This window comes from Sphingomonas sp. 1F27F7B (assembly GCF_005503355.1).
Classification (GTDB): Bacteria; Pseudomonadota; Alphaproteobacteria; order Sphingomonadales; family Sphingomonadaceae; genus Sphingomonas.
Window position 1 is genome coordinate 115343 of the sequence record NZ_SCMK01000003.1, and the last position, 56635, is coordinate 171977.

Annotated in this window: 52 protein-coding genes (1 of these 52 only partly in view); 18 read left to right on the forward strand and 34 right to left on the reverse strand. The window is 67.7% G+C overall.

Going from position 1 to position 56635, the window contains the following annotated elements:
• Nucleotides 1-69: 69 nt before the first annotated feature.
• The gene (locus FFS08_RS03720) at nucleotides 70-666 is read left to right on the forward strand and encodes a CC0125/CC1285 family lipoprotein (RefSeq protein WP_137863262.1); all 597 of its coding nucleotides are present in this window, start codon (nucleotides 70-72) and stop codon (nucleotides 664-666) included.
• A 167-nt stretch (nucleotides 667-833) separates the two neighbouring features.
• On the opposite strand, the gene secA is transcribed toward FFS08_RS03720, so the two are convergent.
• From secA to FFS08_RS03735, 3 genes are all read right to left on the reverse strand, one after another.
• On the reverse strand, nucleotides 834-3575 hold the full coding sequence (gene secA / locus FFS08_RS03725; RefSeq protein WP_137863263.1) for a preprotein translocase subunit SecA: 2742 nt from the start codon (nucleotides 3573-3575) through the stop codon (nucleotides 834-836).
• A 114-nt stretch (nucleotides 3576-3689) separates the two neighbouring features.
• Nucleotides 3690-3950, reverse strand: a complete 261-nt coding sequence (locus FFS08_RS03730; RefSeq protein ID WP_137863264.1) for a hypothetical protein — start codon at nucleotides 3948-3950, stop codon at nucleotides 3690-3692.
• Nucleotides 3951-4311: 361 nt separating this feature from the next.
• Nucleotides 4312-5121, reverse strand: a complete 810-nt coding sequence (locus FFS08_RS03735) for an energy transducer TonB (protein ID WP_137863265.1) — start codon at nucleotides 5119-5121, stop codon at nucleotides 4312-4314.
• A gap of 56 nt (nucleotides 5122-5177) precedes the next feature.
• Between FFS08_RS03735 and argJ the strand changes: the two genes are divergently transcribed.
• Nucleotides 5178-6404 carry a bifunctional glutamate N-acetyltransferase/amino-acid acetyltransferase ArgJ gene (argJ, locus tag FFS08_RS03740; protein ID WP_137863266.1) on the forward strand — a complete coding sequence of 409 codons (1227 nt, stop codon included), beginning with the start codon at nucleotides 5178-5180 and terminating at the stop codon, nucleotides 6402-6404.
• Between the two features lie 66 nt (nucleotides 6405-6470).
• Here the strand turns inward: argJ and trxA are convergent, their stop codons facing one another.
• The 9 genes from trxA to ahcY all read right to left on the reverse strand — a co-directional run bounded on the left by trxA (nucleotide 6471) and on the right by ahcY (nucleotide 22903).
• Nucleotides 6471-6815 (reverse strand): thioredoxin, encoded by a 345-nt coding sequence (gene trxA / locus FFS08_RS03745; RefSeq protein WP_137863267.1) that lies wholly within the window; start codon nucleotides 6813-6815, stop codon nucleotides 6471-6473.
• A 54-nt stretch (nucleotides 6816-6869) separates the two neighbouring features.
• A complete protein-coding gene (gene addA / locus FFS08_RS03750) occupies nucleotides 6870-10292 on the reverse strand; it encodes a double-strand break repair helicase AddA (protein WP_137863268.1) in 3423 nt (1140 codons plus the stop codon).
• 161 nt (nucleotides 10293-10453) lie between these two features.
• Nucleotides 10454-13384 (reverse strand): double-strand break repair protein AddB, encoded by a 2931-nt coding sequence (addB, locus tag FFS08_RS03755; protein WP_137863269.1) that lies wholly within the window; start codon nucleotides 13382-13384, stop codon nucleotides 10454-10456.
• A 143-nt stretch (nucleotides 13385-13527) separates the two neighbouring features.
• The gene (locus FFS08_RS03760; RefSeq protein ID WP_137863270.1) at nucleotides 13528-14289 is read right to left on the reverse strand and encodes a nucleotidyltransferase family protein; all 762 of its coding nucleotides are present in this window, start codon (nucleotides 14287-14289) and stop codon (nucleotides 13528-13530) included.
• A complete protein-coding gene (locus FFS08_RS03765) occupies nucleotides 14286-15302 on the reverse strand; it encodes an aminoglycoside phosphotransferase family protein (protein ID WP_171012469.1) in 1017 nt (338 codons plus the stop codon). The genes FFS08_RS03760 and FFS08_RS03765 overlap by 4 nt, the downstream gene beginning before the upstream one ends.
• Nucleotides 15299-15742, reverse strand: a complete 444-nt coding sequence (gene tsaE / locus FFS08_RS03770; protein WP_137863272.1) for a tRNA (adenosine(37)-N6)-threonylcarbamoyltransferase complex ATPase subunit type 1 TsaE — start codon at nucleotides 15740-15742, stop codon at nucleotides 15299-15301. Before tsaE ends, FFS08_RS03765 begins: the two co-directional genes overlap by 4 nt.
• Entirely contained in the window at nucleotides 15739-18081 is a 2343-nt protein-coding gene (locus tag FFS08_RS03775; RefSeq protein WP_137871813.1) for a PAS domain-containing sensor histidine kinase, read from the reverse strand. The genes tsaE and FFS08_RS03775 overlap by 4 nt, the downstream gene beginning before the upstream one ends.
• A gap of 149 nt (nucleotides 18082-18230) precedes the next feature.
• Entirely contained in the window at nucleotides 18231-21200 is a 2970-nt protein-coding gene (locus FFS08_RS03780; protein ID WP_249341124.1) for a TonB-dependent receptor plug domain-containing protein, read from the reverse strand.
• 302 nt (nucleotides 21201-21502) lie between these two features.
• On the reverse strand, nucleotides 21503-22903 hold the full coding sequence (gene ahcY, locus FFS08_RS03785; RefSeq protein WP_137863275.1) for an adenosylhomocysteinase: 1401 nt from the start codon (nucleotides 22901-22903) through the stop codon (nucleotides 21503-21505).
• 250 nt (nucleotides 22904-23153) lie between these two features.
• Between ahcY and FFS08_RS03790 the strand changes: the two genes are divergently transcribed.
• Nucleotides 23154-23699 carry a hypothetical protein gene (locus FFS08_RS03790; protein ID WP_137863276.1) on the forward strand — a complete coding sequence of 182 codons (546 nt, stop codon included), beginning with the start codon at nucleotides 23154-23156 and terminating at the stop codon, nucleotides 23697-23699.
• Nucleotides 23700-23708: 9 nt separating this feature from the next.
• On the opposite strand, the gene FFS08_RS03795 is transcribed toward FFS08_RS03790, so the two are convergent.
• Complete coding sequence (locus FFS08_RS03795) at nucleotides 23709-24269, reverse strand: YqgE/AlgH family protein (protein ID WP_137863277.1); 561 nt, start codon at nucleotides 24267-24269, stop codon at nucleotides 23709-23711.
• A 102-nt stretch (nucleotides 24270-24371) separates the two neighbouring features.
• Between FFS08_RS03795 and FFS08_RS03800 the strand changes: the two genes are divergently transcribed.
• The 4 genes from FFS08_RS03800 (at nucleotide 24372) to FFS08_RS24185 (ending at nucleotide 27035) form a co-directional block, all read left to right on the forward strand.
• A complete protein-coding gene (locus tag FFS08_RS03800; protein WP_137863278.1) occupies nucleotides 24372-24854 on the forward strand; it encodes a peroxiredoxin in 483 nt (160 codons plus the stop codon).
• Nucleotides 24855-24924: 70 nt separating this feature from the next.
• Nucleotides 24925-25179 carry a hypothetical protein gene (locus tag FFS08_RS03805; RefSeq protein WP_137863279.1) on the forward strand — a complete coding sequence of 85 codons (255 nt, stop codon included), beginning with the start codon at nucleotides 24925-24927 and terminating at the stop codon, nucleotides 25177-25179.
• Nucleotides 25180-25358: 179 nt separating this feature from the next.
• Nucleotides 25359-26807 (forward strand): AMP nucleosidase, encoded by a 1449-nt coding sequence (locus FFS08_RS03810; protein ID WP_137863280.1) that lies wholly within the window; start codon nucleotides 25359-25361, stop codon nucleotides 26805-26807.
• Between the two features lie 96 nt (nucleotides 26808-26903).
• A complete protein-coding gene (locus FFS08_RS24185; protein ID WP_283214629.1) occupies nucleotides 26904-27035 on the forward strand; it encodes a hypothetical protein in 132 nt (43 codons plus the stop codon).
• 35 nt (nucleotides 27036-27070) lie between these two features.
• Here FFS08_RS24185 and FFS08_RS03815 read toward each other — a convergent pair whose 3' ends face one another.
• The 5 genes from FFS08_RS03815 to FFS08_RS03835 form a co-directional block, all read right to left on the reverse strand.
• Nucleotides 27071-27811, reverse strand: coding sequence for an SIMPL domain-containing protein (locus tag FFS08_RS03815; protein ID WP_137863281.1), 741 nt, complete (start codon nucleotides 27809-27811; stop codon nucleotides 27071-27073).
• A 19-nt stretch (nucleotides 27812-27830) separates the two neighbouring features.
• Nucleotides 27831-28397, reverse strand: a complete 567-nt coding sequence (locus FFS08_RS03820) for a hypothetical protein (RefSeq protein ID WP_137863282.1) — start codon at nucleotides 28395-28397, stop codon at nucleotides 27831-27833.
• Complete coding sequence (locus FFS08_RS03825) at nucleotides 28394-30229, reverse strand: M2 family metallopeptidase (RefSeq protein WP_137863283.1); 1836 nt, start codon at nucleotides 30227-30229, stop codon at nucleotides 28394-28396. Before FFS08_RS03825 ends, FFS08_RS03820 begins: the two co-directional genes overlap by 4 nt.
• Before the next feature lie 61 nt (nucleotides 30230-30290).
• Nucleotides 30291-31055 (reverse strand): alpha/beta fold hydrolase, encoded by a 765-nt coding sequence (locus tag FFS08_RS03830; protein WP_502702003.1) that lies wholly within the window; start codon nucleotides 31053-31055, stop codon nucleotides 30291-30293.
• A complete protein-coding gene (locus FFS08_RS03835) occupies nucleotides 31036-31479 on the reverse strand; it encodes a GFA family protein (RefSeq protein ID WP_137863284.1) in 444 nt (147 codons plus the stop codon). Before FFS08_RS03835 ends, FFS08_RS03830 begins: the two co-directional genes overlap by 20 nt.
• A gap of 97 nt (nucleotides 31480-31576) precedes the next feature.
• On the opposite strand from FFS08_RS03835, the gene FFS08_RS03840 reads away from it, so the two are divergent.
• The 3 genes from FFS08_RS03840 (at nucleotide 31577) to FFS08_RS03850 (ending at nucleotide 34734) form a co-directional block, all read left to right on the forward strand.
• Entirely contained in the window at nucleotides 31577-32023 is a 447-nt protein-coding gene (locus FFS08_RS03840; protein ID WP_137863285.1) for a MarR family winged helix-turn-helix transcriptional regulator, read from the forward strand.
• Nucleotides 32016-33119 carry an HlyD family secretion protein gene (locus FFS08_RS03845; protein ID WP_137863286.1) on the forward strand — a complete coding sequence of 368 codons (1104 nt, stop codon included), beginning with the start codon at nucleotides 32016-32018 and terminating at the stop codon, nucleotides 33117-33119. Before FFS08_RS03840 ends, FFS08_RS03845 begins: the two co-directional genes overlap by 8 nt.
• Before the next feature lie 139 nt (nucleotides 33120-33258).
• Entirely contained in the window at nucleotides 33259-34734 is a 1476-nt protein-coding gene (locus tag FFS08_RS03850; protein ID WP_502702004.1) for a DHA2 family efflux MFS transporter permease subunit, read from the forward strand.
• On the opposite strand, the gene FFS08_RS03855 is transcribed toward FFS08_RS03850, so the two are convergent.
• Nucleotides 34658-36004 carry a DUF418 domain-containing protein gene (locus FFS08_RS03855; protein ID WP_249341126.1) on the reverse strand — a complete coding sequence of 449 codons (1347 nt, stop codon included), beginning with the start codon at nucleotides 36002-36004 and terminating at the stop codon, nucleotides 34658-34660. The genes FFS08_RS03850 and FFS08_RS03855 overlap by 77 nt on opposite strands.
• A 157-nt stretch (nucleotides 36005-36161) precedes the next feature.
• Between FFS08_RS03855 and FFS08_RS03860 the strand changes: the two genes are divergently transcribed.
• Entirely contained in the window at nucleotides 36162-36812 is a 651-nt protein-coding gene (locus FFS08_RS03860) for a hypothetical protein (RefSeq protein WP_137863288.1), read from the forward strand.
• Nucleotides 36813-37009: 197 nt separating this feature from the next.
• On the opposite strand, the gene FFS08_RS03865 is transcribed toward FFS08_RS03860, so the two are convergent.
• Entirely contained in the window at nucleotides 37010-37447 is a 438-nt protein-coding gene (locus FFS08_RS03865; RefSeq protein WP_249341127.1) for a GFA family protein, read from the reverse strand.
• Between the two features lies 1 nt (nucleotide 37448).
• Complete coding sequence (locus tag FFS08_RS03870) at nucleotides 37449-38477, reverse strand: aspartate-semialdehyde dehydrogenase (protein ID WP_137863289.1); 1029 nt, start codon at nucleotides 38475-38477, stop codon at nucleotides 37449-37451.
• Nucleotides 38478-38638: 161 nt separating this feature from the next.
• Here FFS08_RS03870 and FFS08_RS03875 point away from each other — a divergent pair, with 161 nt between their 5' ends.
• Nucleotides 38639-40081 carry a patatin-like phospholipase family protein gene (locus FFS08_RS03875; RefSeq protein ID WP_171012458.1) on the forward strand — a complete coding sequence of 481 codons (1443 nt, stop codon included), beginning with the start codon at nucleotides 38639-38641 and terminating at the stop codon, nucleotides 40079-40081.
• A gap of 24 nt (nucleotides 40082-40105) precedes the next feature.
• The gene (locus FFS08_RS03880) at nucleotides 40106-40324 is read left to right on the forward strand and encodes a hypothetical protein (protein WP_137863291.1); all 219 of its coding nucleotides are present in this window, start codon (nucleotides 40106-40108) and stop codon (nucleotides 40322-40324) included.
• Between the two features lie 333 nt (nucleotides 40325-40657).
• On the opposite strand, the gene FFS08_RS03885 is transcribed toward FFS08_RS03880, so the two are convergent.
• Both FFS08_RS03885 and soxR read right to left on the reverse strand, forming a co-directional pair.
• A complete protein-coding gene (locus FFS08_RS03885; protein WP_137863292.1) occupies nucleotides 40658-42880 on the reverse strand; it encodes a S9 family peptidase in 2223 nt (740 codons plus the stop codon).
• Nucleotides 42881-42973: 93 nt separating this feature from the next.
• Entirely contained in the window at nucleotides 42974-43441 is a 468-nt protein-coding gene (soxR, locus tag FFS08_RS03890) for a redox-sensitive transcriptional activator SoxR (RefSeq protein WP_137863293.1), read from the reverse strand.
• A gap of 79 nt (nucleotides 43442-43520) precedes the next feature.
• Between soxR and FFS08_RS03895 the strand changes: the two genes are divergently transcribed.
• Nucleotides 43521-43898: a VOC family protein gene (locus FFS08_RS03895; protein ID WP_137863294.1), complete on the forward strand. Its 378-nt coding sequence runs from the start codon at nucleotides 43521-43523 to the stop codon at nucleotides 43896-43898.
• Nucleotides 43899-44292: 394 nt separating this feature from the next.
• Here the strand turns inward: FFS08_RS03895 and rplS are convergent, their stop codons facing one another.
• Together rplS and trmD are read right to left on the reverse strand one after the other, a co-directional pair.
• Nucleotides 44293-44679: a 50S ribosomal protein L19 gene (gene rplS, locus FFS08_RS03900; RefSeq protein ID WP_086129120.1), complete on the reverse strand. Its 387-nt coding sequence runs from the start codon at nucleotides 44677-44679 to the stop codon at nucleotides 44293-44295.
• A complete protein-coding gene (gene trmD, locus FFS08_RS03905; protein WP_137863295.1) occupies nucleotides 44676-45413 on the reverse strand; it encodes a tRNA (guanosine(37)-N1)-methyltransferase TrmD in 738 nt (245 codons plus the stop codon). The genes rplS and trmD overlap by 4 nt, the downstream gene beginning before the upstream one ends.
• A gap of 34 nt (nucleotides 45414-45447) precedes the next feature.
• Between trmD and FFS08_RS03910 the strand changes: the two genes are divergently transcribed.
• Complete coding sequence (locus FFS08_RS03910; RefSeq protein WP_212741953.1) at nucleotides 45448-45750, forward strand: FAD-dependent oxidoreductase; 303 nt, start codon at nucleotides 45448-45450, stop codon at nucleotides 45748-45750.
• Here FFS08_RS03910 and FFS08_RS03915 read toward each other — a convergent pair.
• The 8 genes from FFS08_RS03915 to ffh all read right to left on the reverse strand — a co-directional run bounded on the left by FFS08_RS03915 (nucleotide 45747) and on the right by ffh (nucleotide 52473).
• Complete coding sequence (locus FFS08_RS03915; RefSeq protein WP_137863296.1) at nucleotides 45747-46574, reverse strand: TIGR04222 domain-containing membrane protein; 828 nt, start codon at nucleotides 46572-46574, stop codon at nucleotides 45747-45749. The two genes, FFS08_RS03910 and FFS08_RS03915, sit on opposite strands and share 4 nt — an antisense overlap.
• Before the next feature lie 6 nt (nucleotides 46575-46580).
• Nucleotides 46581-47162 (reverse strand): glycine-rich domain-containing protein, encoded by a 582-nt coding sequence (locus tag FFS08_RS03920; RefSeq protein ID WP_137863297.1) that lies wholly within the window; start codon nucleotides 47160-47162, stop codon nucleotides 46581-46583.
• A 33-nt stretch (nucleotides 47163-47195) separates the two neighbouring features.
• Entirely contained in the window at nucleotides 47196-48713 is a 1518-nt protein-coding gene (locus FFS08_RS03925; protein ID WP_137863298.1) for a serine hydrolase domain-containing protein, read from the reverse strand.
• A gap of 41 nt (nucleotides 48714-48754) precedes the next feature.
• Nucleotides 48755-49051: a hypothetical protein gene (locus FFS08_RS03930; RefSeq protein WP_137863299.1), complete on the reverse strand. Its 297-nt coding sequence runs from the start codon at nucleotides 49049-49051 to the stop codon at nucleotides 48755-48757.
• An 80-nt stretch (nucleotides 49052-49131) separates the two neighbouring features.
• A complete protein-coding gene (locus FFS08_RS03935) occupies nucleotides 49132-49857 on the reverse strand; it encodes a metallophosphoesterase family protein (protein WP_171012459.1) in 726 nt (241 codons plus the stop codon).
• A complete protein-coding gene (gene rimM / locus FFS08_RS03940) occupies nucleotides 49854-50345 on the reverse strand; it encodes a ribosome maturation factor RimM (RefSeq protein ID WP_137863301.1) in 492 nt (163 codons plus the stop codon). Before rimM ends, FFS08_RS03935 begins: the two co-directional genes overlap by 4 nt.
• A 4-nt stretch (nucleotides 50346-50349) precedes the next feature.
• Complete coding sequence (gene rpsP, locus FFS08_RS03945) at nucleotides 50350-50883, reverse strand: 30S ribosomal protein S16 (RefSeq protein WP_137863302.1); 534 nt, start codon at nucleotides 50881-50883, stop codon at nucleotides 50350-50352.
• 87 nt (nucleotides 50884-50970) lie between these two features.
• Nucleotides 50971-52473, reverse strand: coding sequence for a signal recognition particle protein (ffh, locus tag FFS08_RS03950; RefSeq protein ID WP_137863303.1), 1503 nt, complete (start codon nucleotides 52471-52473; stop codon nucleotides 50971-50973).
• A 298-nt stretch (nucleotides 52474-52771) separates the two neighbouring features.
• Here ffh and FFS08_RS03955 point away from each other — a divergent pair, with 298 nt between their 5' ends.
• The gene (locus FFS08_RS03955; protein WP_137863304.1) at nucleotides 52772-54403 is read left to right on the forward strand and encodes a putative bifunctional diguanylate cyclase/phosphodiesterase; all 1632 of its coding nucleotides are present in this window, start codon (nucleotides 52772-52774) and stop codon (nucleotides 54401-54403) included.
• 67 nt (nucleotides 54404-54470) lie between these two features.
• Nucleotides 54471-55214 (forward strand): dioxygenase family protein, encoded by a 744-nt coding sequence (locus FFS08_RS03960; RefSeq protein ID WP_137863305.1) that lies wholly within the window; start codon nucleotides 54471-54473, stop codon nucleotides 55212-55214.
• Here the strand turns inward: FFS08_RS03960 and FFS08_RS03965 are convergent.
• The gene (locus FFS08_RS03965) at nucleotides 55189-55764 is read right to left on the reverse strand and encodes a DUF924 family protein (RefSeq protein WP_137863306.1); all 576 of its coding nucleotides are present in this window, start codon (nucleotides 55762-55764) and stop codon (nucleotides 55189-55191) included. The genes FFS08_RS03960 and FFS08_RS03965 overlap by 26 nt on opposite strands.
• On the opposite strand from FFS08_RS03965, the gene mtaB reads away from it, so the two are divergent.
• Nucleotides 55765-56635, forward strand: partial view of a tRNA (N(6)-L-threonylcarbamoyladenosine(37)-C(2))-methylthiotransferase MtaB gene (gene mtaB, locus FFS08_RS03970; RefSeq protein WP_137863307.1) — the 5' portion only. It continues 347 nt past the right edge of the window; only the first 871 of its 1218 coding nucleotides appear in the window; the start codon lies at nucleotides 55765-55767; the stop codon falls past the right edge of the window.

A 56635-nucleotide genomic window follows, 5' to 3' on the forward strand; every position in this document is an offset into this window, starting at 1 on the left:
GGACACATCCCTGCCGGCGCGCGTTCGTTCCGTCATAGCAGTGCCCAGACTTTAAACTTCGGAGGAACCATGTTGAGAACTCCCAAGCGCCCTCGGTTCGCAGCGCTTGCTCTCATCCTCGCCGGCAGCATCTCGCTGTCCGCCTGTATGACCGCGACCCCCTATCAACCTGCGACCGGCAACGGCACCGCAACCCGCAACGGTTATTCGGACACGCAGATCGAAAGCAATCGCTTCCGCATCAGCTTTTCCGGCAACAGCCTCACCGCGCGCGAGACGGTCGAGCGTTATCTGCTCTATCGCGCGGCGGAGCTGACGCTCCAGCAGGGCTTCGATCACTTCATCCTGGCTGATCGCGATACCGAGAAGAAGACCGACATCGTCCGTGAGCCGGGTGCCTGGGGCCCCGGACCCTGGGGCTATTGGAGCCCATCGTGGCGCTTCTATCGCGGCCCGCGCTGGGGCTGGCGCACCTGGGATCCGTTCTTCGACGATCCCTTCTGGCGCGACCGCGACTGGGACTATCGCACCGTCACCCAATATGAGGCGATGGCGGAAGTGGTGATGGGCAAGGGCCCCAAGCCCGCCGACAATCTGCGCGCGTTCGACGCGCATGAGGTGGTCGCCCGCCTGGGGCCGTCGATCCAGATGCCGAAAGCGAACTGACACCGAGAATGAGCGTCTCTCCCGCAAGCGGGAGAGGCCGGGGGGAGGCTCTACGGATCCTCCCCCTTTTCGTTTCCGGAACGCCGGAAACCGGCATCCCAGGCGGTCGGGGGACCGCGCGGGCGGGGAGAATTGCGAGCCGGCGGCACCGCCGGCTCGCAACCGCCTCAGGCCACCTGGCCGTGGCAGTGCTTGTACTTCAGACCCGAGCCGCACGGGCACGGCGCGTTGCGGCTGACCAGTCCCGCCCATTGCGCCGGATCGGTGCCGAGATCCTCGGCCGAGGGCTGCGGAATGCCCATCTGCGGCAGGTGGGTGGTGACCAGCCCGGCAGCGCCGCCGTCATAATCGTAGGTGTTGTCCTCGCCGGTCAGCGGATCGATGTGCGTGGTCAGGAAATCGGGCAGATCGGGAAGCGCCGGCGCCGGCTCCATGCGGAACTGGGCAAAGGCGAGCGTGCGGGTCACGTCCTCGCGGATCTGGCCCAGCATGCGCTCGAACATCGCGAACGCCTCGTGCTTATACTCGTTGATCGGCGTCTTCTGCGCATAGGCGCGAAGGTGCACGACCTGGCGCAGCGCGTCGAGCATCGCGAGATGCTCCTTCCAGTGATGATCCAGATTCTGCAGCAGGATCGACTTCTCGATCTGGCTCCAGGTCTCGGGCTCGAGATCGACGGCCTTGGCCTCGACGAGCTTGTCCGCGGCCTCGCGGATGCGCTCCTCGACCATCTCCGGCTCGATCTGCGCCTCGTCCCTGATCCACAGCTCGACCGGCGCGTCGACGTTGAGGGTGCCGAGCACCTTCTCCTTGAGATCGTCCACCTTCCACTGCTCGGGATAGGAACCGTGCGGGCAATATTCGCCGACGATCGCGTTCACTGTCTCGGCGCGCATGTCGGTCACGACATCGCCGACCGTCTCGGCGTCCATGATGTCGGCGCGCTGCTCGTAGATCACCTTGCGCTGATCGTTCATCACGTCGTCATATTCGACGACCTGCTTGCGGATGTCATAGTTGCGCGCCTCGACCTTGCGCTGCGCGGTCTCGATCGCCTTGCTCAGCCATTTGGAGCCGATCGCCTCGCCATCGGCGATGTTGTTGCGCATCATCTTGGCGAACAGGGTGTTCGAGCCGAAGATGCGCAGCAGGTCGTCGTCGAGGCTGAGGTAGAAGCGGCTGAGGCCCGGATCGCCCTGGCGGCCCGAGCGGCCGCGCAGCTGGTTGTCGATGCGGCGGCTCTCGTGGCGCTCGGTCCCGAGCACGAACAGGCCGCCGGCCTCCTTCACTTTCTGCTTCTCGGCGGCGATCTCCGCCTTGATCTGCTCGATCGCAGCGTCCTTCGCCGGGCCATCCTCCATCTCGGCGAGCTCGTCATGGACGCGGAACTCGAGATTGCCGCCCAGCTGGATGTCGGTGCCGCGGCCGGCCATGTTGGTGGCGATCGTCACTGCGCCGATGCGGCCCGCCTGCGCCACGATATGCGCTTCATGCTCGTGCTGGCGGGCGTTGAGCACGGCGTGATCGACGCCTTCGCCGGTGAGGAACTCGGAAAGCATTTCCGACTTCTCGATCGAGACGGTGCCGACCAGCACCGGCTGGCCCTTGGCGGCATGCTCCTTGATCTTCTTCGCGATCGCCCGGAACTTTTCGTCGAGCGTCTTGTAGAACTCGTCCTCCTCGTCGACGCGCTGCACCGGCAGGTTGGTCGGGATGGTGACGACGTTCATCTTGTAGATGTCGAAGAATTCCGGCGCTTCGGTTGCCGCGGTGCCGGTCATGCCCGAGAGCTTGGGGTACATGCGGAAATAATTCTGGAAGGTGATCGAAGCGAGCGTCTGGTTCTCCGGCTCGATCTGGACGCCTTCCTTGGCTTCCACTGCCTGATGCAGGCCGTCCGACCAGCGCCGGCCGTCCATCATGCGCCCGGTGAACTCGTCGATGATGACGACCTTGTCGTCCTTTACGATATAGTCGATGTCGCGCTTGAACATCACGTTCGCGCGCAGCGCCTGGTTCAGGTGGTGAACGACCTGGGTATTCTCGAAATCGTAGAGATTGGCGCCCTGGAGCAGCCCGGCGGCCTCGAGCATGCGCTCCACCTTCTCGGTACCGTCCTCGGTCAGCACGATGGTGCGCTGTTTCTCGTCCTTCTCATAGTCCGCGGGCAAGAGTTGCTTCACCACCACGTCGACGCCCATGTAGAGCTCGGACTTGTCGTCGGTGGGACCCGAGATGATCAGCGGCGTGCGCGCCTCGTCGATCAGAATCGAATCGACTTCGTCGACGATCGCGAAGTTGAACGGACGCTGCGTCATCGAGGCGCGTTCATACTTCATGTTATCGCGCAGATAATCGAAGCCGAACTCGTTGTTCGTGCCATAGGTGATGTCCGATCCATAGGCCTCGCGGCGTTCATGATCGGAAAGATTGGGGATGATAACGCCGACGGTGAGGCCGAGGAACTTGTAGACTTGGCCCATCCATTCCGCGTCGCGCTTCGCGAGATAGTCGTTGACGGTGACGACATGGACGCCGTCACCGGGCAGCGCGTTGAGATAGGTCGCCAGCGTCGCGACCAGCGTCTTGCCTTCGCCGGTGCGCATTTCGGCGATCTCGCCGCGGTGGAGCACGATGCCGCCGACCATCTGCACGTCGTAATGGCGCTGGCCCAGCACGCGCTTGGCCGCCTCGCGCACCGTGGCGAAGGCTTCGGGGAGCAGGCTGTCGAGCTTCTCGCCGTTCGCGAGCCGCTCGCGGAACTTCACCGTCTGGCTCGAAAGTTCCTCGTCGCTCATCGCCGAAATCACCGGCTCGAAGCCGTTGATCTTGTTCACGATGCTGCCGAGCGACTTCACATAGCGATCGTTCGAGGAACCGAAGAGGGTCTTGGCAAAACCGCCGAGCATGGATTTTCCAGTCTATGTCTAGGGTGGTCGGACGGGCGCGCCGCTGCGGCCGGCGCCCGTTTGAACGTGAAAACCGAAAAGACGGCCGCCGGGTTCAGCGGACCGCGAGGAAGCTCATTCGAGCCGGCGCTCGAAGGGCAGGTGCAACTGCCCGAGCGCAAGTTGCGCGGAACCCAGCGGAGCCGCCCGTTCCGGCCGGAGGAGCGGCACCGCGACGGCAGGCGCCGCATGGCGGGCGGGAAGAACGGCCGCCTGGGCAGCCTGGGCCGCCTGGATCACCGCCACGCCCTGCACCTGCCGCATCCCGCCGCGATCGGCCTGACCGGCACCGGTCAGGCTCGCGAGGAAAGCAGTCAGGAGAAGCAGCAGTTCCAAACGGCAAGTCTCTAAAACGGCACGGACAGTCATCCATGCTGGTGATCGGGACATAGTGACTCGATTCGGCTTCGCCAATCGTAAATCGTCGCCAGTCTCATACGCTAGGTCCTTCGGCGGATTCGCACCGGCCCGCGGTTCTCGCATCAGATACATGGACACCGTCGTCTCGACGCTCTGCTTGCCACCGGTCTGGGCGGGTTAGCGCGCCCCTGTATGGCAGCGATGGAAAGAGCCCAACCGCGCCTCGCTCCGCGGCGAGATCCAGGTGAAGGGGCCGGATTGAACCGGGCACGCACCCGCATCAAGGCGCCGACCGTCTCGTCCAGCGCACCGAAATCGCCGGCACCGTTCATATGCGTCAGGGCGCGCGGGAAATGGCCATTTCCACCATGCCGGTCGTCGCCTTCGGCTGGCCCGTGGCATCGAGCGGCGGAACAAATGGTCCCAATCCCCCAGTGCAGGGACTAGGCATCGGCGTGAATATTCCCTCCTGCCCGGTCGGCGTATCGCGGCAATTCTCCACCTTGCCACTTTCGGTGATGTCGAACTGCACCAGCCTTCGGCCGAGCAGTGTCTGTTTGGGCTCGGCATAGAATCGGGCGGGCTCCGCATCGTCACCGAAGCGCTGGACATATTCGACGGTAATCGCGCGCGGCACGCCCCCTCCGCCCACCGCTTCGAGCATGCCGGCCGGAAGCTCGGTGCCGAGATCCTCGCAGACCGCATAGACTCCGCTGGCCGCTCGGCCCTCCGACCTTTCCTCGCATCCCAGGACCTTGTCGTCTGCCGACAAGCGGATCACCCCCGCCACGTGCGCGGAGACGATTGGCCGGGGCGGCGTGGGCGGGATCTGCCAGATGACACTGCTGTGATAGGGCATGCCCGGTCGAGGAGCACTGAACCGCGCACGCCGCGCGATCAATGCACAGGTCGCCGCATCGAGATCCGCGAAACCCGAGGAAGCCGTGATCTCGCAACGCTCGACGTTTCCGTCACCAGCGACGGTCAGCTTGAACTTCACCTCCCCCTCTTCATCGTTCCGCAGCGCGCTGGCCGGATAATCGTCTTCGGTGATCCATTCCTGAAGGTTGAGCGGCTTGAGGCCGGGCCCATCCTGCCCAGCCGGTGCCGCCTGCATCGCCAGCACCGCCACAGTCACCAAAAGCATTTGATCTTTCCCCCGCCTTGCCCGAAGCGGGCGCCAGCTTAGCAACAGGTCCGCACATGTCCATCGAACGCTCCCCGCTCGCACTTCCCTTCCCCGCGCTGCCGGCCATTCCCGGCGTCACCACGCGCGTCGCCCGGGCGCGATACAAGAGCTGGGACCGCTGCGACCTGACCTTCATCGAGCTGGCGCCGGGCACCACGGTGGCGGGCGTGCTGACCAGCAGCAAGTGCCCCTCGCCCGAAGTGGAATGGTGCCGCAAGGCGCTGCCGCTGGGCGAGGCGCGCGCGCTGGTGGTGAATGCGGGGAATTCCAACGCCTTCACCGGCAATCGCGGCCGCGCCGCGGTGGAAGCCATCGCCGCCCGCACCGCCGCGCATCTCGGCTGCCGGCCCTCCGACGTGTTCATCGCCTCCACCGGCGTGATCGGCGTGCCGCTGCCGATCGACAAGGCCGAAGCCGGCCTCGACAGCGCTTTCACTGCCCCGCCATGCGGCTGGGAAGACGCCGCCGCGACGATCATGACCACCGACACTTTCGCCAAGGGCGCGGTGGCGCGCGCCGTGGTGGGCGGCAAGACCGTCCAGCTGGCGGGCATCATCAAGGGATCGGGCATGATCGCGCCGGACATGGCGACGATGCTCGGCTTCGTCTTCACCGACGCCGCCGTCGATCCGGCCTTCCTCCAGGCCGCGCTGAGCGACGCCAACCGCAAGAGCTTCTCGTGCATCACAGTGGACGGCGACACCTCGACCAGCGACACCGTGCTCGCCTTCGCCACCGGCAGCGCGGGCAACGCCATGCTGGCAAGCGACGAGGATGCGGGCGCCGACGCCTTCCGCGCCGCGCTTCGCGACTTGTGCCACCAGCTTGCCCAGCTCGTCGTGCGGGACGGCGAAGGCGCGCAGAAGCTGATCGAGATCACCGTCGAGGGGGCGGAGAGCGATGCCAGCGCGCACCGGATCGCCATGTCGATCGCCAATTCGCCGCTGGTGAAGACCGCCGTCGCCGGCGAGGACGCCAATTGGGGCCGGGTGGTGATGGCCGTGGGCAAGGCCGGCGAACCGGCCGAGCGAGACCGGCTCGCCATCCGCTTCGGCGCCACCCAGGTGGCGCGCGACGGACTGGCGGTGGAGGGCTATGACGAAGCGCCCGTCGCCGCGCACCTCAAGGGCCGCGAGATCGAGATCGGCGTCGAGCTGGGGCTGGGCGAGGGCCGCGCCACCGTGTGGACCTGCGACCTGACCCACGGCTATATCTCGATCAACGCGGACTATCGCAGCTGAACGCACGCGCGGCGCAGCTGAACGCAAGAGCGAAGGCGGCGGGCGCCCCGCCCGCCTCCCCGGAACTCAGGCGACGTTCGACGTGCCCGCGACCAGCGAGCGCTCGACCCACTGCTTGATCGCGCTCTTCGGCATCGCGCCGACCTGAGTCGCGGCCGGCTGGCCGTCCTTGAACAGGATCATCGTGGGAATGCCGCGCACGCCGTACTTGGTCGGCGCGTCGGGATTCTCGTCGATGTCGATCTTGATGATCTCGACCTTGTCGGCCAGTTCGTCGGCCAGTTCCTCGAGCGCGGGAGCGATGATCTTGCACGGCCCGCACCATTCCGCCCAGAAATCGACGAGCACGGGCTTGCCTGCCTCGAGAACGTCTGCGGAAAAGCTGGCGTCGGTGGTCGCCTTGGTGGCCATGATCAAACTCCTGATACGATGTCGGCCGCTAATCTATGATCGCTCCCCGCAGGGTCAAGCGCGCAAGCCCAAGCTTTGCTCCATATCCGTGAAGCCCGGCTTGTGCGCCGAGAGCAAGTCGGCGGGCAAGGCGTGGAGCACCGGCCCCGCTGCGTAGAGGAGCGCCGCCTCGACCGTGCGCCCCGGAAATATCACCCCAAGTGCAGCGACATAGGCGGCCATTTGCCGGAGGTGATAGGGCGGGATCTCCGCCAGGGTGGCAGGCGCGCGGCGGCCGGTCTTGAAGTCGATCACGCGGACATGGTCGGGCCCCACCACCAGCCGGTCAACCGTGCCCGAGACGACCAGCCCGTCCCCCAGCACCGCCGCGACCGGCGCCTCGCCCAGGGCCCCGGGGCCGAACAGCTCGGCAAAGCGCGGGTCCTCGGTAACCGCGAGGGCGGCCGCGACGAGTTCGGCGCGCTGCCCGGGATCCGAGACGCCGCCCGCCCCGGCCAGCCAGCGCTCGGCGGCGGCAGCCCGCTCGCCCGGCGTAACCGACGGTAATCGCTCGAACAAAGCATGGAGCAGCCGGCCGCGCTCGGCGGCGGCGCGCAGCGCGGGCGTGGGCGGCGGATCGGCAACGGCGTCGTCGCCCAGCGAGGAGGGTGCAAGGGGGCGCGGCGGGCGCGCTTCTTCGGGCGCCGGGCGGCGAGCCCAGGCGGGGAGCGCGGCCACGTCGGCCGGTCCCTGTGCAGGGCGCGGCCTGGCGGCAACTGGCGCCTGCGGCCGCAAGCCCTTGAATTCGCGCACCTCCCCCTCGGCCACGCCGAGGGCGTCAAGGGCGGCGGTGCTGGCGGCGTACCAGCTCTTCTGCGGGGGGACGCCCTTGGCCTGGGGGCCCAGCGCGCCGGCTATGACCAGCCGCTCCTCGGCCCGGGTGGCGGCGACGTAGAACAGCCGCCAATGCTCGCTAAGTTCACGCATATCGACATATTCGATGACATGGGCCAAGGCCCCCCGCTCAGCGGCGCGGGGCCGGAAGATCGGCAGCTTTCCAGACGCTGCAGACGGTTCCCAACCCAGAAAGTCGCGCGGGGACCGCGTGGGATCGACCGTGGCATCGGCGAGGATGACCAGCGGCGCCTGCAACCCCTTGGCGCCGTGCGCAGTCATCACCCGCACCGCGCCTTGCGGCTGGGCCGCATCGCGCACGATCTCCACATCGCCGCGATCGAACCAGTCGAGGAATCGCTGCAGCGAGGGTGTCGCCAACTTCTCGAAATTGAGCGTCGCGTTCAGCAGCTCCTCGATCGGATCGCGCGCCTCCTCACCCAGCCGGCGCAGCAGCTTGCGGCGCCCGTCCAGCGGCCCGGAGAGGATTTCCTCGAGGAAACGATAGGGCGTGGCGATGTCCGCGCGCGCGAGCAGCGCATAGAGCGGGGCCAGCCGCGCCTCCGCCTGCGTATTCCGAAGGTGGCGCCACAGCCCGCCCTTCCCGCGCACCGCAGCGGCCATCAACTCGTCCTGGCTCCAGCCGATCAGCGGCGAGACCAGCAGCGACGCCAGCGAAAGATCGTCCTCGGGCTGGAGCGCGAAGCGGATCGCGGCGAGCAGGTCCTGCACCGCCAGCGGCGCGTTCAGCCGCAGCCGGTCGACGCCCGCCACCGGCACCCCCTCGGCATAGAGGCGCGCGACGATCAGCGAAGCGAGCTCGCCGCGGCGCTTGACCAGGATCATCACATCCTCGGGCGCCAGCTTGCGCCCCTTGCTCTCCAGGTCGAGATTGCCGATCCAGCCCTTGATCGCGCGGGCGATGTCGCCGGCGAGCTTGCGGGTGGCATCGCTCACCCACTCCTCCTCGTCCGCCTCGCCGCCGCCTTCGGTAACCGGCGGCCACAGGGTCACGGTGCCGGGGCCCGGCACTTCGCTGGCATGCGGCTCGACATCGGAAAGCTCGCCCATGCCCGGCGCCGGCAGCGCACCGAGCGCGGCATCGACGAATTCCAGCACCGGACGCGTCGACCTGAAGCTGTGGGTGAGCGACAGCTCCTCCACTTCGCGCGGCTCCACATCGAAGTCCGGATCGGGATGGATGCGCGACCGGGCGAGAAACCGCTCGAAGGCCGCGCGGAAGAAGATCGGGTCGGTGCCCTGGAAACCGAAGATCGCCTGCTTGTAGTCGCCGACGGTGAACAGCGTGCGGACAGTCTCCGCACGCGCGCCCTCGCCGACGAAGAACTCGTCCGCGATCGCCGCGACGATCGCCCATTGCTGGGGATTGGTGTCCTGTGCCTCATCGATCAGGACATGCTCGGTCGCCTGGTCGAGCTTGAAGCGCACCCATTCGCCCATGCCGGGCTCGCCGAGCAGCGCGACGGTGCGGTGGATCAGGTCGTTGAAATCGACTGCGCCCAGGCGCCGCTTGGCCCGCGCATAGGTCTCGGCATAGATTCGGCCCGCTTCAAGCCCCGAGGCGAGCAGGTCCGCATAGGCGGCCTGGCTCTTCATCCCGAGCAGTTCGGCGCAGGCGGCATGGAGCCGCATCGCATGGTCGGCATAGGCCGGATCCTGCGGCGCCTGCCCCTTGCCGAACGAGCGCGGCTCGCCCTTGGTAGTGGCCCAGATCGAATGGAGATCGGCAAGGCTGGCGGCGCGTGCCTCCGGGGACTTGGACAGCCAGGCCGCGGCGATGTCCGCCCGCTCCAGGCCGCGGGCCGTGCCCCAGTCAGCGTTCATCACCGTCAGCGCGCGCAAGCTTCCGAGATCGAAGGCGTCGTCTCCGCACCGCCGGGCGATCTCGGCATCGACATCGCCCGGGGGCAGCCCCAGCGCCTCGCGCAGCCAAGGCTGGATCAGCAGGGGCAGTTCGGCAAGCGCCTCCCCCTCGCGGGCACAGGCCTTGAGGAAATCCTCGGCCTTGCCCTCGCCCAGGCGCAGCGACAGCGCGCCGACTGCATCCACCACCCAACCCCGATGTTCGCGCTCGGCATCGACGAGCATCTCGGCGAGCGCCTCGCGCGCCAGCACCGCTTCCTCGCGCTGATCGAGCGGGCGAAAGCCGGGGACCAGCCCCGCCTCCATCGGGAAGGCGGCGAGCAGCGACTGGCAGAAGCTGTGGATCGTCTGGATGCGGATGCCGCCCCCGGGCGCGTCGAGCACCTTGGCGAAGAGCTGGCGGGCCCTTTCGCGGCCGGCGGGCGAAATGTTCTCGCCCAGCGCCTCGAGATCGGCGGCCAGTTCGGTATCGGACGCGCGGACCCAGCGGGCGAGCCGGCTGGTGATCCGCTCGGACATCTCGGCGGCGCCGGCCTTGGTGAAGGTGAGGCACAGGATCGCGCCCGGATCGGTGCCGTTCAGCAACAGCCGCCAGACGCGCGCAGCGAGCACCTGCGTCTTGCCGGTGCCAGCCGAGGCGGAGAGCCAGATATGGCGCCCGGGGTCGCTCGCCGTCTTCTGATTGCCCTTGAGCCTGTGGAGGGGGCGGACTTCAGACATTTTCGATATCCGCGATCCGTTCGATATCCGTGATCCGCGCCTCCACCCCCGTCATCCCCGCGCAGGCGGGGACCCAGAGCGAGGCAGGACCCGCAGGGCCGAGTGACCCTGGATCCCCGCCTGCGCGGGGATGACGGGAAGGATCGGGACGCATGCGGGCCTCACTCACGGCCATACCATTCGTCGCGCCGCATCAGCTGGTCATATTCGGCATAGGGGGCATATTCCGGCACCAGCTTGGCGGTGAAGGGCTGGTCGCCGGTCAGCCAGGCGCGCACGGCTTCGGCGAAATGATGCGCGGCGATGTCGACGAACTCCTCGGCCGGGATCGGCTCCTTCTTCTTCGGATCGACGGGGCTGTCGACATAGCCGAAGCCGCCCGTGCGCGGCGAACGCGCGAGCGACCAATATTCGAAGGCGCGCGCCGTCCCCTCGACATCCCTGAACCCGCCCCGCTCGGCGATCAGGCCGAGCAGCCCGAGCTGGAGGCTGAACCCGGCCCGCACCGCACGCGTGCTGGGCGGCTGGCCGGTCTTGTAGTCGACGATCGCCAGGCCGTCATCGGCGAGGCGATCGATCCGGTCGAACTTGCCGCGCAGCTTCACCCCTTCGAACGCGATCTCGCCGTCCAGCTCGACCGCGAGGACCTTGCGCTGGGGATTCTCCGCGATCTGGCGGGCGATCCAGTCGATCGCCTCCATCAGTCGCGGCTGCCACAGCGCGCGCATCATCGGATGGGTGCGCTCGTCCACCAGCATCGCCTCGGCACGGGCGCGCAGCTTCGCCGGATCGCATGCGTCGAGTTCGAACCATTTCTGAAGAACGTCGTGCACCGCGGTGCCCCGCCACGCCGCGCTGGGATCGGCATCGACCGGATCCAGGGGCATGAGCCCGAGCATGCGGCGGGCATAGAAGGCATAGGGATCCGCCTTCAGCCGATCGACTTCGGTGACCGAGATCGCCTTGGGACGATCCTCGACCGGCGGCGACGGCTCGGGCCGCTCGGCGGGGTCATGGCCGCCCGGATCGTCGACTGCGTGGAGCCAGGCGGCAAGATCGTGCGCGCGATCGAGCCCGCCCGACAGCGCTTCGAGGCGGAGCCAGAAGCGCGATGCGATGGTGGGCGCGGTGGCGTCGCGCCGCGCGCGGGTGAGCAGCACTTCGGGCGCGCCCAGGGCACCCGCCAGGTCATGCGCCGCCAGGCCGATGCGGCGCTCCAGCCCCGGCAGGCCCAGCTCGGCGCGGATGCGCGGGGCGAGCCAGGGATCGGGCGCGGGCAGCGCCGGCCAAACGCCTTCGTTGAGCCCCGACAGGATCATCAGGTCGGCGGTCTGCAATCGCGCTTCGAGCTGGCCGAGGATGGCGAGGCGCGGATGGCCGCCCTGGGGCGGGCGCACGGCGATCTGGTCCATCAGCGTGCGCAGCATCGGTGCGAGCGTGTCGGGCGCGGCGCTGCCGGGGCCGTCGACCGCCTCGCGCTCCAGATCGTCGAGCAGCGTGGCGGCGGCACGCCCCTCGGCACGGCTCCACAGGCCGTCGCCACCGAGGGCCTGGGCCGCTTCGCGCAGCGCGGCGAGCAGGACCGGGATCGGCTGGGGGCCGTTCGCGAAGGCGGCTTCGAGCGGCGCCAGCAGCACGCGCGCCACGGGCCACCAGCGCCGGGCGGCCTGGCGCAGCGGGGCGTCCCTGCCCTCCTGCTCCGCCAGATGACGATCGATGCCGGCGAGATCGGGCGCCGGGCGCGGGCCGCGCAGCACGCGATCGAGCAGGCGTGCGCCGTCGAGCCACTCGGCGCGCGCCTCGGGCATCACCAGCGGATGCTTGAGCAGCGAAAGCAGCGGCAACGGGGCGAAGCGCTGGGCCGCGGCATCGGCGAGCGCGAGCAGCAAGGTGCCGGGCGGCAGGATCGAGAGCGGCTGGCCGGCGGAATCGTCGATCGCGATGCCCCAGCGCGCGCAATGCGCGGCAACGCGGCGGGCAAGCGCGCGATCGGGCGTGACCAGCGCGGCGGTGCGGCCGGGGGTTTCGAGCGCCTGGCGCAGCGCCAGGGCGATCGCCTGGGCCTCCTCGGCCGGCGTGGCGACTTCGAGCGCGCGGACACCGTCCAGCTTGCGCTCGCGATCGGGAAGCGTGGTCCAGCCATGGGTCAGCTCGGGCGGCTGCATCGCCGAGGCGATCGCCTTGCTGCGCGAGGGCGCGGCGTCATGCTCGCTGGCCGCGCGCCAGGGATCGAACTCGCTGCGATGGACGCCCATCCGCTCGAGCAGGAGCTTCAAGTGGAATTGGGGATGGGTCTCGAGATTGCGCCTGCGGCGGCCCGCCGGATCGGGAGCATGCGGCCCGAGCATGTCCCATTCGGCGTCGCCGATCGAGATGGCGAGATCGGGCAGGACGACCATGCCCTTGGGAAGCCCGGCGACGACGCGCTGGAGCCGGGCGATGGTGGGCGCGCCGGCAGTGATGCCGGCGGCGCAGACGAAGCCGCCGGGGGGCGATTGCTTCCAGCGCGCGGCCAGCCTGTCGATGAGAAGCCGGCGGCGATCGGCAAGATCGATGCGGCCGAGCCGGGCCAGCTCGCGCGGCCAGCGTTCGAGCACGATTTCGAACAAATGGAGCGAGCGTTCCCAATGCGCGGAGAGTTCGGGCGCGAGGTCCAGCTCCTTGAGGCGGCGGGGTGGCACTTCCTCGATCAGCAGCTGGTCGAGCGTGGCGGCGAGGTCGCCGGCGAGGCGCACCGCCTCCGCGGCGTCGTGGCGCGGCTCGGCCTGCTGGATCAGGCGGGCGAGGATGAGCTGGCGCTGGAGCGGCTCGACCGCGGGCGGCACGGGATCGGGATCGCCGGCGGCGTCGAACACGGCCTCGTCAAGCTCGGGATCGCCGACCGCGACGAGGCGCGGCAGGAGGAGGCCGCCGCCGCTGGCGCGGACAAAGGCGTCCTGGATCGCGCGCTTGGCGCGGTTGTTGGGAAGCAGGACAAGGCCGCGGGCAAGGCCCATCGGATCGCCGCCGAAGCGCTTGATCAGCCCGTTCGCCAGCGCATCCGCGAAGGCGCGGTGCGGGGGGATGGTATAGAGGTGGAGGCGATCGGGCATGGGCTTGGGAAAGCCTAGAGCATCCCCCTTTCATCGTCATCCCCGCGCAGGCGGGGATCCAGGGTAACGGAGTGCATCGCCTGGGGCTCTGGATCCCCGCCTGCGCGGGGATGACGGCGTTGGCTGCGCGACGGGCGATGCCGTCACACCGTCGCCAGTATCTCTTCGGCTTCCTTGACCGCGCCGGGCGTGCCGACGTCGAACCACAGGCCCTGATGGACCACGCCCCACAGGCGCCCCTGCTCCATCGCGCGATTCCAGAACAAATTGGTCGAGAACGGCCCCTCCGGCCAGTCGCGGATCACGCGCGGATGGAGGATCTGGGCGCCGGCATAGACGAAGGGCGCGAGGCGGCCGGGCTTGCGGCGCTCGGTGATGCGGCCGAGCGGGTCGAGACGGAAATCGCCCTGGCCGCGATGGCTGAACGCGCGCGCCAGAGGGACGAGGAGCAGCAGCGCGTCCATCTTCGCATCGTCCCAGGCGGCGGCGAGCGCGTGGAGCGCGTCGATCGGCCCGTCTACCCAGAGCGTGTCGCTGTTCACCGTGAAGAAGGGCGCATCGCCGAGCATCGCCCGGGCCTGGACGATGCCGCCGCCGGTTTCCATCAGCTGGGCGCGCTCGTCCGAGATCAGCACCTCGATATCGCCGGCACGGGCCTTCAGATGCGCCTCGACCTGGTCGGCAAGATAATGGACGTTGACCACCGCGCGCTTGATCCCCGCGTCGCGCAGGTGATCCATCGTGTGGTCGAGCAGCGGCTTGCCGGCGACTTCGACCAGCGGCTTGGGGCGGGTGACGGTAAGCGGGCGCATGCGCTTGCCCAGGCCCGCGGCCATCACCATCGCCGTCTCGGGCATGGCCACGTCCGGATTGGGACGCAGCGAATAGGTGGCGGCCTGTTTCATGCGCCGGCGCCGGAACCTGCGCCAGAACCTGCGCCGGAGCCTGCGATCGTCAGCGGATCGCCGCGCATGTCGGCGGGGATGTTGGCTTCGAACCAGTCCGCCACCGGCTTGAGCGCGGGATGGCGGAGATCGCGGTTGAGATAGGTCCAGACGCGCGGGCACAGGCCGGGGTAGCGCGGCTTGCCGTCGCGCTTCCACAGGCGCGTGAAGATGCCGACGATCTTGGCGTTCCGCTGCGCGCCGAGCACGTGATAGGCCATGTCGAACGCGTCGCCGGCGCCGGTGATGCGCTTGTAGCGATCGAGCATCGCGATCTCGAGGCTCTCGGGCACGTCGCGGCGCGCGTCCTGCAGCAACGAGACGAGATCATAGGCGGGATGGCCCGCCAGCGCGTCCTGAAAGTCGAGAAGGCCCAAGGTTTCCGCGCTACCGTCGATCAGCATGATGTTCTCGACATGGTAGTCGCGCAGCACCGTGACAGGCGTGTGACCCGCCAGCACGGGAGCGAGCACTTCGTCCCAGGCCCGGGCATAGCCCTCGCCATCGACGTCGAGCCCGACCGCGGGGCAATACCATTCGGGGAGCAGGGCGACTTCGCGGCGATATTCGGCGTGGCTGTAGGGGCGCAGGTCGGCCGCAGCCGGATGCCCGGCGAGTCGGATGAGCAGGTCGATCGCCTCTTCGTAGAGGCGCAGCTCGCTCTCGGGCGCGGCGTCGACCGTCTCGCGCATGCGGGCATCGCCGAAGTCCTGGATCAGCACCAGGCCCTCGCCCAGATCCTCGTGCAGGATCTCCGGCGCGGCGAAGCCGTGCGCAGTGAGCCAGCGGGCGACGTTGATGAACGGGCGCGGATCCTCGTGCGGCGGCGGCGCATCCATCAGGATCGCGGTGCGGTCATGCTCCACCACGCGGAAATAGCGACGGAACGAGGCGTCGCCGGCAAGCGGACGGATTTCCGCGCCGCCCCAACCGGCGGCAACGAGGAAGTCGGGCGCCGCGGCGGGCGGATTCATGTCAGGGACCATCGGTCCCTCCATGCCGCCGGCACTTTCGCTGTCAAGGCGCGCGCGCCGTCCGGTGCCACATCCAGGGACAGCCACAGCGCATCGTGCCACGCCGCCTCCCCCAGCCGCTCGGGCCATTCGACGATCAGCAGCGAATCATGGCGGGCGTCGTCGAGCCCCAGCTCCTCTGCCTCGGAGGGATCGTCGAGCCGATAGAGATCGACATGGAGCACCGGGAAGCGCACTTCGGGCGGATCATAGGGCTGGACGATCGCGAAGCTGGGCGACGGCGCCTCGCCCGCCAGCCCCAGCGCAGCGAGCAGCCCGCGCGCGATGCTCGTCTTGCCCGCGCCCAGCGGCCCGGACAGCGCGATCACGTCGCCCGGATGCGCCAGTTCGGCCAGCCTGCGGCCCAGTTCGAGCGAGGCCTCGGGCCCGTCCAGGATCATTTGCGCGGCAGCTCCACCGTCACCAGCGTCCCCTCGCCCGGCTCCGAGATCAGCTCGATCCGGCCGCGATGCGCCTCGACGAACTGCCGGGCGAGCGGCAGGCCGAGCCCGGTGGTCCGCTCGCCGCCGCCACGGGCATTGCCGAACTGGGCGAAGCGATCGAACGCGCTCGCCGCTGCCTCGCGGCTCATCCCCGGCCCATTGTCCGAGACGATCACCCGCGCCACGCGCTTGTTGCCGTCGAGATGCAGCAGCACCCGCCCCTGCTCCGGCGTCGCCGCCACGGCATGGCGCAGCAGGTGCTCGATCACCTGGCGGATGCGCCGCGCATCGCCGGTGATGCGGCCGGCGCTGCCGGCATCCTCGACCACCAGCTCGATGCCCTTGGCCTTGGCGAGTGGCGCCACCGCCTCGGCGGCGTTCTGCGCAGCGATCTCGATGTCGACCGGCGCCTTCTCGAGCGGCGCCCCCTCGCTCTGGGTCAGGTCGAGCACATCGTCGATCAGCACGCCCAGCCGCTCGACCGAGACCAGGATCGCCTCGGCATATTCGCCGCCGCTCGCGCTCAGCGGGCCGGCAAAGCCGCCGTGCAGCATCTCGGCGAAACCCTTGATCGACGTGAGCGGGGTCCGCAGCTCGTAGCTCATGTTCGCGACGAAGGCGGTCTTCACTCGGTCCGCCGCTTCCAGCGCCTCGTTGCGGTCGCGCAGCGCGCGCTCGGCCCGGTGATGGTCGGTGGTGTCGAGCATCGTCACCAGGGCGTTGCCATCGGGCAAGGGCACCGCCGTAACGTCGAAATGCCGGCCATCGGCAAAGGCGATGCTGGAGCCGCGCGACTGGCGATCCTGTGCCGCGATGCGGATCAGGTCGCCGATGATGTCGGCGCGCGACGCCTTGGCGAGCCTGGGCCCGGCCGCGCGGACCAGCTGCTGCACCTGGGGATGGCTGTCGAGGAAAGCGTCCTCGAAATCCCAGACCTGGCGGAACTTGCGGTTCCACAGCTGGAGCCGCCCCTTGCCGAACACGGCGACCGCCTCGGCCAGGCTCTCCAGCGTGGCGGTGCGCACCTGCTGCATCTCGCCATGTTCGCGCTGCAGCTCGAACTGCTGGGTCCGGTCCTCGAACAGCAGCAGCAGGCCGCCCTCGGGCAGCGGCTGGGCGACGACGCGCAGGTGCGTCGCCCCCAGGCTCCACGTCTCCTCGACTGCATCAGGCGCGACGAACCATTCGCGCCGCTCCGCCTTCCAGGCCGGATAATCGCGCACTTCGGGCAGGCGATTGGCCTCGCGCATCCGATCGAGCACGCGATCGAATTCGGGCCGGTCGGCCAGCCATTCGTTCTTCACCGCGAACATGCGGCGGAACGGCTGGTTGGAGAAGATCAGGCTGCGATCCGCCCCGAACTGGGCGACGCCGGCCGAGATCCGGTCGAGCATCGCGCGCTGCGCGGCGGCGAAGCGCTTCAGGCCGCCCCGCGCCTGCTCCAGCTCCTCGATGTCCACTGCAAAGCCCGCGACGCCGCCGGTGGGCAGCGGCATGTCGTGGAGGCGCAGCATCCGGCGCTTGCCGCCGATCGTCGCCGGCATCGCCGCGGTCTGCGGTTCGCCGGTATCGCGCGCGATCGCGGCATTGGCGAGCGGACCGCCCATCCCGACGCCCTCGACCAGCTCCAGTCCGCGCGCCACCACATCCTCGGCATCCTTGCCCTCGACGGCCTCGACATAGGCCGAGTTGACCATCAGCAGGCGCAGATCGCCGCCGCGATACCACATCGGCATCGGCGCCGCCTCGATCAGGGCAGTCAGCGCATCGAACGCGGCCCGCAGCCGGCTCGCCTCGCGCTGGAGGCGATTGATCTCGGCCTGGCTCTCGGTCGCATCGAGGAACCAGAGCACCACGCCGCCCGGCGCGTTGACTGCCTGGGGCGCCCGCTCGCCGATCACCAGCAGGGCCCGCTCCGAGCCGCGCACGCGCACCGAGAGGCTGAACGGCTTGCCCGCCTTCTGCGCGGCAGCGACGTGCACGCCCAGCATGCCGGCATCCTCGGGCAACAAGCCCACCTCGCCCCCGCTCAGCTCGGCCAGCTCGCGCGGCAATTCCCGGAAGCCCAGCCAATCGCCCAGCCGGCGCGGCAGCTCGATCCGGCCATCGGCGCGGACCAGCATCGCCTGGGCGGGCGATCCGCTCACCAGCGCGGCGAGACGGGTATTGGCATCGGCGATCGCCGCGGCTTCCGCCCGCGCGCGCAGGCCCAGGTACAGCGCCCAGACGGCACCGACCAGCAGCAGCGCGAGGACCCCGCCCGCGACGATCGCGGATGCCTGTGAAATATGGATCAAGCCGCGTCCCCGCAGCCTTTGCGCACTGTCATGGCGCAATCCTTAGGCAATGCATCGCCGGTCGGGAAGGCTGGATGCTGCCCGCGTGCAAACGAAAAGGGGCCCGGCACGCCGGACCCCTTCGTTACTGCGTCAACCTGAGTTGACGATCAGAACTTCACGCTGGCTGCGATGCGCGCATAGCGGCCGAGAATTCCCGAATAATAGGTCACCGTGCCACCGCCGGCCGGCGCCGGATAGGGCGGCTTCACGTTGAACACGTTGTCGACGATCAGCTTCAGGCTGAACTGATCGTTCACTCGGGTGCCGACCGTGGCGTTGAACAGCCACCAGTCGCCCACGCCCATGATGTTGCGGGCATTGGGAGCCTCATCGACGTCATACTTGCTCTTGCCGAAATACTGGGCCTGGACGAGCGCGTTGAAGCCCTTGCTCTCATAGGTGAAATTGGCCGTGCCCGAATGGTGCGGATAGCCGATCTCGCCTGCAAGGTGGTTGACGTCGCCGGTGCCGACGCGCTGCTCCAGCTTGTCACGATAGAAATAGTTCACCGAGAGGCCGAGCACGCCCGCATTGTTGACCCCGACACGCTCCAGCGGCAGGCGATAGGCCGCGGTGACCGTGAGGCCCGAGGTCTGGTAGGAAGCCGCGTTGTAATAGCCCTCGCGGATCATCGTGATCTGGCCGGCGGAATTACGATCGACAAGGCCGCAGAAGCTGTTCGGATAGCTGGGCGAGTCATAGCAGGCATTGAGGATGTCATCGCCGCCGAGCGACGTGATCGCATCGGTCAGCTTGATGTTCACCCAGTCCACCGCCAGCGTGAAGCTGCGCGCGAAGCTCGGCTGGATCACCGCGCCCACGGTCCAGCTGTTCGCCTTCTCGTTGCTGAGCCCCGGATTGCCCGAGACCGTCACCGGCACGGTGAAGTCGCTGTAGTTCGACGTGAAGTTGGTGGTGTCGATGCCCGCCGCGGTGCAGTTCGCCTTGCGGACGGCCGGGTTCGGGCCGCTGCCGACATAGCGCGTGTCACACGGATCGCTGCCAACATCGAAGGCCCGCGAGGTCGGGTTGAACGCCTCGGTGATGGCCGGCGAGCGGATCGACCGGGTGAAGTTGCCGCGGAAGGTGATGTCGCGGATGAAGCCGATGCGGCCGCCCGCGGTCCAGGTGAGATCGCCGCCCGAGAGCGAGTTGTGTACCCAGCGCGCGGCGCCGTCGAACTCGACCGTCTTCAGCCAGCTCAGGCCGTTTTCCGGCGTGACGAGCGGCATGCGAAGTTCGCCGAACACTTCGTTGGTGTTGAACGAGCCGCTGATCGGATCGATCGGAATGATGCGGCCATATTGGGTACGCGTGCCGTCGCCATTGTCATGGCCGTAATAATAGGAGCCCGGATCGAACTTGGTCGATTCCCGGCGATGCTCATAGCCGAGCGAAACGCTCACGTCGTTGCCGAACAGCGAGAACACCGGGCCGGTGACGTTCGCGTTGAACACCAGCTGATCGTTGGTCGAGACGGGACGAGCAATCGCGAAGATATAATCCTTCGCGGCCTGGCTGGCCTGGCCGACGCCGAAGATGTTCAGCGGCGCGCAGGTGTTGCTGATCGTCTGGGCGGGCGAGTTGGTGTAGCCCGGGCGGCACACGATGTTGCCGTTGCCGTCCTGCACCGCGTCGAGCGCGTTGAAGAAGTTGTCGTTGACGAGCTCGTAGTTCTTGCCGACCGTCTGCGAACGACCATAGTTCGCCGACACTTCCCACTGGAACTGGCGGCTGCCGAGCGAGAAGTCGCCCGCGAAGCCGCCGACGAAGCGATAGGTCTCGACATTCGCCTCGGCGCGGCCGGTCGTCAGGTCGGAAAGCGCACGCCCGACATAGAATTGGGTGGCGCCCGCCGGCAGGTTCGCCGCGATGGTCGCGCGGTCGGCCGGGTTCAGGAACGGGTTGTTGATCGACAGCAACAGGTTGCCGTCGGGCGTGCCGGCGGCATCAAACAGCGCGGTGTTGTAGTTGGGCTGGTCGATCAGGTTGACGCCCTTGTTGTGCGAATACCAGGCCTCGCCGAAAAAGCGGACATGGTCGGTCAGCTCATAGTTGAGCTGCGCATTGGCCAGGTAGCGCTCCGAGCTCGTGAGCAAGTTGCTCTGCGCCGGCAGATCGAAGCCGTTGCCGCCGCTGCTGATAAAGCCCTGGCGCATCACCGTGCCGAGATTGAGCGGGACGAGGCGGCCGTTGGAACCGAACTGGAGCAGCTGGCCGCTGGCATCGCGGATGCCCGAGCGCGATGCGAGATAATCGTCGTCGCTGAACGGCACGCCGCCCGAAGTGAAGGCAGTGTAGCGCTGCGACGGATAGAGCACGCGCTGAAAAGGCGAGCCCAGCGAGGCCGGCGGCGTACCGAAGAAATTGCCCGCCGCGGTGATCGCCCGGTCGGCCGAGGTGAAGCCGGTCGTCTTGTTGTATTCGGCCGCGATCACGATGTTGCCGCGGCCGCCGGCGAAGTTCTTGCCGGCCAGGATGTTGATGCGCGCCTCGGGGGCATCGCCTTCCTGCGAGATGCCGTACTGGCCGCCGATCTCCAGGCCCTCATAATCCTTCTTGAGGATGATGTTGACGGTGCCTGCGATCGCGTCCGAGCCGTAGATCGGCGCGCCGCCGATGGCGACGGTCTCGATGCGCTGGACCAGCGTGGTCGGAATGTTGTTGAGGTCGACCTGGCTGCCCGGCGAGACCGGGCCGAAAATGCTCGCGGTGTTCGACGAGACGAAGCGGCGGCCGTTGACCAGCACGAGCGTGCGCTGCGTGCCGAGGCCGAAGAAGTCGACGAAGGTCTGTGCCGGGCCGAACGACGACTGCGCGCCGACCGCGCTGTTGCCCGGAGGGCCGAAGGACGGAATTTCACGCAGCGCCTGGCCGACATTGGTGTAGCCGCGCGACTCGATCTGGGCGGCGCCGACCACCTGGGTCGGCTGCACGGTGTCGAACTCAGGGCGCGCGATGCGCGAGCCGGTCACGACGATCGTGCCCTCCGCAGCGGCAGGCTGATCGTCCTGGGGCGCCGCGGCATCCTGCGGCGCCTGGTCAGCGGTCTGCGCCGCTGCCGGAGTGGCGATCATGGCGAGAGCAAGAACCGCGGCAGACGCGGTCAACGACAGGCAGCCCCGTTGAGGGGAGAGAAAACGACGCATACTTCATCCCTTTAGAAAAGACTGCTCCGTCCTCGGAATCGATTGTTGCTGGCCTTTGTCCGAAGCGGGACCAGGACGCGGGAAACGGCAAGTTAGTTGCGGCTCGACAACGCTTTCTTTCGGCACGTTGCATAATTACAACAATGTTACAGTAACGGAGATATTAACGAAAAGGGCCGCGCTCCCCCCGGGGGAAGCGCGGCCCTTTCTCGTGCGATTCCGCGACGGGATCAGTAGCGATAGTGATCCGGCTTGAACGGCCCCGCCACCGGCACGCCGATATAGTCGGCCTGCTTCTGCGAGAGCTTGGTGAGCTTCACGCCCAGCTTCTCGAGGTGCAGCTCGGCGACCTTCTCGTCGAGATGCTTCGGCAGGACGTACACGTCGTTCTTGTAGGTGTCCGACTTGGTCCACAGCTCGATCTGCGCCAGCGTCTGGTTGGTGAACGACGACGACATCACGAACGACGGGTGGCCGGTCGCGTTGCCCAGGTTCACCAGGCGACCCTTCGACAGGATGATGATCTGCTTGCCGTCCGGGAACTCGACCAGGTCGACCTGCGGCTTCACTTCGGTCCACTTGTAGTTCGACAGGCCCGAGATCTGGATCTCGCTGTCGAAGTGGCCGATGTTGCAGACGATCGCCATGTTCTTCATGCCGGCCATGTGCTCGGCGGTGATCACATCGGCATTGCCGGTGGCGGTGACGAAGATGTCCGAGCGAGTGACCGCCTCTTCCATCGTCACGACTTCATAGCCCTCCATCGCCGCCTGCAGCGCGCAGATCGGGTCGATCTCGGTGACGAGCACGCGCGCGCCGCCGTTGCGCAGCGACGCGGCCGAGCCCTTGCCCACGTCGCCGAAGCCGGCGACGGTGGCGACCTTGCCGGCCAGCATCACGTCGGTGCCGCGGCGGATCGCGTCGACCAGCGATTCCTTGCAGCCATAGAGATTGTCGAACTTCGACTTGGTGACGCTGTCGTTGACGTTGATCGCCGGGAACGGCAGTTCGCCCTTCTTGGCGATATGGTAGAGGCGGTGCACGCCGGTGGTGGTCTCTTCCGAGACGCCCTTGATGTTCTTCACCGTCTCGGTGAGGTAGCCCGGCTTGCGCTTGATGAATTCCTTCACCGCGCGCTGCATCTCGACTTCCTCGTCATTCTCCGGCTCGCCGAACGACTGGCCGGCCTCGAGCTTGGCGCCCCACAGCGCGAACATCGTCGCATCGCCGCCGTCGTCGAGGATCATGTTGCAGGTCTCGTCGCCCCAGTCGAAGATCGAGCCGACATAGTCCCAATATTCGGCCAGGCTCTCGCCCTTCACCGCGAACACCGGCACGCCGGTGGCGGCGATGGCGGCGGCGGCGTGATCCTGCGTCGAGTAGATGTTGCAGGTCGCCCAGCGGACCTGCGCGCCGAGCGCGGTCAGCGTCTCGATCAGTACGGCGGTCTGGATCGTCATGTGGAGCGAGCCGGTGATGCGCGCGCCCTTGAGCGGCTGCGACGCGCCGAACTCCGAACGGAGCGCCATCAGGCCGGGCATCTCGGTCTCGGCGATGTTGATCTCGGCGCGGCCGAAATCGGCGAGCGAGATGTCCTTAACGACGTAATCCTTGTCGAGCACGGTAGCCACGAGCTGTCTCCAGATGTGAATCGATTGCGCGCCGGGAATCGCCGGCCGCGATGGCCGCGCCCTAGCCGCTTCGCCGGGCAGGCGCAATTCCAAATATAAAGATATCTTTATATGACGTCTCGCGACGGCCCGAAACGGCCCTCCGAATTCGCGATGATCGCAACCGCTTCGGCGCATTTTTGCAAGTGACGAATCTCGCGGGCCAAGGCATAGCGCCGCCCGCGTCCATCTCGTAGCGCGAGCCCAATCCATGTTCCGCCTCATTGCGTCCGCATTCCTGCTTGCGATTGCCCTTGCTCGACCCGCCGCTGCCCAGCAGGGAGGCGTTGCCGAGGATGTGAACAGCGCCGGCGTGGTCCCGCCGCGCGGCATGTCGTTCGAGAACGCCCAGGCGATGATGGCGGTCATGCGCGGTGCCAGCCAGCAGGTCCGGGACAATTGCTGGAGCCTCGGCTGCGTGCTGATCGTCAACGACACCAGCGGCTATGACGTGATCGGCCTGTACCTCGATTCCGCCAAGCCGGGGGAGAGCGCACGCTGGAGCCACAACCAGTTCCCCCAGCCGCTATGGCCGAGCAAGGCGACGCTGCGCTTCAAGACGGGAAGCGCCAGCACCTGCAACATGCCCGTCCGCTTCGTGCTGCGGCACCGCGAGACCCGGGAGAAGACCGAGATCAACGGCACCTCCAGCTTCTGCACCTCCCCGCACCGGGACACGCTGATCCGCATCAAGATGCTGGAGGGCAAGGTCTATGTCCGCGGAGACGACGAGCCGGCCGTCGACGCGAAGCCCTGACCCGGCGCTTCAGGCGGTGCCCGCGCTGTTCGCCAGCAGACGGGGATCGATGCCCGCCCCTGCGAAGGCGAGTGCCCAGCGCTCCTCGGCATCGATGTCGTAGATCAGGTCGGGCGTGCCGGTCGTGTTGAACCAGCCATGCCGCGCCATCTCGCTGTCGAGCTGGCCTTCGCCCCAGCCGGCATAGCCCAGCGCGACCAGCCATCGCGACGGCCCCGTCCCTTCCGCGATCGCCCGCAGCACGTCGATCGTGCCGGAAAGCGACCAGCGGCCGCCCACCTCGATCGTGTCCTGCCCGCCCCAATCGGGCGAATGAAGCACGAAGCCGCGGCGCGGCTCGACCGGTCCGCCGAAATGCACCGGCGTGTCGGGCGCGACGCCGGGCGCGATCTCGAACTGCTCGAGCAGGTCGTGCAGCGTCAGCCCGTCGATCGTGTCGCCGATGCCGATGCCGAGCGCGCCCTCCACATCATGCGCGCACACTGCGATCACCGCGCGCTCGAAGCGGGGATCGCCGATGCCGGGCATCGCGAGGAGGAACTGGCCGGTGAGGAAGCGCGTCGAATCCATGGCCGCTCAACGTAGCCGCACCGTTTCGGCTCCGCCACGCTTGAAAATCATCGCCGGGGAGCCGATTGGGGCAGGCGACTCATCATTCCCGAGGAGAGTAGAATGACCATCCAGGTTGGCGACCGCGTTCCCAGCGTCAATTTCGTCAAGGCGACCGAGGGCGGCCCCGAGCAGGTCAGCTCGGACGATTTCTTCGCCGGCCGCAAGGTGGCGCTCTTTTCGGTGCCGGGCGCCTTCACGCCCACCTGTTCGGCCAAGCACCTGCCGGGCTTCGTCGAGAAGGCCGAGGAGATCAAGGCCAAGGGCGTGGACGAGGTCGCCTGCACCGCCGTCAACGACGCGTTCGTGATGGGCGCCTGGGGCCAGGCCAATGGCGTGGCCGGCAAGGTGACGATGCTCGCCGACGGCAACGGCGCCTTCCCCGAAGCGCTGGGCCTCACCATGGACGGCTCGAAGTTCGGCATGGGCACGCGCGGCCAGCGCTTCTCGATGCTCGTCGATGACGGCGTGGTCGCGCAGCTTCATGTCGAGGCGCCGGGCCAGTTCGAAGTCAGCTCGGCCGAATATCTGCTCGCCAAGCTGTAAGATCGAGGCCGTAACGGAACCGCTGGAGGCTCGTGGAGTTGATTCCACGAGCTTTCAGAAAGGGACCGTCATGGCCGATACCGAGACTGCCAACGCTGCACCGACGACTTTGGAAGAAGCGACCCAAGGCGCGAAGAGCTTCCTGGCCCAGGCACAGGAAGCGATCGGCGATGCCGTGGACGCGACTGTCGCCGCGGTGAAGGAGCATCCGATCGCAGCGGCGGGCATCGCCGCGGGCGTGGCCGCCGCCGTTGGCGGCGCTGCCTATGCCGCCACCCAGCTGGGCGGCGACAAGGAACCGGCACCGGACGACGCGAAGAAGTGATTGGGCTCCCTGCGGAGCCAGCTGGGTGAGGCAGACCGCGCGACGAAGCCGCCTCGCGGCCGGGCGCGGCTGTCCGTCCGCCATCGCCTTGCGATGCTCGCCCCCCCCGGAGACAGGCTCGGGGAGGAATTGATTCTCCAAGTCTTGCCAGAGTCATCTTTGGGGCTTAGCCCTCGAAGATGACTCAACAAGCTTCCGACATCGTCGCCGATCTCGAGCGCCTCTACAACGCCTCGGTCGATCGCCTCAAAGCCGCCCTCAACCGCTACATCAACGATGGTACGCCGCCGAACCCGGAGGATCGGATCGACGGCAGCTTCGCCTATCCCGAGCTGCGCCTCGTCTATCGCGGCGGCGAGGAACGCGGCCGCCCCACTCCGCGCCGCTCGTTCGGCCGGCTGGTCGAGGAAGGCGAATATCGCATCTCGGTCACGCGCCCGGCGATGTTCAGCCGCTACCTCACCGAGCAGCTGACTCTGCTGATCGAGGACTATGACGTCGAGGTCCATGCCGTTACCGGGCGGCAGGAGATCCCGTTCCCCTATGTCCTCGATCCCGGCCACATCGCCAACATGGATCAGATCTCGGTCACCGAACTGGGCCGCCACTTCCCCGCGACCGAGCTGGCGCATATCGGCGACGAGATCGCCGACGGGCTATGGCTGTCGACCGACGACACCCGCCCGCTCGCGCTGTTCGACGCGCTGCGCACCGATTTCTCGCTGGCCCGCCTGCGCCACTATACCGGCACCCCGGTCGAGCATTTCCAGCAGTACATCCTGTTCACCAACTATCATCGCTATGTCGACGAGTTCGTCCGCTGGGCCGTGGAGCAGCTGGGCGAAGGTTCGCGCTTCACCGGCGTCTCGGGCGCGGGCGGCATCCTGGTCGAGGCCGGGGACGATACCGACCGGCTGCTCAACGACACCTCGGCCTGGCGGCGCCACCAGATGCCGGCCTATCACCTGATGGCCGCCGACGGTTCGGGCATCACCCTGGTCAACATCGGCGTCGGCCCCTCCAACGCCAAGACGATCACCGACCATCTCGCGGTACTACGCCCCGAGGCGTGGCTGATGATCGGGCATTGCGGCGGCCTGCGCCCCAGCCAGCGGATCGGCGACTATGTCCTCGCCCATGCCTATCTCCGCGACGATCACATCATGGACGACGTGCTGCCGCCCGAAATCCCGATCCCGGCGATCGCCGAAGTCCAGCTCGCCCTCGCCCGCGCGGCCGAGACGGTCTCCGGCCAGTCGGGCGAGGAGCTCAAGCAGCGGCTGCGCACCGGCACCATCGTCACCACCGACGACCGCAACTGGGAGCTGCGCTATTCCAAGTCTGCGCTGCGCTTCTCGCTGAGCCGCGCGGTGGGCATCGACATGGAGTCCGCCACGCTGGCGGCGCAGGGCTATCGGTTCCGCGTACCCTATGGCACCCTGCTCTGCGTCTCCGACAAGCCGCTCCACGGCGAGCTCAAGCTGCCCGGCCAGGCCAACCGCTTCTACGAGCGCGCCATCGCCGAGCATCTGAAGATCGGCATCGAGACCTGCGAGGAACTGCGCCGCGAGGGCCCGCGCCTCCATTCGCGCAAGCTGCGCGCGTTCAACGAGCCGCCGTTCAGATGACCCTTGCGCTCGCCGTCCCCGCCTTTGCGGGGATGGCAGAGGCCGGGAGGGTCCGTGTTGGAATTCGTGCGTTGGAGTCCCTTCAGGAGAACAGCGATGATCGATCCCGAGGAAACCGAAGAAGAACAGCCCCGCGCGCACCAGCCCGACGGCACCGACAGCTCGGCCGAATGGGACGCGCAGATCGCCGACGAAAGCATGATCCCGGACAGCGATCCGCCGGGCTGAGCTCCCAGCGGTCAGGTCGCAGGAGCACGAAAGGATCAGCGGCTGAGCTGGAACTCCACCGACAAATTGGCATTCACCGTCACGCTGTCGGATGCGGCGCCCTGCTTGCCGGCGAACATGCCGATGAGCTCGAGGAAGAAGCTCATCGAGCCGGCGACCATGTCCTGCTTCTCGCTGATCCGCGCGATCGCGGCACGGCGCAGGCCCAGCGTGGCGGCATAGGCATCCGCTTCGGCACGGGCCTTGGCAAGGGCATCGGCCTTGGCCCGGCGGGTCGGCCCGACATAATCGTCGAGCAGCGCGATCACCTCGTCGGCCATCTTCCCGCCATTGGCCTCGGCGGCCGAGCCGGCGGCGGTCGCCGCCGCGCGCGTAGGCGCATCGAAGAAGACCGTCTCGGTCGCCGTCGATTGCGGCTTTTCATTCCCCTCGGCCGCATCGATCGCGAAGCTGGGCTTGCCGCGCCCGGTAAACGCGCCGAAGAGGCTGGCGAGCGGATTGGCGCCGACGCCTTCCAGCGGCTGCCCCTCGCGGACACCCTTCGCGGCGAGCGCCTGGACCAGCCTGGCGCGGTTCGCGGCAAGCGCCGCCTCCGCCGCCTTGTCGTCCGCTCCCTTGCCGATGAGCTTCACCGAAAAGCGAAAACGGTTGGCCGGCACCTTGACCTGGCCCGTGGCGACGATCTCCACCGTCACCGGACCGTCCACCGGCGCGGCCTGGGCGAAAGCGGGAACCGGCGCGGACAGCATCGCAAGCACGAAGGCATATCTCATCATGGCTCTTTCCTCCTTTGTGTCAGTCGATCCGCGCGCCCGGACAGGCACGGACGCGGACGGCGCGGCCGGTGGTGAAATCAAGCCGGAAGGCGGCGCGGCGCGCGATGAAGCTGCCCTCCGTCCGGCCCGGCGGCAGGCCGCTCTCCTCGACGAGCGCGCAGATGGCGGTGCCCAGCTTCCCCAAGATGATGAACCGGTTCGAGACCGTCGCGAGGCCGCCGAGCCCAGCCATATCCCGCTCGATATCCGCCTGCAGGCGGTCACGCGGCCCCGTTTCGCGGGGCCCGAGCGTCCGGATGCCGATCCGGGCGAAATGGATGGTGCGCTCGATCAGCATCACCTTGCCGCTGTCGCGAAGCCACTCGACCTGGAGATAACGCTCGAAACGGATCAGCGGGCGGCGGCGCACCCCCGGCGCCTGCAGCCAGGCAGTGGTGCGCATGGTCTTGTCAGGGTCCGCGGCCGCCGCCGAGATCGTCCAGTGCCGGTCGGGCGAGCGCACGCGCCCGCCCTGGAATCCGCTGATGCCAGGAGCAGCCGGCGCGGCGCCGGCAAGTGCCAGCGCCGCGACCAGGCCCAGTCTCACCACCCCTGGGGCTGGCCCTTGTTCTGCTGGTCGAGCCACTTCTTCAGCGGGGCGAAATATTCCGCCATCGCCTTGCCCGACATCTCGCGCGAGCCGGTGAATTCCTGCAGCGCGTCCGGCCAGGGCTTGGAGGCGCCCATCTGGAGCATCTTGTCGAGCTTCGCGCCCACTTCCTTGTTCCCGTAGAAGGAGCAGCGGTGGAGCGGGCCCTTCCAGCCCGCTTGGTCGCACGCCGCCTTGTAGAACTGGAACTGCAGCACCCGCGCCAGGAAATAGCGGGTGTAGGGCGTGGTCGCCGGGATGTGGAACTTGGCGCCCGGATCGAACCTGGTCTCGTCGCGCGCCACCGGCGGCACGATCCCCTGATATTGCAGGCGCAGCTTGTCCCAACCCGCCTGATAGCCGTTCGCCGGGATCTGGCCGGAGAACACGCCCCAGCGCCACTTGTCGACCAGCAGGCCGAAGGGCAGGAACGCCACTTTGTCCATCGCCTGGCGCAGGAGCAGGCCGATGTCCTTGTCCGCGCTCGGCACCTGGCCCTTGTCGAGCAGGCCGATCTGGACGAGATAATCGGGCGTGATCGAAAGCGCGATGAAGTCGCCGATCGCCTCGTGGAAGCCGTCGTTCGCGCCGTCGAGATAAAGCGCCGGCTGCTGGTTATAGGCCCGCTGATAGTAATTGTGGCCGAGTTCGTGGTGGATGGTCACGAAGTCGTCGGCATTGACCTTGATGCACATCTTGATGCGCAGGTCGTCGACATTGTCGATGTCCCACGCCGAGGCGTGGCACACCACTTCGCGGTCCGCCGGCTTCACGAACTGCGAGCGCTGCCAGAAGCTCTCGGGCAGCTGCTTGAAGCCGAGCGAGGAATAGAAGCCCTCGCCCGTCTTCACCATCTTGTGCGAGTCATAGCCCTTGGCCTTGAGCAGCTCGCCCACGTCATAGCCGACGCTGCCCGATCCCGCCGGGGCGACGATGTCGTAGATGTTGCCCCATTCCTGGGCCCACATGTTGCCGAGCAGATCGGCGCGGATCGGGCCCTTGGCGGGCTGAACCCCCTCGCCATATTTCTCGTTGAGCTTGTGGCGCACATAGGTGTGCAGCGCGACGTAGAGCGGCTTGAGGTCGTTCCAGATCTTGTCGGTCATCGCCGCGAAGGCGTCAGGGTCCATGTCATAGCCCGAGCGCCACATCGCCCCGACATCGGCATAGCCCAGGCCCCTGGCGCCTTCATTGGCGATGCCGACCAGCTTGGCGTAGTCGGGGCGCATCGGCGCGCCGACATTGTCGTTCCAGCTGACCCACATCTCCTTGAGCTTGGCGGGATCGCGCTCCTCGCCCATCGCGGCCTCGATGTCGGAGCCGTTGATCGGCTTGCCGTTCAGCGTGCCCTTGCCCGCGCCGTACATGCCGGTGATCTTGGCCGAGAGTCCGGCCAGCTCGTCCGCCGCGCCGGCGCGGACCGGCGCCGGCAGCACGATCTTGTTGCGGAGCATGCCCAGCTTGCGGCCGGTGTCGTAATCGAGCCCGGCGACATTGGCGAACTTCGCCGCGCCCAGCGCCAGATCGACCTGCAGCTTGGTGAGCGCCGCGCCTTCGCGCGCGGTCAGCGCCTCGGTGTCGGGGGTGATATAGGTCTCATAGACCCATTCGGCGCGCGAGGCGACGACACCCTGGGCGAAGAGCTTCGCCTCGGCATCGGCGACGAAGGCCTTGGCGTCGGCGGCGGTGGGCGCGGCCTGGGCGGCTTCGCCGTCGCGATCGCGCGCGGCCAGCGGCGCGGCGGCGAGCAGCGAGGCGAGCGCGAGCATCGAGATGCCGGTGCGGATCATGTACGGAATTCCCCTCGGATTTTCTGGATGGCGGAGACGATGCGCGCGCCCCGCCGGCCGGTCAAGCCGCGAAGAAATCGGCGATGGCCCGCCCCAGCTCGGGCCGAGTGACGGCGCTCATGTGATTGCCGGGGATCTCCACGAAGGTGGCATGCGGCAGCATGTCCGCGAGCTCGTGCGCCGAGCCGTTGTGATCGTCCTCGGCGCCGGCGACGACCAGCGTCTCCTCGGTGAGCCGCGCCAGATGCTCTTCCGGGGTATCGACGAACGTGTCGAGGATCGGCAGCAGCGCGGCGGGATCGGCCTTGGTCGTCTTCAAAAAGGCCTCGGTCAGCCACTCGCTCGAACCGCGTTCGAAGCTGCCGAGATTGGTGAGCACGCGGCGGAAATAGGTGCCGGTGCGCGAAGCGGCGACGATACCCGCCAGCCCCATGCCGGCCAGCATCACCCTGCGCGGCGTGGCGCCGCCGTCGACGATCATCCGCACCGTGGTGCGCGCGCCGAGCGAATAGCCGCCCAGATCATAGTCGACGAGGCCCAGATGCGCGACCAGCGCGAGCGCGTCGCGCATCGTCACGTCGGGCGGATAGCTGGCCGCATCGTGCGGCGCCGCGCTTTGCCCATGACCGCGCAGATCGGGCATGATTACCCGGAAGCCCTTCTCCGCCAGCTTCGCCGCATGGCCATATTTGATCCAGTTGACTTCTGCCGTGGAGGCATAGCCGTGGATCAGCATCGCATCCCGCCCCTGCCCCATTGCGGTCCAGGCGAGCTCGACGCCGTCGAAGCTCGGGAAGCGGTGCGTTTCAGTCGGGAAGTTTGCCAACGGAGTCCATCCAGCGCTTGACGAGTTGGGGATTGTCGTCGGTCCGGTATCGAGTGAGGCCGGTCGTGTCGAGCCACTGCTCGTGCATGCTCTCCACGCCGAAATGATGGACCGGGCGGAAGCGGTGCGGCGCGTCGAAGCTGCCCACCGTCAGGTCCATGTTGGCGCTGTCGGGGAATTCGAAGCTGAGCGGCGTGCCGCAGGCGCTGCAGAAACCGCGCACAGCGATCGGCGACGAGGCGTAGCGATCGGGCGCCCGCTCCCAGCGCACATCGGCCTTTTTCAGGTTCTTGAACGCGATCGAGACCCCGCCGGTGGCGCGCTGGCACATCCGGCAATGGCACAGATAGGCTTCGTCGTCCGCCACCCGCGCCACATAGCGCACCCGCCCGCACTGGCATCCGCCGGTCATTTCCTCTGCCATGGCTCGCCCTCCTGTTTCGTTCGTTGCAATGGGTGCGCCGCACAATGCAATCGCGTTGCCGATTGAAATCTATAAGCGTGCTTATTATGTGCCGCGCATGACCGAGAGTCTGGGTTTCCTTCTTAGCGATGTCTCGCGCCTGTTGCGCCGCCGTTTCGACGAGCGGGCGCGCACCAGCGGCGCGAGTGTGGCGCAGTGGCGCGTGCTCAAGATCCTCGCGCGCAGCCCCGGCCTCAACCAGGGCCAGCTGGCCGAGGCGCTCGAAGTCGAGCCGATCACCGCCTGCCGGATGATCGACCGGCTCGAGGAGGCCGGCTTCGTCGAGCGCCGCCGCGATCCCGCCGATCGCCGTGCCTGGCGCATCCACCTGACCGACAAGGCCGCGCCGGTGCTCGACCAGCTCCATGTGCTCGCGGCCGATCTGATCGAAGAGACGCTTCAGGGGTTCAGTACCCGGCAGCGCGAGGAGCTGATCGCGGCGCTCGAGGGGCTTCGCGCGAACCTGACCACCGTTCAAGAGGGCAACGAGGCCGCAAATGGCTGATGCAGATCCGAAGATCGAAAAGTCCGAAGAGACCAAGATCACCATCCCGACCGAAGGTACGACCGTTCCCGAGGCGCCCGCGACCAAGCCGAAGCGCGGCCTGCTGCGCCCGCTGCTGATGTTCGGCGTGCCGGCCATCCTGCTGGCGATCGTGGGCTATTTCTACTTCACCGGCGGCAACAGCGTCTCGACCGACAATGCCTATGTCCAGCAGGACAAGAGCTCGGTCTCGACCGACGTGGCGGGCCGCATCGTCGAAGTGGGCGTGAAGGAGAACCAGACGGTCAAGGCCGGCGACCTGCTCTTCCGGATCGATCCCGAGCCCTATCGGATCGCGGTTTCGCAGGCCCAGGCGGCGATCGCGGCCGCGCAGGTGCAGCTCAACACCGACCAGGTCAGCTATCAGGGCACCGGCGCCAACATCCAGGCGGCGCACGACGCCATCGCCAACGCCCAGGAAAATTACGACCGCCAGGCCGCGCTGATGAAGCAGGGTTTCACCACCCGCGCCAATTTCCAGTCGGCCCAGCATGCGCTGGAACAGGCCCGCGCCCAGCTGCAGAACGCCCAGGCCAGCGCCGCCGAGGCCCGCGCCAAGATCGCGACGGGTGCGGCGGTGCCCGGCGAGAACCCGGCGATCGCGGCCGCCCGCGTCCAGCTCGCCAAGGCGCTGCTCGACCTGCAGCGCACCGAAGTGCGCGCGCCGGTGAGCGGCATCGTCAGCCAGACCAAGAGCCTGCAGGTGGGCCAGCAGATGATCACCGGCCTCGCCGCCGTGACGATCGTCTCGAACAAGCCGGCCTGGGTCGACGCGAATTTCAAGGAGACCGACCTCAACAAGATGCGGGTCGGCCAGTGCTCGATCGTGACTCTCGATGCCTATCCGGGCCTGAAGCTGAAGGGCCATGTCGAATCCATGGGGGCCGGGACCGGATCGGAATTCTCGGTGCTCCCCGCCCAGAACGCCAACGGCAACTGGGTGAAGGTCACCCAGCGCGTGCCGGTGCGCATCGCGATCGACGACAAGAGCCCGCGCGAACTGATCGCCGGCCTCTCCGCCGATGTGAAGGTGGTGTTCAAGGGCGCGTGCGACTGAAATGGCGACGGCAGCCCCCGGCCGCGCCAACAGGGCGGGTGAGGCGTCCCCCACGCCTCCCCGCCCGCAAGCGGCCCCTCCCGGTGGAGGGGCCGCTCTTCCGGTAAGGTACAAGGGCCTGCTCACGCTCGGCGTCATGATGGCGACGATCATGCAGATCCTCGACACGACGATCGCCAATGTCGCCATCCCGCACATGCAGGCGTCGCTCGGCGCCACCCGCGACACGATCAACTGGGTGCTGACCAGCTACATCGTCGCTTCGGCCATCGCGATCCCGATCACCGGCTGGCTCTCCGACCGGATCGGCTCGCGCAACCTGTTCCTGATCGCCACGGTCGGCTTCGTCATCGCCTCCGCCATGTGCGGCGCGGCGCAGACGCTGGAGGAGATGGTCGCCTTCCGCATCCTTCAGGGCATCACCGCGGCGTTCCTCAATCCGCTCAGCCAGACGGTGATGCTCGACATCAACGCGCCCAAGGACCAGCCCAAGGCGATGTCGATCTGGGGCATGGGCATCATGGTCGGCCCGATCATGGGCCCGCTGATCGGCGGCTATCTGACCGACAATTTCAACTGGCGCTGGGTGTTCTACGTGAACCTGCCCGTCGGCGTCGTCTGCTTTGCCATTCTGTGGTGGCTGCTGCCCTCGCGCCCGATCCGCAAGCGCCAGTTCGACGCGTTCGGCTTCACCCTGCTGGCGATCGGCATCGCCTCGCTCCAGCTCATGCTCGATCGCGGGCAGGACCAGGACTGGTTCTCCTCCACCGAGATCTGGGTCGAGATGCTGGTGTCGGTCATCGCGCTGTGGATGTTCTTCGTCCACCTGTTCACCGCGAAGAACCCGATGTTCGAGCGCGAGCTGTGGAAGCATCGCAATCTGGTGACCGGCATCTTCTTCATGATGGTGATCGGCCTGGTGATGATGGCGACGATGGCGCTGCTGCCGCCGATGCTGCAGAACCTCTACGGCTATTCGGTGTTCGATACCGGCCTGCTGCTGATGCCGCGCGGCGTCGGCGTGGTGCTGACGATGTTTGTCGGCGCGCAGCTGATCCAGCGCGGCTGGCTCGATCCGCGCTGGTCCGTCGGCATCGGCCTCGCCATCGCCGCCGTCTCGCTGTGGGAGATGTCGGGCTGGACACTCGAGATGGGCAGCACGCCCTTCATCATCTCGGGCTTCGTCCAGGGCCTGGGCCTGGGCCTGGTGTTCATGCCGCTGAACGGCCTCGCCTTCGCCGGCCTTCCCCCGCATTTCCGCACCGAGGGATCGAGCCTGCTCAACCTGACTCGCAACATCGGCGCGTCGGTGGGCATCTCGGCAGTGAGCGCGCTGCTCGCGCAGAGCATCCAGCGCAGCCACCAATATCTGGGCGAGCACGTCACCGCGACGACGATGAACGGCCTCGGCTCGATCGTGCAGGGCCTTGGCCAGCAGGGCGCGCTGATCACCGGGATGATCGACGCCGAAGTGAACCGGCAGGCGGCGATGATCGCCTATCTCAACGACTTCTGGCTGATGGCGATCGTGACCGCGATCAGCGTGCCGCTGGTGCTGCTGCTCCAGAAGCCGGGCGGGAAAGTGGAGAATGATCCGGCCGCGGCGGGGCATTAGCTTCCGTCCGCAGCAACGGCTGCCGCTTCACATAGGCGAGGCTCCGCCAGGCCCATTCGAGCGGACCGCTGACGAAATAGCGCATCCAGAGATTGGCGAAGCCCACCAGCAGGACGATGCCGACCGTCGAGATCAACGCCGATTCCGCCCAGCCATATCGGCCCCATGGCAGCAGGCCCCAGGGCGCGAACAGAATGTACATGCCCACGATCTGCTGGAGGAAATAGAGCGAGAAGGCCATGCGGCCCGGCGCCTTGAACACGCCCAGCACGACAGCGCCGGCGCGGCTCTTCACGGCCAGGTTGACCAGCGCCAGATGCCCCAGCCCGATCGCCATCCGGGCGAACTCGCCGGTGATCCACAGGCTGCGCGGGCCGGGCGAGAAGCTCAGCGCCTCGGCCAGGCCGATCGCGCGGGCGGTGAGGCCGAAGCCATATCCGGCCACCAGCAGCCATAGATAGAAGCGCGCGCTCCTGAGCCCCTGGATCACGCCCCATTTCCACAGCGCGACGCCGACCAGCATCGTGCAGAACGCCTCCATCACGTCCCAGAGGAGCCATTCGTCGGCGAGATAGCTCCAATAGCTCCACGCATTCTTCGCATAGGGCAGCCAGCCGCCCTGATGCGCGGCCCGCTCGCGGGCGACGCGCGCGGGATCGGGGATGTGGACGGAGAGCTTGCGCCATTCGGCAAGCGCGGCGGGATCGCCTTGCTCCACCTGCTGCACGAGTTCCGTCCGCGCGACATATTCGCGCGCGCCATATTCGGGGATGCCGATGCCGGTGAGCGCCGCCCAGCCCAGGCCGAGGGCAACGAGCGTCTTCGGACCCAGCGTGCGGAACGGGAAGAGGAACAGCGCGGCAAGCGCATAGATGTGCAGGATGTCGCCCGGCCAGAGCAGCACGAACACGTCGAACAGGCCGAAGGCGAGCAGCCAGAGGTTGCGCCGGTAATAAAGATCGGCGACCGCCACCGGCCCGTCGGGCGCCATCGCCTTGCGCGCCAGCACCATCATGCCGGCGCCGAACAGGAATTCGAGCAGACAGCGCTGCGTGCCGGCGAAGAACAGGTTCACCGCCGCCCAGGCATCGCGGTCCGCCGGCGTCCAGCCGATCAGCCGCACATCGGCCGAGAAGGTCCAGACGCTCGCCGCCATATAGGGCACGTTGATGTAGAAGATGCCGAGGATCGCCAGCCCGCGCAGCATGTCGAGCACGTCGATGCGCGCCTTGCCGCGCACCGGCGCCAATCCGGGATTGCTCGTTTCCACCACCGCCCGACCCACTCGTGAGAAGCCGCCCTTCTAGCGCGGATCGGTCAATTCCCGGTAAAGAACCCGTTCGCCCTACGGTTTGCCCACAGCTGCGCCGTCTCGCCCATGGGGCCGATCCCGATTATGATCGGGCAACGAAGAGAGGGGAACACAAATGCGGATCAAGCTGCTCGCCCTGGTTTCCACCGCGCTCGCGCTGGGCGCCGCCGCGCCGCCCCGCCCGGCCCCGCTCGAGCAGCTCGACGTCGCGCTGCACGAGCTGACCGCCCAGGGCGCCGAATTCACGCTCGCCACCATTCCCGCCGTGGAGCGCGGCGCCTTCGCCCGCGCCCGGGCAGACCGGATCGAAGTGGATCCCGACGCGCTGGCGCTGGTGGAGGACACGCAGAGTGCCCGCGCAGTCGCCGCGCTGCTGCTCAGCTATTATGCGATGCCCGACCCGGACCGGATCACCAAGGGCCCCTCCCGGATCGGCAGTATGGCCGCTGCCGCGGGCATGATCCTGCTGGGCACCCAAGTGATCGATCCGGTCGACGACTCCTCCTACAGCCGGGAAGATCGCCAGCGCAAATATGCCGGCCTCGGCTGGTTTCCCCCGGCGCATCAGAGCGCAGGCGACGGACCGGTGCGCGCTTCTCGGATGGTCGCGATGCTGAATTCGGTGGGCGGCTGCTCGGGCCCGCTCACCGAGGTGCTGGCCCATGCCGAGAAGCTCAGCAATCGCGAGGCCACCAGCCTGGCCCGGCGCGTCCGCAAGGATCTCGGCCGCTCGGTCTACCCGCCCGACTATAGCTGCGACAGCTGAGCCGGGGTTAGACCTTGATCAAGACCTTGATTTCTTTCGTTATCCCCGCGCAGGCGGGGATCCAGGGTAGCAGGGGATACCGGCGCCATCATGCGAACGCCGTCCGAAGAGGGCAGGACGTGCCGCACCCGCTCCACACATAACTCTGGATCCCCGCCTGCGCGGGGATGACGGAGTTAGCTGAATGAGTCCCCAACCTAGCGCGGGAACAGCAGCGCCACGAATTCCTCCATCGGCGCGCTTTCTGGCCATTGCGGCACGTCGTCGGCGATGGCGATCCAGGGCTGCTTGCGCTTCGCCCAGATATGCGCGCGGGGAACCAGCTCGTCGCTGCGATCGAGCGTGCCGGCGCGCAGCATCGCAATGCCCGACCAGGCGCTGTTGGTGTTGTAGATGCGCGTGTGGCAGGTGACGCAGACGCGCTGGTGCGACACCGATCCGCCGGTATTGGCGAAGCTGTATTCCGCCACCGGCCCCTCGACGGCGAGCGCGTCGGCCCGCACCGGCGCCTGCTGGGTGAAGGCGCTGCCCGCCCAGCTCTGGCATTTCAGGCAATGGCAGCAATAGACGGTCGGCAGGTCGTCCATTGCCAGCGTGTAGCGGACGGCGCCGCAGCGGCAGCCGCCCGCGATCACGTCAGGCCGCCTTCTTGAGATGGCGGCGACCGAGCAGTTCGGCGATCTGCACTGCGTTGAGCGCGGCGCCCTTGCGCAGATTGTCCGACACGCACCAGAGCGAAAGGCCGTTCTCCACGGTCGGATCCTCGCGCACCCGGCTGATGAAGGTCGCATATTCGCCGACGCATTCGATCGGCGTGACGTACCCGCCGTCCTCATGCTTGTCGACGAGCATCACGCCCGGCGCCTCGCGCAGGATGGTCTTCGCCTGCTCGGCCGAGATCTCGTCCTCGAACTCGATGTTGATCGCTTCCGAATGGCCGACGAACACCGGCACGCGCACGCAGGTGGCGGTGACCTTGATCTTCGGATCGAGGATCTTCTTGGTCTCGACCACCATCTTCCACTCTTCCTTGGTCGAGCCGTCTTCCAGGAAGCTGTCGATGTGCGGGATCACGTTGAACGCGATCTGCTTGGTGAACTTGTGGGGCTCGGCCTGGTCGCCGACGAAGATGTTGCGGCTCTGCTCGAACAGCTCGTCCATTCCTGCCTTGCCCGCGCCGGAGACCGACTGATAGGTGGCGACGACCACGCGCTTGATCTTCGCGGCATCGTGCAGCGGCTTGAGCGCCACCACCATCTGCGCGGTCGAGCAGTTCGGGTTCGCGATGATGTTGCGCCTGGTATAGCCGTCGATCGCCTCCGGATTCACTTCGGGCACGATCAGCGGCACGTCCGGATCCATGCGATAGAGCGACGCATTGTCGATCACCGTGCAGCCGGCGGCGGCGAATTTGGGCGCGTAGAGCTTCGAGCCTTCCGAGCCGATCGCGAAGAGGGCAATGTCCCAGCCCGTCGGATCGAAATGCTCGATGTTCTGGACCTTGTAGGTTTTGCCGGTCTCGCCGAAGTCGATAATATCGCCGGTCGAGCGCGACGAGGCGAGCACCGCCAGATCGTCGATCGGGAATTCCCGCTCGGCCAGGATGTTCAACATTTCGCGCCCGACATTGCCGGTGGCGCCTGCGACGACGACACGGTAGCCCATCACATACTCCAGGGTGGAAACTGCCGCCGCGCTACGCCCATCGGGGCGGGCGCGCAAGCAAGGGCTGCTTGTTTCACGACATGGCTCCGCTTTGGGCGATTTCGTTCGAGACATGTTTCACGCAATTTTGTTACGCGTACCGGATGACCGAAAGGGGAACGATGCGTCGCATTCTGACGATCCTGCTATTGGGGCTGAGCCTGGCCGGCTGCGCGGCCAAGGGCGCGCTCAAGCTCGATTGCGCCGATTTCGCCGCCTTCGTCCATCCGATCGAACTGACGCCGCTCGAACGCCAGATCCGAGCGCTCGACCTCGAGACGCTGCCCCCTGCCGAGCGCGAACTCGCCGACCGGCTCGCCGCGGCCGAGATCGCGCAGTTGCGTGGCGATCCCGCCTTCCTCGCCGCACCTCCCGCCCCCGAGCGGCCCTTGCTGCTGCTCTCGGGCGGCGGCCAATGGGGGGCGTTCGGCGTGGGGCTGATGAACCGGCTGGTCGAGAACCGCCAGTTCCCCGATTTCGCCGTGGTGACCGGCGTGAGCACCGGCGCGCTCCAGGCGCTGTTCGTGGGCGCCGGGCTCGACCGGCAGGACAGCGAAGGCGCGGCGATCCGCCAGGCGCTGGCCGACGCCTATTCGCCGGCCAGGGAAAGCGACATCATCGATCGCGAGCACTGGCAGGCCATGGCCGCGATCAACGGCGCGCTGGCCAATCTGAAGCCCCTGCGGCGCCGTTTCGAGCAACGCATCTGCCCGGCGATCTACGATCCGGCATCGCCCGCCGGACGGGCGGGCCTGTGCATCGTCAGGACGCTGCGCGACGCCAAGGGCCGCAAGGTGCTGCTCGGGCTGATCGAGGCGAATTCGGGCGAGTTCGGCTATGTCGACGTGCAGGAGCTGCTGGCCCCATATGGCGACGGCGCGGCGGACCTCGCCCGCGCCACGCAATGCCTGGCCGGCGCGGCGCTCGCCTCGGCGGCGGTGCCGGCCTTCTACCAGCAGGTGCGAGTCGACGGGAAAACCTATTATGACGGCGGCGTCCGCCAATCGGTGTTCCTCGCCTCGGTGGCGGACGCGCAGCGGCTGGCGAGCGAGCTGGTCCGCAGGGAGCGCGCGCGGCTGCTGGACCGCCGGCCCGAGGCGGCATCGCAGGCGGCGGGCGATATCTATGTGATCCGCAACGGCCCTACCTGGCTGCCGCCCGACCAGACGGTCCTGCCCGGCCATCCCGCCGATATCGACACGCATGCCGACGCGCTACGCGCGGTGCAGCGAAGCGAGGCGATCATGGTCAACCAGCTGGAGATCGGCTCGATCGCGGCTCTGCGGCTCGGCCGGCCGGGAGGCGGGGTCTGGTTCGTCAGCGCCGACGGCTATCGCAACTATACGCCGACCTATGACCGCGCCATCAAATGCGGACCGCTCAAGGAAGCGGCGCGCGGGGCGATGTTCGTCCCCGGTTTCATGCGCTGCATGATGGACTATGGCCGCAACCGCGCGACGGGCGGCGAACCGTGGATCGACCTGTGCCATTATGACGGCACCGAGACGCGGGCAGTGTGCCGGCGGCCCGACGGGACGATGCCGGGCGCAGTGGGAAGATTCTGACGTTCAGCACAGGAGGAAATGCGCATGACCGATACGAGCGACGATGAGATGGGTGCAGCGAAATGGGGCGCGCACCGGGTGAGCGTCAGGGGCGTGAGATCCCGTGAAATGGCGCAGCTTCTGGAAGATACCGCCAAGTTCGTGCGCGAGCATTGGCCCGTGGACGATCGCGACGACAATTTCGAGATGATGTACAAGCGCACCGACCTCGGGGACTTCGTCATCGTCGATTACCGCCCCTAGCGTTCGGGGCGGGGCCGGGCGATCTTCTCGCCCGGCCATCCGGGAACACGCTAGGACGGATCGACATTTGGGCGCGCGATTAGAGCCGGACAGCCCTACTTGCTCCCCGGCTGGGACCGCCAGTCTCGTAAATGTCGATTGACCCTGGGTTGGGGACTCATATTCCTTCAATCGTCATCCCCGCGCAGGCGGGGATCCAGGGTAATGCGGGATATCGGCACCACCGCGCGAACGCTGTCCGGAGAGGACAGGACCCCGCCACCCCGGCTCCGCGCCTGGCCCTGGATCCCCGCCTGCGCGGGGATGACGGGATGCGCCGAATGATCCCGCAAGCTAGCGCTTCGCCCCCGTCTTCCGATCGAGGAAGTCGAGGATCGTGTTCCACAGGTGCACGCTGATGCCGGGGCCACCGACCTTGTGGGTGTGGCCCGGATAGAACATCATCTCGAACGGCACTTCGGCCCTTTGCAGCGTCGCCGCCAGCGCAGTGCTATTCTCGAACACGACATTGTCGTCCGCCATGCCGTGGATCAGCAGCATCGGATCGGCGATCTTCGCCGCCTCGCCGATATTGTCCGACGCCTTGTACGCCTCGGGCACCTTGTTCGGATCGCCCATGTAGCGCTCGGTATAATGGGTGTCGTACAGCTCCCACTTGGTCACCGGCGCGCCGGCCACGCCAGCAGCGAACACGCCCGGCGCCTTTTCCAGCAGCTTGAGCGTCATGTAGCCGCCATAGGACCAGCCATAGGTGACGACCTTGTTCGGATCGACATAGTCCAGCGACTTCAGATAGTTGGCGCCGGCCACCTGGTCCTCGACCTCGACCGAGCCCATGGCGTGCCAGATCTGGCTCTCGAAATCGACGCCGCGATTGGCCGAGCCGCGATTGTCGAGCTGGAACCAGATATAGCCGCGCGAGACGAGATATTGCTGGAGCGCGCCGCCCCAGGCCTTGCTCACCTGCTGCGCGTGCGGGCCGCCATAATGCTGGAAGAATACCGGATATTTCTTCCCCGGTTCCAGCTTCGGCGTGATCATCTCCCAGTGCAGCACCGAGCCGTCGGCCGCCTTGATCGTGCCGAAGCTGCGCTCGCGATGGCCGGCGAGATAGGCGTTGTAGGGGTGATCCGCGGCGGTGACCGCATTCTCGTTCACCCAGGCGATGCGCTTGCCCGACGCGTCGGCGAGATAGGTCTGGGCGGGCTGGCCGGGGTTCGAGCGCTTGACGATCGCATGGGTGCCCGAGAGGTCCATCACCGCCTCGTTCCACCAGCCGGCCTCGGTGAGGCGCGTCACGGCCCCGCCCTTCCGATAGTCGGCCGAATAGAGGTGCCGCTCGAGCACGCCGTCCTTGTTGCCGAGGAAAAAGACGCGCCCCTTGGCCTCGTCGACGCCGACGATGTCGGGAGTCACTTCCCAATCGCCCTTGGTGATCTGCGTGAACTTGCCCTTGGCGAAGCGGTAGAGATGACCATGGCCGTCGCGCTCGGACCACCAGAGCAGGCTGCCGTCGCCGAGCGGCGTGAGCGCCTTGGAGAGGTTCACCCAGCTCTTGGCACGCGCCCTCTCGCTGAACAGCAGGATCGACTTGCCGGTGGCGGGATCGACCTGGAGCAGATCGAGCACGGTCTGCTCGCGGTTCTGGCGCTGGACATAGAGCGTCCTGCCATCCTGCGACCAGTCGACCCGGGCGAGATAGATGTCGGCATCGGCACCGAGATCCACGGCGACCTTGTGCCCGCCATGGGGGTCCATCACATAGAGCGCGACCTTCACATTGGGCGTGCCGGCCTTGGGATAGCGCTGCTGGAAAAGCTGCGTGCCCTCGGCGCCGATCGCGGCGCGGGTGACGATGCCCACCGGCGCTTCGTCGAAGCGCTCGACCGCGACATATTTGTCGTCCGGCGACCACCAATAGCCGTTGAACCGCGCCATCTCCTCCTGCGCGACGAACTCGGCCTCGCCCCAATGGACGGTGCCCTGGCCGTCGTCGGTGATGGCGCGCGGCTCGCCACCGGCCGCGCCCAGCACCACCAGATTCTGGTCCTGCACCCAGGAGACATAGCCGCCCGCGGGACTCACCTCGGCATTCAGCTTGGGGCCGGCCTTGGCGGGCAGCTTCGCGATGCTGCCGTCGATCCCGGCGCGATAGAGCTCGCCCTCCAGCGGCACGAGCACCGACTTGCCGTCGGGCGCCCAGTCATAGGCGACGATGCCCTTGCTGCCGCCGATGCGCGCGCGCTCGCGCTGCATCTTCTCTGCCTCGGAAAGCGCGGCGCCGGTGCCGACCTTCTTCGAATCGACGAGCATCCGCCATTCGCCGGTGCGCGTATCCATCGCCCACAGGTCGAACCGCTCCTTCTCGTCCGCCCGGTTGCGCAGCAGCGTGAGGAACTTGCCGTCGGGCGAGAGCTTGGCGGCACGCGGCTGCGGGCCGTTGAGATCGGGGCTGGCGAAGACGCGCTCGAGCGTCAGTTCCTTCGATTGCGCCAAGGCTTCATTCGCCATCAGCGGCGCCCCCAGCATCGCAAGCCCGACCAGCCATTTCCGCATATACCCCATTCTCCTTGGAGCGGCGTTATTGCGGGGTATGCGCGCGCGGTAAAGCCCGCCAGCCATTCTCTCCCGTAAGACCGGGGGTCGCCCCTATTCCAGCCCCAGCGCCACCTTGCGCGAGACGAGGATGAAGCGCGGGCCGGCGCCGCTCGTCCCGGCGCGGTCGTCGGGATTGTAGAGCGCGCATTTCTTCAGGCTCAGGCAACCGCAGCCGATGCAGCCATCGAGATCGTCGAGCGTGCGCTGGAGCTGGGCGACGCGCAGTTCGATTCGCACGCGGATGCCCCTGCTGATCCGCGCCCAGTCCTCCCCCGTCGGCGTGCGCCCCTCGGGCAACGTGGCCAGCTCGCCCGCGATCTCGGGCAGGGTAAGGCCCAGTTGCTGGGCGATGAGCGCGAAGGAGACCCGGCGGATGTCCGAGCGGAGGAAACGGCGCTGGTTGCCGCGGGTGCGGATCGGATGGACGATCCCCTTCCCTTCGTAGAAGCGCACCGCCGAGACTGCGATACCCGTCCGCGCCGCCAGCTCGCCGATCGTCAGAAGCTCGTTCCCGCGCATCGAAATTTCCCACTTGACCTAAACCTAGGTTGAGGTTGTAGCTGCTCGCGGCATGGCATCCAAACCGGAAAGGAAATCCATGCCCCAGCCCTATATCGAGCATGTGAACGTCACCGTGCGCAGCCCCGAGCGCGCAGCGAAGCTGCTGGGCGATCTGTTCGACTGGCACGTGCGCTGGGAAGGTCCCGCGCGCGACGGCGGCCGCGCCATCCATGTCGGCGACGAGCGCACCTATCTCGCAGTCTATACGCCACCCGAGGCGCCGGACCAGGCGACCTTCGAGAAGGGGCAGCCGCTCAATCACGTCGGCATCCTGGTCGATGATCTGGAGGAGATCGAGCGGCGCGTGGTCGCGGCGGGGCTGGTCCCGTTCAACCATGCCGACTATGATCCCGGCAAGCGCTTCTATTTCCTCGACCATGACGGGACCGAGTTCGAGATCGTCAGCTATGCCTAAATACCTGGCCAGCCATCAATTTTCGGCAGGCCGCCGCGGCCGTGCCGGTTCTTCCCGCGCATTCCGCCATCGGCATGGCGCAATTTCCCGGCCCATGTGAATCGGGCGGGTTGGCCATGACGGCCTCCGTGCGCCGCGGGCAGTTCCGCTTGCTTCGGTAACGACCGTAACGATCTCTCGCCGCGTCCTCCATTGCCGCCCTGCCCGGCCATTCGCGCCGCGCGAACGGAGGATGAGGTGGCAAGGCATTTCTACGGCGCCGATTGGGCGGAGCATCGGCACAAATTGTTCGACGCGATCAGCGGGCTGCTCCGGTGGCTGGCACGCCGACCGAAATGAAAAGGGCGCGGTGGCCATCGCCACCGCGCCCTTTTCGATACCGTGAAGCCGTGGCTTATTCGGCGGCAACCGCCTCGGTGCGCACGTCGCGGCGCTCGGCGATACGGGCCGACTTGCCGGTGCGGCCGCGCAGATAATAGAGCTTCGCGCGACGCACGACGCCGCGGCGGACGACTTCGATGCTGTCGATGTTCGGCGAATAAAGCGGGAAGACGCGCTCGACGCCCTCGCCGAACGAAATCTTGCGGACGGTGAACGAGGAGCCCATGCCCTTGTTCGAGCGCGCGATGCACACGCCCTCATAGTTCTGCACGCGGGTGCGCTCGCCTTCGACGACCTTCACGCCGACCTTCAGCGTATCGCCCGGGCGGAATTCCGGAATCTTCTTCGCCGCGTTGAACTTGGCGATCTGCTCGGCTTCGAGCGTCTGGATCAGGTTCATTTCACATCGTCCTGTTTACGTCGCCGCGCGCCAGAGGGAGGTTGGACCCGAGCGCCCTCGTGGCGCTCCCAAAGATCCGGCCTCCTTAGCCGTGTATCGCTCTCGGCACGGGCGCTTCGCCAGGCCTCGATCTTCGCATGATCCCCCGATCGCAGCACTTCGGGGATCGTGCGCCCTTCCCATTCGACAGGTCGGGTATATTGCGGATATTCGAGCAGCCCCGTTTCGAAGCTCTCGTCCATGCCGCTGGAAGGCGCGCCCATTACTCCGGGAATGAGGCGAATGCAAGCGTCAAGCAGGGTTAGCGCCGCCATCTCGCCGCCGGAGAGGATATAGTCGCCGATCGAGACCTGCTCGATGTCGCGCGCCTCGAACAGTCGCTCGTCGATCCCCTCGAACCGGCCGCAGATCACCACGGCGCCGGGGCCCTGGGCGAGCTGGCGGACGCGGTCCTGGCCAAGCGGCTTGCCGCGCGGCGTCATGGCGAGAATCGGGCGGCCCGGCGCGACGCTGTCGAGCGCCGAAGCGAGCACGTCCGCGCGCATCACCATCCCCGCCCCGCCGCCCGCCGGCGTGTCGTCGACCGAGCGGTGCCTGTCGGTCGCGAAGTCGCGGATCTGGACGGTTTCCATGCTCCACAGTCCCTCGCGCAGCCCCCGGCCGGCGAGCGAGATGCCGAGCGGACCGGGAAACATCTCCGGGTAAAGCGTCAGGATAGTTGCGGCGAAAGGCATGGGAGCCTTTCCCCTCCGGGAGCGCGATTGGCAAGTGGACGATTGCATCATCATCGGTGCCGGCCCCGCCGGTCTCACCGCGGCGATCTATCTGGCGCGGTTCCATCTCGGCATCCGGCTGCTCGATTGCGGATCAGATCCCCTGCACACGCATCCATGCCGGCTTCCCGAACGCATTTCGGGCCGGGCGCTGCTCGCACGGATGCTGGCCCAGGCGGAAGGGCATGGCGCGACCCGCGAGGCGGCGGAAGTCACCGGCCTCAGGCTGATCGAAGGCTGGCGGAACGGCGCCCGATCCGGTGCGAGCGCCGCGCCAGCCACCAATCCCGGACATTAGCCCCCGCAACCGCCGCAGCCACCGCCGCCGCAACCGCCCCCGCCGCTGCCGCAACCGCTGCCGCCGCTCCCGCCGTCGCTGCCCGAGCTTGCCGCGCGCAGCTGGTGGAAGCCGCCCCAATCCGAGCCAACCAGCACCGCCGTGCCGAACAGCGCCACCGCGAGATCGGTCTCGCCGCCGGCAGGAGCCCGGCGGAGCCGTTCGCTGCGCTCGCGCGCCTCGGCGAGCGCCTCCTGCCCGGCGCGCGTCCGCCGGTCGAGCGCGGCGAAGCGGATCAGCGCCAGGATGCCGGTGAGCACCAGCAGCGCGGTGAGATAGCCGACCGGCTTGCCGCGCGCCTCGCCGATCAGCAGCTTGGTGTAGCCGAAACCGAGCAGCAGGAAATAAGGCAGCGTCTGGAAGAAGCGCATCTGCAACCCGTCCCAGCCGCGCATCAGCAGCCCGGCGTCGATCAGCCGATCGCGGATCCGGTCGCCATGCTCGCCGATCGCGCCGGCGACCCGGTCCCAGCTTGCCCCGTCGGGCAGCGCGAGCACGCTGCGCTCGGCCGGCGTGCCGCCGCCGAGATGGCTGGGGGTGAACTTGTTCTTCCCCTCCATCGCCAGCTGGCGAGTCGAGAGCAGCCGGGATGCGACGGTTTCGGCGAAGCGCGTGCCGCCGCCGGCCAGCCAGGCGAGATCATCGGTGTCGATGCGGCGCGGGGTGCGGCCTTCGGGCCGGAGCCAGCGCGGAATGGTGAAGCCGGCGATGATGGTGAGGATCAGCAGCCCGCCATAGAGGATGAGAAACGGCCCGCCGGTGAGATCGAAGGGTCCGAGCGACATAAGATCCTAGCTCCTCAGCATGAGATACCCCAGGACCAGCGCGGAGAGCACCGCCAACCCAACCAGCAGCGCGATCCGGAATGGCCTCCGGGACACGATGAATGCGTCGCGCGGATGCACGCGGCGCGCCTTGTGGTCCTCGAGCAATCGCCGCGCCGCGTCGGGCCACAGATCCGCGGGCGGGGCGCCGAAGACGCGCTCGTAGCTGCGCAGCGTCTCGGCATATTGGGTGAAGTAGCGATGCCCCTCCTCGCGTCCGCCGGCCGTGGGGCCGTGATGGAGCGCGCGGCCGAGCACCTGGGGGCAGAAGCGCTCCCAATAGTCGCGCGTGTAGGTAAGATGCAGGTGCCAGGCCTGGTCGACCTGGTCCGACGGCGTGACCGGATGCCCGGCAGTCACCGCCAGGAAGCAGAAGCGCCGATACTCCTCGATCACGCGCTCCGCCTGGGCGCCGGTCCAGCCATTCTCGCGCGCAAGCCGCTGGGCGAAGCTCAGCTCCGCTTCCTCGGGACCGATCGTATAATGGGAAAGCGCCGTCCAGACCGGGTGGTCGGTAGGGGTTCGAGACAGACCGGGGGCCTTGCTCATCTAAATTCCCACTAACATAGGGGATTTAAAATGTCAAGGCTTGGCCGCCGGCACCGGGCTGAACCTGAGCGACTGGATCGTCATCGGGCTGGTGGGCGCGAGCAGCACCATGCCGTCCAGCATCCCCTTGTCGCAATGCCAGCGAAAGGCGCCGGACATCGCGCCCCGGGCCTGGGGCGGCTCCGCCTTGCCGGTGCATGCGCCGAGCTGGGCATGCAACGCCGCCAGGTCGCGGCGCCAGCCCTCGGCCGATCGGTCCATCAGGAAGTTCATCGCGAGCGAGGGCTGCGCGACCGTCACGTCCCCCGCCGCATAGATGGCCCGCGCCGTATCCAGTGCGGCGGCGAGGTCGGCGCCGACCGGCGGTTCTGCGAAGCGCAGCGCATCCGCCTTGTCGAGCGCGAACATCGCGTCCCAGGCGGTGCCGGCCGCGCCGGTATAGGTACGGTTGGTGAAGACAAAGATCCCCACTCTCGCCTCCGGCACCAGCAGCATGTGCGAGCCATAGCCGGGATAGCCGCCGCCATGGTGGAGCATCATCCCCAGCGCGCAGTCCTGCGAGACGCGCAGGCCCTTGCCATAGGCGGTGCCCTGCATGCAGCCGCCCTTGGCCGCGCCGCCGATGCGCGGAGTCATGCGGACGAAGTTGAGCCCCTGCGCCAGCTCGCGCACCGTGGCGCGCTTGACCGGCCCCGTGTCCGGCCCGTCACGCGGCGGCCAGGCGGAGAGCAGGAAGGCGATCCACTTGCCATAGTCGTTGGCGCTGACCTGGAGCCCGCCCATCGGGCCGAAGGCGCCGTTGCGCATGGTCGGTTCCTCGCTCCAGACCCCGTCCTCGAACCGATAGCCGATCGCGCGGCGCTCGAGCGGCCATTCGGTGACTTCGAAGCCGCTGGAGTTCATCCCCAGCGGCTTCAGGATCGTGCGCTCGACATAGGTGCGATAGGGCATGCCGGAGACGTTGGCGACGATCCGGCCCAGCAGCGCATAGCCGAAGTTCGAATAGTCGTGCGCCGTCTCGGGCACGCGGTTGAACGGCACGCCGGCCCGGAGCAGCCTGGTGAACTCGGCCTCGGGCATCGGCGTCTGGCGATCGCCCCAGGGATCGTCGGTGACGAAGCCGGCGACGTGCGAGAGCAGATCCCGGATCCGGATGCGCGCGCTGTCGCTGGTGGGATATTTCCAGCCGCGCATCTCGGGCACATGTTTCTCGGCATAGTCGTCGAGCGAGAGCTTGCCGGCATCGCGCAGCGCGAGAATCGAGAGCGCAGTGAAGGCCTTGGTCATCGAAGCGATGCGGAACAGCGTGTCGGCCGTGACGGGGCGCTTGCTCGCCAGATCCTGCACGCCGAAGCCGCGGACATGGACCAGCTTCCCTTCGGCGACAAGGCCGTAGACCAGGCCGGGCGTGGGGGTGTCGCGCTGGAAGGCCTCGAAGCTGCGGTCGATCGCCTCGAACTGGGGCTGGAGCGCGCCGGCTGTGGTCTGGGCCGCCGCCGGCAGGGACAGGCAGCAATGTGCGACGGCAAGCGTGGTACGAAACCAGTTCATTGCGTGCATCCCCCGATGTTCGCGGCGAGGATAACGGGGCCTCAACGGGCGCGCCAGCCAAACCATTGCTCGAAGGCGAACCAGACCGGCAGGGCAACGATCGTCGCGCCCGCTCCGCGCATGATGCAGAGAACCAGAAGGATCGACACCCATTCGGGCGCCATTCCGGCACCGGCGTCGGAATGGCCGTACCAGGTGGCGATCGTCGCGATCAGCCCAGGCGACACCGCCGTCGTCAGCAGGCGGCCGGCGTGCCCCAGCCGGAACAGGAAGGCGCTCGCGGCCCAAAGGCCCGAGGCGAGTGCGGCATGACCGAGATGCCAGGCGATCGACGACATTCCGGGATCCTGCCGATCCGGTAGGCGTGCGGCCAATGGAGCTTCGATGGAGATACGGTGCAGCGCCGTGGCCGAAACGCTCAACCCATCCGCCCGGTGGCGAGGGCGATCGCCCAGTCCGGGCGCCCCTCGCCTTCAGCCTTTCGCGCGGCTGCCCGATGATCATAGGCGACGGCGTGGAGCCCGATCGCCTCCCCGTCGATCACCGCATAGCGGGCAAACGGATCGCCATTCTCCACCCGATAGGGCCGGGGATGATCGTCGTCATAGGCCTGGAGGCCGACGCTGCCGGGATTCAGCGCGCGGCGGCCATCCGGAAGGCCCAGCAGGCGCGGCACATGGGTATGGCCGCAAAGGACCAGCCGCTCACCGCGTCCCGCCAGCCGTTCGGAGAGCTCGGCCGCGCTCGCTGCGCGCAGGCGCGCACCCTCGAGCGTCTCGGCGAGCGGCGCGACATCGCTGGCCGGCGTGCCGTGACACAGGAACATCCCGTCCAGCGCCAGCATCGCAGGCAGGCCCGCCAGCCAGGCCAGTGCCCCGCCCCCCAGCGCGGCGCGGGCAAAGGCATCCGACGGGTTCATCCGCGCGGGCGGATCGGTGAGCAGTTGGCGCTCGTGATTGCCGGCGATGGCCGGCCAGTCGCGCGCCATCAGCCATTCGGCGGTCTCGGCCGGCCAGAGCGGGCCAGAAAGGATGTCGCCCAGGTTGAGGAAGCGCGTGCAGCCCCGCGCTTCGGCATCGGCAACGACTGCGATCAGGGCCGGCAAATTGCCGTGGATATCGGAAAGGACCGCAATCTTCGTCATTCGACGAAGGCGGCGCTCACCACGAGCCGCTCGGCATTCCATTCGGGAACGGCGGCGGCAGTCATCGGCACCATGAAGCGCTTGGCCTTGCCGTTCTCGTCGGCCGGCCGTTCGATCTCGAGCACGTCGCCGGCGCCGAAATTGTCGATCGCGACGACCCTGCCCAGCGCAGTGCCCTCGTCGGAGACGGCGGGAAGGCCCATCAGGTCGACATGATAATATTCGCCTTCGCCGAGCGGGGGCAGCGCCGAGCGGGGCACGCTGAGTTCGGTCCCGCGCAGCGCCTCGGCCGCATTGCGGTCGGCTATTTCGGCGAAGCGTGCGATGGCGCCGTTCGGCCCTTCGCGCAGCGATTTGAGCGTCAGCGCACCGCCGTTGAACCGGCGGTGCGTCGACAGGTCCTCGGCGAAGACCTTCAGGCGGACCTCGCCCGTCACGCCGTGCGCGCCGATGATGACGGCGAGCGTGACGGGCTGATCACCGGACAAGGGCTCAGGCCTCGGCCGGCGGGGTCTCTTCGGCGGTCGCCTCGGCGACCTGCTCGGCCTCCGCGGTCGGCTCCTCGGTGGCAGCCTCGACCTCGGCGGCGATCACCGCCTCGGCTTCTGCCTGCGTGTCCTCGGCCGGGGCCGGAGCAGCTGCGGCGGCAGCGGCAGCGGCCTTCGCCTCGGCAGCAGCCTCCTCGGCGGCCTTCAGCTTCTCGGCACGCTCCTCGGCGCGCTCGACGGCCTTCTCGCCCGGCTTGCCCTTGTTCGGGTTGTTCTTGGCGGCGCGCTCCTTGAGGCCGGCGGCATCGAGGAAGCGGGCGACGCGGTCGGTCGGCTGCGCGCCGACGCCGAGCCAGTAGCTGGCGCGCTCACCGTCGAGCACGACGCGCTTGGCGTCGTCCTTGGCGAGCAGCGGGTTGTAGGTGCCGATCTTCTCGATGAACTTGCCGTCGCGGGGCGAGCGAGCGTCGGCGACGACGATGCGGTAATAGGGGCGCTTCTTCGAGCCGCCGCGCGACAGACGCAGGGAAATAGCCATTACTTCACTTCCTTCTTCATTCGGTCCCCCGGCATTGCCGGGATCTGCTTAGGTTCTGCCCCGCCGCCAAACGGTTGGGCGGGTGGATCACTTCTTCTTCAAAAAATTCTCGAAGCCGGGCGGGAGCTGCGGCGCGCCCGGACCGCCGAGACCGGGAAGGCCTCCACCGGCACCGGGGCCGCCCATCTTGCCCATCATGTCGCCCAGATCGGCGCCGCCCAGCGCATTGCCGACACCGCCCAGGCCGCCGCCGGGGCCGCCCTTGCCGAGCATGCCCATCAGGCCCTTCAAGCCGCCCATCTTCTTGAGCCGCTTCATCGCGGTCTGCATCTCGAGGTGCATCTTGAGGAGCTTGTTGACGTCCTGCACGGTCGTCCCCGATCCCTTGGCGATGCGGATCTTGCGCTTGGCGTTGATCAGGTCCGGCTTGGCGCGCTCCTTGGGCGTCATCGAAGTGATCATCGCGTCCATGCGGATCAGCACCTTGTCGCCGCCCACCTGGTCGACCGCCGCCTGCGCCTTCTTCATGCCCGGCATCATGCCGGCGAGCGCGCCCAGGCCGCCCATGCGGCGCATCTGGGCGAGTTGGCCGCGCAGGTCGTTCATGTCGAACTGACCCTTGGCCAGCCGCGCCGCCATCTTCTCGGCGTCTTCCTCCTGGATCGCCTGCGCCGCCTTCTCGACGAGGCTGACGACGTCGCCCATGCCGAGGATGCGGCCGGCAACGCGCTTGGGATGGAAGGGCTCGAGCGCGTCGAGCTTCTCGCCCATGCCGGCGAACTTGATCGGCTTGCCGGTAACCGCGCGCATCGACAGCGCCGCGCCGCCCCGCGCATCACCGTCCATGCGGGTGAGGATCACGCCGGTGAGCGGCACCTGCGCGGAGAAGCTGGTCGCGACATTCACGGCATCCTGGCCGGTGAGCGAGTCGACGACGAGCAGGATCTCGTTCGGCTTCGCGATGTCCGCGACTGCCTTCATCTCGTCCATCAGCGCCTGATCGACGTGCAGGCGGCCGGCGGTGTCGAGCATCAGGACGTCATAGCCCTGGAGCTTGGCGGCATTGAGCGCGCGCCGGGCGATCTCGACCGGCTGCTGACCGGCGACGATCGGCAGCGTCTGCACCTCGGTCTGGGTGCCGAGCACCGCGAGCTGTTCCTGCGCGGCCGGGCGATTGACGTCTAGCGACGCCATCATCACCTTCTTGCCCTGGCTCTTCAGCAACTTGGACAGCTTGGCGGTGGTAGTCGTCTTGCCCGAGCCCTGGAGGCCGACAAGCATGATCACGGCGGGCGGCGTGACGTCGATGGCGAGTTCGGCCGTGTCCGGGCCGAGCATGTCCACGAGCGCGTCGTGGACGATCTTCACCACTTGCTGGCCCGGGGTGATCGAGCGCAGCACTTCGTGGCCGATCGCCGCCTCGGTCACCTTCTCGACAAAGTCGCGCGCCACCGGAAGCGCGACATCGGCCTCCAGCAACGCGATCCGCACTTCGCGCATGGCGGTGCGGACATCGGCTTCGGTCAGCGCGCCACGACCGCGCAGGCGCTCGAATACGCCACCCAGCCGTTCGCTCAGACTTTCGAACATCGACCCAAAACTCCAGACCCGCGACCGCAATTCCCCAAAACGCAAAACACGCCGGCGGACGAAACCTCGTCGGCCAGCGTCACCCCTCGGGGCGGCAAATGTCTCGCGTTCAAAGAGAACGGTCGCGGCGGCCCCTAGCGGATCGGCGCATGGGTGGCAACTCAAATCCATCCCTCTCCGCCGGAGAGCAATGGGAACCCGCGCGAATTATTACGCAAACATGTCGCCGGCTTAACCCGTTCTATACCCTGGGCGTGAGAAACGACCCTGAGTTGCAGTTGGGGGAAGTGTTCCCGGCATGTCGCTGGACCACGAAGAATCAGCCGTATCGCAAAGCGCTTCGCGCCCGGCCCTGTTGTCGGGCGCGATCAGCGTTGCCGCGATCCTGTTGTTCATTGGCACCGGCAGCGCCGTGCTTTCCAAGACGCTGCAATATTATTTCGAAGGCGGCGCCCCTGCCGACCGCACGCTCGTCATCGCCCTGCTGCTCAACGTCGCGCTGATCCTGTTCGGCTGGCGCCGCCATTCGGAGCTGAGCCAGGAAGTGCAGATCCGCGCCGCCGCGGAGGAGCGTGCCCAGCAGCTGGCGAATCGCGATCCGCTCACCGGCTTCTACAACCGCCGCAGCCTTGCCGAGGAAGGCGCGGCGATGTTCGTCCGGGCCCAGCGCCGCCGCAAGGCGATGGCGATGATCATGCTCGACCTCGATCATTTCAAGACGATCAACGACATGCACGGCCATGCCGTGGGCGACGCGCTGCTGCGCGCCGTCGCCGCCGAGATCGCGCACGTCATGCCGCCGATCGCACTGACCGCGCGGCTGGGCGGCGACGAATTCGCCTGCGGCTTCCTGTTCGATCCCAGCGAACCCGCCGTGGTGGAACGCATCGCCGAGCGGCTCGTCAGCCGCATGGCCCAGCCCTTCGAGGCCGAGGGACTGCGCCTGCACATCAGCTGCTCGCTCGGCATCGCCCGCTCGGACTTCGACTGCGCGAGCATCGACGCGCTGATGCGCTCCGCCGACATCGCGATGTACGCGGCCAAGAAATCCGGCCGCAACCGCTATGCCTGGTTCGATCATTCGATGGAGCGCGAGCTCCAGATCCGCAACGAGCTCGAGAGCGGGCTGCGCACCGCGATCCCGCGCGGCGAGATCGTGCCCTATTTCGAGCAGCAGGTGGATCTGACCACCAACCGGCTGCACGGCTTCGAGGTGCTGGCGCGCTGGGAGCATCCCACCCGCGGGCTGATCTCGCCCGAGCTGTTCATTCCGATCGCGGAGGAGACCGGCATGATCGCCGACCTCTCGCTCTCGATCATGCGCCAGGCCTTTCTCGCCGCGCGCGACTGGGATCCCGCGCTCACCCTGTCGATCAACATCTCGCCCTGGCAGCTGCGCGACGCCTGGCTGGCGCAGAAGATCATCAAGGTGCTGGCCGAGACCGGCTTCCCGGCGAGCCGGCTCGAAGTGGAGATCACCGAGAGCTCGCTGTTCGACAATCTCGCGCTCGCCCAGTCAATCGTCGGCAGCCTGAAGAACCAGGGCGCGCGGCTGGCGCTCGACGATTTCGGCACCGGCTATTCCTCGCTGGCGCATCTGCGCGCCCTGCCTTTCGATCGGATCAAGATCGACAAGAGCTTCGTCATGTCGCTGAACACCAGCGCCGATTCGGCCGCGATCGTCAATGCGATCGTCAGCCTGGGCGAGAGCCTCAACCTGCCGATCACCGCCGAAGGCGTGGAGGACGGCGCGATCGAGGAGCGGCTGCGCGCCGCCGGCTGCGCCAAGGCGCAGGGCTGGCACTATGGCAAGCCGCTGTCGGTGAGCGGCGTGCGCCGCCTGTTGGCGGAACGGCGGCTGATCCTCACCGGATCGAGCGCCCAGACAGCGCCCGCCGCGCCTTCGGGCGATCGGCGACTGGCGGGCTGAGCTTCCGTCCAAGCGCCACATCGCTTATTCTCCGCAGCTGCCACCAACCCCGGGCGGAGAAATCGGCATGCTCGATCGTCGAACGACTCTGGTCCTGTTGGGCGGCGCGGCGGGCGGCCTGGCCAGTGCGAGCGCACTCCTGCCCTCCGGCGGCGGCGCCCATGCCGAAGCCCGGCCCGACCTCTATGACTGCGAAGGCTGCCAGGCGGTAGGCGAGCGCGCGCCGGGCATGCTTTCCGCAAGGGTAGCGCTCGCCCCGCCCCGGGAGCCGGGGGAGCGAATGTTCCTGACCGGCCGCATATTCGCGGCGGACGGCAAGACTCCCGCGCCCGGCGTGATCGTCTATGCCCACCACACCAATGCGCGCGGCCTCTATGCCGATGGTACCGGCGAAACCGAATGGAGCCGCCGCCACGGCCGGCTGCGCGGCTGGGCGAAGACCGGCGCGGACGGAACCTATGGCTTCGACACGATCAAGCCGGCGCCCTATCCGGACAGGACGATGCCCGCGCACGTCCATCTCTTCATCGGCGAGCCGGGCCGGCGACCCTATCATGTCGACGACGTGGTGTTCGACGGCGAGTTCGGCGTCACGCCCGCCTATCGCGCGCGACAGGAACTGCGCGGCGGCAGCGGCATCGTGCGCCTGGGCCGGAGCGAAGACGGCGCGCTGCTCGCACGGCGCGACATCAGGCTGGAGCGCCATCCGGATGCCGCGGGCGGGCAGCCTGGAGCGGCTCGATCCCTTCTCATGCCCTCGCTGGAAGGAGGGCGCGGACAACAGGCTACCACCCCGTCCCTTCTTCGCTGAGGAACGCAAGCTCCTCGGGCGTGGAATCCCGCCCCAGCGCCGCATTCCGGCTCGGGAAACGGCCGAAGCGCGCGATCACCTCGGCATGTTTGCGGGCGAAATCGAGCACATAGTCGTCACCCAGCGAAGCGAACTTCTCGACGCTCAGTGCCTGCATCGCCGCATCCTCGGCATGTTCCAGCGGCAGATAGACAAACTGGCGCCGGTCGTTGCTCATGCCCGCGTCCCAGCCCTTGCCGATCGCCTCCAGCGCCAGCTGCAGCGCGAGCGGATCGGCGGCGAATGCTTCGGCGCGGCCGCGATGGACATTGCGGCTGAACTGGTCGAGCAGGATGATTGCCGCCAGCAAGGTCTCCGGATCGTCGCGCCAGCCGGCCGCGCCCGATCCCAGCACCAGATCGCGCAGCGGCCCGAAGCGCGATCCGATCTCGGCATCGAGCTTCACCGACTTGGCGAAATGCTGCTCGGGCGTGAGCGCGAACCAGAAGCCCAGCACTTCGCGGGCCTTCGCGTGGACATCGTGTGTAGCTGCGCCTAGATCACCGGCCAAATGTCATCCCCTCGCGTCATCAGTCTGGGCTGCCGGCTCAACCTCGCCGAGAGCGAAACGATCCGCGCGCTGCTCGAAGGCCGCGATACGATCGTCATCAATAGTTGCGCGGTGACCAACGAGGCCGTCAAGCAGAGCCGCCAGGCGATCCGCCGCGCGCGCCGCGAACGGCCGGGCGCCGAACTGGTGGTGACGGGCTGTGCGGCGCAGATCGACCCGCAGGCGTTCGCGGCGATGCCCGAGGTGGACCGGGTGATCGGCAATGCCGAGAAGCTGCATCCCGACGCATGGCTCTCGCCCGCGCCGGTGGTGGTGCAGGACATCATGGCGGTGCGCGAGACCGCGCCGCATCTGGCCGCCAGCTTCTCGACTCATGCCCGCGCCTTCGTGGAAGTGCAGAATGGCTGCGACCATCGCTGCACCTTCTGCGCCATCCCCTATGGCCGCGGGAACAGCCGCTCGGTGCCCGCCGGCGCGGTGATCGACCGAGTCGCCGCGCTCGCCGAGAATCATGCCGAAGTGGTGCTGACCGGCGTGGACCTGACCAGCTATGGCCCCGACCTGCCCGGATCGCCAAGCCTGGGCCAGCTGGTCGAGCGCATCCTCGCGCATGTGCCGAAGCTCCGGCGCCTGCGGCTTTCCTCGCTCGACGGGATCGAAGTCGACGATCGGCTGTTTGCCCTGCTCACCGGGGAACCGCGCCTGATGCCGCACGTCCATCTCTCGCTCCAGGCGGGGGACGACATGATCCTGAAGCGCATGAAGCGCCGCCACGGCCGCGCACACTCGGTCGCGCTGGCCGAGCGCCTGCGCGCCGCGCGCCCCGATATCGCGATCGGCGCCGATCTGATCGCCGGCTTTCCCACCGAGA

Bases quoted from the DNA above. Each gene is read 5' to 3' on its own strand.
- FFS08_RS03815 (WP_137863281.1), bottom strand. From the start codon at position 27,811: ATGATGAGATATGCCTTCGTGCTTGCGATGCTGTCCGCGCCGGTTCCC.
- trmD (WP_137863295.1), bottom strand. From the start codon at position 45,413: ATGCCTTTCGCCGCAACTATCCTGACGCTTTACCCGGAGATGTTTCCC.
- rpsP (WP_137863302.1), bottom strand. From the start codon at position 50,883: ATGGCTATTTCCCTGCGTCTGTCGCGCGGCGGCTCGAAGAAGCGCCCC.
- FFS08_RS03955 (WP_137863304.1), top strand. From the start codon at position 52,772: ATGTCGCTGGACCACGAAGAATCAGCCGTATCGCAAAGCGCTTCGCGC.
- rplS (WP_086129120.1), bottom strand. From the start codon at position 44,679: ATGAACCTGATCCAGACGCTCGAAGCCGAGCAGATCGCCAAGTTCAAC.
- FFS08_RS03795 (WP_137863277.1), bottom strand. From the start codon at position 24,269: ATGGATTCGACGCGCTTCCTCACCGGCCAGTTCCTCCTCGCGATGCCC.
- FFS08_RS03870 (WP_137863289.1), bottom strand. From the start codon at position 38,477: ATGGGCTACCGTGTCGTCGTCGCAGGCGCCACCGGCAATGTCGGGCGC.
- FFS08_RS03925 (WP_137863298.1), bottom strand. From the start codon at position 48,713: ATGAACTGGTTTCGTACCACGCTTGCCGTCGCACATTGCTGCCTGTCC.
- FFS08_RS03790 (WP_137863276.1), top strand. From the start codon at position 23,154: ATGTTCCGCCTCATTGCGTCCGCATTCCTGCTTGCGATTGCCCTTGCT.
- FFS08_RS03935 (WP_171012459.1), bottom strand. From the start codon at position 49,857: ATGACGAAGATTGCGGTCCTTTCCGATATCCACGGCAATTTGCCGGCC.
- FFS08_RS24185 (WP_283214629.1), top strand. From the start codon at position 26,904: ATGATCGATCCCGAGGAAACCGAAGAAGAACAGCCCCGCGCGCACCAG.
- FFS08_RS03735 (WP_137863265.1), bottom strand. From the start codon at position 5,121: ATGCTTTTGGTGACTGTGGCGGTGCTGGCGATGCAGGCGGCACCGGCT.
- FFS08_RS03885 (WP_137863292.1), bottom strand. From the start codon at position 42,880: ATGCGGAAATGGCTGGTCGGGCTTGCGATGCTGGGGGCGCCGCTGATG.
- trxA (WP_137863267.1), bottom strand. From the start codon at position 6,815: ATGGCCACCAAGGCGACCACCGACGCCAGCTTTTCCGCAGACGTTCTC.
- FFS08_RS03780 (WP_249341124.1), bottom strand. From the start codon at position 21,200: ATGATCGCCACTCCGGCAGCGGCGCAGACCGCTGACCAGGCGCCGCAG.
- FFS08_RS03765 (WP_171012469.1), bottom strand. From the start codon at position 15,302: ATGAATCCGCCCGCCGCGGCGCCCGACTTCCTCGTTGCCGCCGGTTGG.
- addA (WP_137863268.1), bottom strand. From the start codon at position 10,292: ATGTCTGAAGTCCGCCCCCTCCACAGGCTCAAGGGCAATCAGAAGACG.
- FFS08_RS03915 (WP_137863296.1), bottom strand. From the start codon at position 46,574: ATGTCGCTCGGACCCTTCGATCTCACCGGCGGGCCGTTTCTCATCCTC.
- ffh (WP_137863303.1), bottom strand. From the start codon at position 52,473: ATGTTCGAAAGTCTGAGCGAACGGCTGGGTGGCGTATTCGAGCGCCTG.
- FFS08_RS03840 (WP_137863285.1), top strand. From the start codon at position 31,577: ATGACCGAGAGTCTGGGTTTCCTTCTTAGCGATGTCTCGCGCCTGTTG.
- FFS08_RS03930 (WP_137863299.1), bottom strand. From the start codon at position 49,051: ATGTCGTCGATCGCCTGGCATCTCGGTCATGCCGCACTCGCCTCGGGC.
- argJ (WP_137863266.1), top strand. From the start codon at position 5,178: ATGTCCATCGAACGCTCCCCGCTCGCACTTCCCTTCCCCGCGCTGCCG.
- soxR (WP_137863293.1), bottom strand. From the start codon at position 43,441: ATGCGCGGGAACGAGCTTCTGACGATCGGCGAGCTGGCGGCGCGGACG.
- FFS08_RS03880 (WP_137863291.1), top strand. From the start codon at position 40,106: ATGACCGATACGAGCGACGATGAGATGGGTGCAGCGAAATGGGGCGCG.
- tsaE (WP_137863272.1), bottom strand. From the start codon at position 15,742: ATGATCCTGGACGGGCCCGAGGCCTCGCTCGAACTGGGCCGCAGGCTG.
- FFS08_RS03760 (WP_137863270.1), bottom strand. From the start codon at position 14,289: ATGAAACAGGCCGCCACCTATTCGCTGCGTCCCAATCCGGACGTGGCC.
- FFS08_RS03810 (WP_137863280.1), top strand. From the start codon at position 25,359: ATGACTCAACAAGCTTCCGACATCGTCGCCGATCTCGAGCGCCTCTAC.
- FFS08_RS03875 (WP_171012458.1), top strand. From the start codon at position 38,639: ATGCGTCGCATTCTGACGATCCTGCTATTGGGGCTGAGCCTGGCCGGC.
- FFS08_RS03860 (WP_137863288.1), top strand. From the start codon at position 36,162: ATGCGGATCAAGCTGCTCGCCCTGGTTTCCACCGCGCTCGCGCTGGGC.
- FFS08_RS03895 (WP_137863294.1), top strand. From the start codon at position 43,521: ATGCCCCAGCCCTATATCGAGCATGTGAACGTCACCGTGCGCAGCCCC.
- FFS08_RS03845 (WP_137863286.1), top strand. From the start codon at position 32,016: ATGGCTGATGCAGATCCGAAGATCGAAAAGTCCGAAGAGACCAAGATC.
- FFS08_RS03800 (WP_137863278.1), top strand. From the start codon at position 24,372: ATGACCATCCAGGTTGGCGACCGCGTTCCCAGCGTCAATTTCGTCAAG.
- secA (WP_137863263.1), bottom strand. From the start codon at position 3,575: ATGCTCGGCGGTTTTGCCAAGACCCTCTTCGGTTCCTCGAACGATCGC.
- FFS08_RS03825 (WP_137863283.1), bottom strand. From the start codon at position 30,229: ATGATCCGCACCGGCATCTCGATGCTCGCGCTCGCCTCGCTGCTCGCC.
- FFS08_RS03805 (WP_137863279.1), top strand. From the start codon at position 24,925: ATGGCCGATACCGAGACTGCCAACGCTGCACCGACGACTTTGGAAGAA.
- FFS08_RS03720 (WP_137863262.1), top strand. From the start codon at position 70: ATGTTGAGAACTCCCAAGCGCCCTCGGTTCGCAGCGCTTGCTCTCATC.
- FFS08_RS03835 (WP_137863284.1), bottom strand. From the start codon at position 31,479: ATGGCAGAGGAAATGACCGGCGGATGCCAGTGCGGGCGGGTGCGCTAT.
- FFS08_RS03960 (WP_137863305.1), top strand. From the start codon at position 54,471: ATGCTCGATCGTCGAACGACTCTGGTCCTGTTGGGCGGCGCGGCGGGC.
- FFS08_RS03850 (WP_502702004.1), top strand. From the start codon at position 33,259: ATGGCGACGATCATGCAGATCCTCGACACGACGATCGCCAATGTCGCC.
- FFS08_RS03920 (WP_137863297.1), bottom strand. From the start codon at position 47,162: ATGAGCAAGGCCCCCGGTCTGTCTCGAACCCCTACCGACCACCCGGTC.
- addB (WP_137863269.1), bottom strand. From the start codon at position 13,384: ATGCCCGATCGCCTCCACCTCTATACCATCCCCCCGCACCGCGCCTTC.